This is a genomic window from Winogradskyella sp. ECml5-4 (assembly GCF_036903175.1).
Taxonomy (GTDB): domain Bacteria; phylum Bacteroidota; class Bacteroidia; order Flavobacteriales; family Flavobacteriaceae; genus Winogradskyella; species Winogradskyella damuponensis.
On record NZ_JAYJLF010000001.1, the window covers coordinates 173,015 to 230,685 of the forward strand.

A 57,671-nucleotide genomic window follows, 5' to 3' on the forward strand; every position below is an offset into this window, starting at 1 on the left:
ACATAAATATCACTAGAAATTGTTTTCTTTAAATAATTATTAACCGTACTACTATAATAAGGTGGAGATTTTAATATTTGCTGAAAACCATCTGCCAATTCCATAGATGTTAAATCACTTTTTATAAGAAAGCCATCTGGATTTATTTCTTTAATTATATTATGAATTCTAAACGTTTCATTAAACATGGTAAGAATGACAATCTTAGCTCTAGGCATTAATTTTTTTGCCAGTAAAGCCAAGTCTTCACCTGAGGCATATTGGCCATCTTCTGATCCAGGTAAACTGATATCAAAAAAACAAACATGATATGGGTATTTTTTTGATGCACGCTCTATCATAATAACTGCTTCGTCACAATTATGCGCTGTATCTATATGTAAAGTTTGATCATTTTGCTTTGTTGCCATTAACACATTTTGATAGCCCTCAATAATAATTGGGTGGTCATCTACCATTAAAATGTTGATATGATTCATGTGGTTATTTTTTTTTGGTCACATGTTATTCTCACACTAAACGTATTACAATAAATATTGAAATTCGTTTTGCGCTCGGGTCATGCTGATTGGTTTATATAGGGAATCTGAACATTAACTTGTGTTCCATTGTATGGCTGGGACGAAAATGAAATCTCACCTTCAATATCTTCAACACGAGATCTCATGTTTTTTAACCCAATACCTTTTCTACTTTTAGAAGTATCAAAGCCTTTGCCATCGTCAATAATATCTATGCAAATTAAGTGTTTTTCTAATGAAATACTAATTTTTATCGTTTTTGCATTAGCATGCTTATAGATATTTTGCATAGACTCTTGAATGATTCTGTAAATATTAATTTTGGTTTTATTGGACACCAAATCCCAACTAATATCATCCGTATAACTAAATTGATGTTCTAAGTTATAAGCTTCAGCTTGGTTTTCAATAAGTTCAGTAAGAATATCCATAAACCCAGATCCTGCTACAAAATCAGTATTTAATTCGTGAGATATTTTACGTATATCTTGTTCAACAGTTTGAAGCTGACTAATATATTTAGCCCTAGTCATCATAGCTTCTTTTCCTTCTTTAAAATTAATACTATCCAAACTTAAGCGCACACCAAAGAGTCCTCCCAATACACCATCGTGCAATTCTTTTGATATTCTTATTTTCTCCTTGGCTCTAGCTTCATCCACTTTATCTTGCTGCACTAACATTAAGTTATAAATATCTTCATTTGCTTTTTGCTGTACCTGTATAAGCTTTAACTTTCTATTTTTTGCACGTTGAGAAACGAATAGATAAGTTAAAATTGCTGTTACCAATAAACCAATAGATAAGATAAGTAAGTATAAATTTTCTTTAGAAATTTTTTCGTTTTCTGCAACTAACTGATCAGTTTCATATTCTATTCTTGCGAATTTATTCCTAACGTTACGTTCTATATTTATTAAACTATCGCTTAACTTAATATACTCATATAAATAACGTTTACCTTCTTCGCCTTTTTTAATTTTTGAAAGCAGCATTAATGCTTCTAATGTATAATTGTTAGCATATAACTTTTTGGATATGTTATAAGCTTCCTCAGCATATATATAAGCTGAATCATTTTCCTCGAATTCGAGATAAAATTTAGACAAATCAATATCTACAGCAATCCTGATTAAATCATCATCATACTGTACAGCTAAATCATGTGCTTCATGAAAAGCTTTTGAAAGCTCGGAGTAATTTCTATTGCCATTAAGCAGTTGGGTATGCCCAAGATTACTCATAATTAAAGCATAAAAAGTAGGATCCTCTTCATGATACTTTGATCGCAACGGCAACAAACTACTATACAACTCAATAGCCTTATCGTAATCTCCAATTTTCTTATAAACAAATGCCTTATTATGGATAGAGAAAACTCTATTAAGAAAACCGTCGTTCATTTTGTTAGCTATATCTATAGCCTTATCATGGTATTGGATAGATTTATCAAACTGATTAAGCTCCGAAAATATACCGGCAATTCTATTATGTAAGATCCATAAATCGTCTAAATTATCTTCATTTTCTGGTAAATCATTCAAAAGTTTTATAGCCCGAATGGCATTGGTTTCACTCGAGGTATAATCTTTCTCATTATACTGTAAATCTGCAATACTCATTAAAGAATACGCCTCTTCCTTATAATTTTTTAATGTCGAATAATATTTTAGAGATTTAGAAAAATAGAAAAAAGAACTATCATAGACTTTAACAAACTTATAGTAACTCGCCAGATTCCCTGCAGAGACAGCAAGAGCAGAAGTGTCTTTAAGTTTTTTAGCTAATTTATAATTGAATTGATTTACAGAGATGTATTTGTCATAATCTTCTGCATAAAAATATTTTAAAGATAGATTTCGATTTGCTTTTAATACTAAAGAATCAATTTTTGAAGTTTTAGCAATCTCAACGGATTGAAGACTGATAGCAATGCGTTCCTCTTGCGAATAATTAGACTTCTTAGATTCTTCTATAAGTGAATCTACCTGAATCGCTATCGTATTACGGCCAGAGTTCTGACCATAAATTTTTGTACATAAAAATAATATTAAAAATAAAGCCCTCAACAATTTAATTATAAGTATTTACTCAAAGGTATATTAAATATATGGAAGGCAAAAAGCCCTAATCGTAATTAGGGCTAATTATTAATATATTTTTTTGACGAAGGTTTAACCGTTAGTCTTTAACTTAACTTTATTTTTTGTGTGCGCAATTAAATCATAATTCTCATGCGTGTTATAAGTAGGTTCATCATTATTAGCTACAACAGCTTCAGACTGTACTCCAGATACAGTTAATAATAATACAGCGACTAGGGCAATAGTAATTTTTAGGGTTTTCATATGTATATATAAATTTAGGGTTTACAAAATAGTCAACATTAAACTGCGCAACGCATAACGTTACATTGAGGGAAGGGAATGGATTATTAACTATTTTAGGCGCTACCTAAAATTGTACTATAAATTAAAACGAGGGACGTTTTTCTAGACAAGCAAATGCCTAATAGTAAAATGGATTAAAATTTTCCTTTATAAGCGATTTGAGGGCTTATTGAGGACTACAAAGATACATATCTTTACGAAATTTCCAAACGATATGTCGACGAAAGGTATATATTGTCCGACCAAAAACACATTTCATGTTCATAACCTGTTGATAACTTGAGCTTTATACCTCTAAAAAATATTCGTATTCTCTATTTTTTTATTATAATAAATGAATGCTTAATTCAAAAACTTGACAATACCAGAAGCCAATGACTCATAAAGCAAAAAAAGATCTCAGCATAACACTTACAAAACAATATTAAAAACGTAGTAGAAAAAATATAGGTCCTTTTGGTGTTTTTAGATTTGTTTTTTTAGTTCGTCAGTCAAAATTAAAAAAGCTAAAAATCTCCTAAGCAAGTCTATTAAACAACAAGCAAAATACAGTCTAACAAAGAGAAAAGTCACCCAAAACTAAAGCGCAAGGTGAATCTTTATTGACATAATGAAAATGGCATATGAAAATTAATTTTAAGTAAAATTATTATATATATTTAAGGTTTGTCAAATAAAATCTTACAGAACATTAAACTCCATTTATAAGTGTATAATTAAAACTTTATTCACTATTTAAAATATCCTATCCACTAATGCTGCTCCACTATTTAAAAATTATCTTTTACTGCTTTCCTGCTCTAATCATTGCACAACATATTGATCCCATTACCTTAGAGGATGAAATCTCTAAACTCAACGACCAACAACAGTACGAGACCTCTTTATTAAAATTAGACAAGATTGTTCAAGATCCTAAATCCGATCCATTTGACAAAGCTCATGCTTACATTCAAATGGCCTATACATTTAAGCGTGTCTACAATTATGTAATGACCATTAATAAGCTTGAACAAGCTGAATTAGAAGCCAAAAAATCTACCCATAGAGAAGAGTTAGAATCAAAAATTTTAGCCGAAAAAATGTTTGTTTATTTCGACATGCAAGATCAATCAACAGTAGTAATGCTTCTCGAAAAGTTTGACGACAACACTGTTAAACACCTAACTAGAGAAACTCTTGCCCACTACTATACCGTATTAGGAGCTGTGGCATTCTGGGATGAGGATTACAAAAAAGTAGAAGAGAATTACAACTTAGCCATATCAATTTTAGAAAAAGACAACCCTAAACACTTACCTAATATATATAGAGCAAAGCTAACACTATACTCAACTCTTGGAGATTACAACAAAGCCATGCAAACTTTTGAAAAGGGTCTATATTATGCCGAAAAACATGATGTACCAATCTATAATATTATAATGCACGAAGGCTTAACCCAACATTATAAACGCATTCACGACTATGAAAACGCCTTAAAGACACAGCAATTAGTTTCAGAAAAAAGAGAACAGTACAATTTTACCAACCATAGCGAGAAGCTCTTAGCTTTACAAAACCGACTCAAAGAAGAAAGACTTAAAATTCAGCAAGAAGCTAAAAAAAAACAGCAGATTTACTTAGTTGTTATTTCTGCAATTATAATCACATTAATCATTGTACTCTTAATATTATTACGTGTTTATAAACAAAAGAATAAATTAATATTACGGGAAAATCAATATATACGTAACGAAGTTGAACGTTTATCTGCTAAAATTGATACTAAAACAAACACTAAAAATATTTTAGAATCACATAATTTAACCGAGAGACAGCTCGAAGTCATTAAATTAGTTAAAGAAGGAAAAACGAATAAAGAAATTGGAGTTGAACTTTATATTTCTGAAAATACTGTTAAATATCATCTAAAAGCTATCTACGAACTTTTAGGTGTAAAAAATCGCATCATACTCCGAGAAACCTACGAACTATAATCCAATTTACAGTGGCTTAAAATATTAGACACAAGAAAACCGTCAAAAGCGTTTTTTATTATGATAACAATGTCATAATAAAAAATTACCCTGGAAACCACCGTAGATTCCTCCCTATTTACATCATTATTTTTAAAATATTTAAGGGCAATAAAGAATAGCACCACCAAAATAACGTATCATTTTTGTAATCAATAACTATCAAAAATGATGATTTCAACCTATTTTTTACAGCTTTCATCGATATAATTACATCAAAAAAGCTGAGTTTTTCATAAAATAAAAACACAAAACACGACACACAAAAGAATCCCCAGCACAACCAAACCAAGCCTAAACACCTAAAAATCAACACACAATAACACACTACCCCATGGGTAGTTTTCAAAACTACACGCTTACTACCCGTCATTTTTTCCGTTTTATTGAAAAATCAAATCATATTTGCCTCAACCAAATTAAATCACAATGAACCTATATCTTTTAAAACATGAAAGCACTTCCAGACTTATAAAAAGCTATTTCAGCTTAAAAAGACCCATTAACAACTTAAAGATTTGAAATCTCGGGTCAATTAAAACAATTATTCAAAAACAAGAAATCTATACGCAAACTTTCAAGATCTGATAGCTCTTGACAAGGAATAAGTGGCGTCTTACAGATAAAGACGCCTAGTTTAGCCTAAAGAATAAAGCTAAATCATTAATGCAAAAATTTTAAAAAATACACCAATTCTAACATAATATAAATATGAAAAATACAATTACCTTTTTATGTCTTCTGTTTGCTGCTTTAGCTATTAAAGCTCAAAACAAAACCACTATTGCATTTCTTCCGATGTCTTATGACGAACAATCCATTAGTAGCAATGAAGCCAAAATAATTCAAGAAACAGTTATCAATGGCTTTGTCTCTTCTAAAAGATTCACGGTGGTGGATAGAGAAAAATTAGAAGAAATTGAAAAAGAAAAGAAACTTCAAAGAACAGAAGCTTTTATGGATAGCGAAAATACCGTTGCAGAAGGTCTTGGTAAAGGAGCTAGTTATTTAGTTGACGGAAGCATTATTGCTATTAGTAATTCTGAGATTAAGAAAAATAAATGGACATCCACCATTAATATTCAAATTAGAATGCTAGACGTTTCTACTGGCGAAATCTTGCACACAGAAACTGTGAATTCTGTATTTACACCTTTTAACAAGGACATTAAAAAAGTAATAAAGCCTTACTATTCTAAAGACGAATACAAAAGATTAGAAGAAAAAGAAAAGCTATTATTAGATTCTTCTAGCACAAGCTCAGAAGCTTTTAATCTTGCTTTAATACCATTAAGTGATAATATCATTAAAGCCACAAGAGCTCTTTTTCCGTTACCAGCTAACATCATTGGTTGGAAAAAGAAAGAAAAGCATGAATTTACATTTGGAGCAGGAACTGCCGCAGGAGTGCAAGCTGGTCAGATTATAGATGTGGTAAAAACCTCTACAATCACTATGGGCGATAAGGAAATAGAAAGAAATGAAGTCGTTGGTTCTGCTTGGGTCATTAGAGTAGATGACCAAAACTTTTCTGTAGCCACTTTAATAAACAACCAAAAAGACATTAAAAAGGCCGTTAAAAATGGACAACCCCTAGGAGTCTTAGTGAGATAAATAACAAATCAATAACCATTATAACAAACCAATAACCTTTAAATCTTAACATTATGAAAAACATTTACTTATTATCAATTCTTGTAACCATCCTAGTAACAAGCTGCCGTTCAGGCTTACAATCGTCGGAATTACCAGAATTGTCGGTTAACCCATATTCAACATCTCAACTTATTGAGCATGACACCCAAGGCATTGTAACCTTACTAGGATCTAGTGATGAATTTAGAGTAAAGCAAGACGCCATAGACAACGCACAAAAAAAAGCAATACGACATTTATTATACATAGGCTTTCCAGGAACAGATATGAAAAACCCAATGATTAAAAAAGGAAAACGCGTTGAAACGGAGAACAAAGCATTTTTTGATCAGTTTTACAAATCAGGCTACAAACAATACATCACAAGTAACCAAGTAGAATACTTTGATTGTGAAGATGCAACTAAACAATGTATAACTGCAGCATCTACGTTTAAACTTAACTACAATCTTTTAAGAAGAGACTTAGAACGCAACAAAATTTTAAATAAAATAGGATTTTAATTATGACTAAAACAACATATCTTTTAAGAACAATAGTAATAGTGATCTGCTGTTTTCAAACCTTTTCAACGTTTGCTCAAATTGAAGCAACTAAAAGTGATGAAGTCGCAAGAGCACAAGCCAAATTAATGGTTGTACCTTATACTAAAGAAGGTGAAGACATTAGAAAAATCTTAGACGACAATCCATACATTCGCTCTGCAATGTCCATGGTTAAACAATCCTTTGACCAACGTGGATGGACGACAGTAGATTTTGTTGCAAATCTAAGAGCTGCCGAGTCTAATCGTGCTTTTCAAATAGATAGGCAAGCAGACTTTAAAGCCGATTTAATCGCTGGGTCTGGTACTGATATTTATGTGCAGGTAGACACACAACTTACAACCGATGATTCTGGATCCGCAAGTGTAACCTTAGTACTTCAAGCATTTGAAACCCACACAGGAGCTAGTTTCTCTAATCAATCAGAAAATAGCGGTCGTTTTAACACTAAAGATTATGATAAATTAATCGAAAAAGCCTACGACCGCATTAGAGAAGAGTTTTTAAATATGCTTCTTGAAAAAACAGATGAAATTAGAGAAATAGGACGTGCTATTAAAATTGAGCTCAATTTGCATGAAGATGCTGAAATTGATTTTGATAGTGAAGTAGGCGACGGCGACTTCTTAAATGAAGCTATTGAAGACTGGATTTATACAAACGCCTATAAAGGAAGAGCTAACTTAGCTGGAATCTCAGAGAAATCCATGGCTTTTAATGAGGTAAGAATACCACTTTTTAATCAAGAAACAGGTAGACCGTATAACCCAAATAGATTTGCAAGTGAACTCATTAGATTCCTAAAAGCTAATAACGTTTCAGCCTCTAGAAATATAAAAGGACAGAACTTGTTTATTACAATTAAATAGTATTTATGCATCGCACAACATATACTTTGTTTTTGTTTTTGGCTTTTGCTTTCTCAAGCACTTTAGGATTTGGTCAAGATTACAGTGCCATTAACTTTAGTTATAAAATGCCAGATACAAAAACCAAAAGCAGTGTCACTAAAGCACATTACAGATTGCTGGAACAAAAAATCGAAGGGAGCTACAAGCAGGGAGGCATACTTAACGAAGGGAACCACTTCCTCTCTAGCCAGGCTCCCTTTGATATTGTTCCTTACATCGAAGTGGTAGACATAAGAAATGCTGGAGATATTGAAACAGTCAAAGTCGTTAAAATCGCAATGCATTTATCAATTATAAATGCAGAAAGTCAAACTCCATTTAATCAGTTTAAAACAACGATAATAGTTACCGATAAGGACACAGAAAAAGCAATAACAAAAGCAATCAAGCAAATAAAAACTTCAGGCCAAAAATTCCAAAACTTTTTTACAAAGGCTGAAGCGAATATTTTAGCTTATTACGAAAAAAATTGTGCTAAAATTCTTAAATCAGCTAACACTCATATTCAAAGGAAAGAATACAAAAAGGCTTATGGGTTGCTAAAGTACATTCCAGAAAATATGAGTTGTTTTGCTGATGCAGAACGCTTAATCACCAATATTTATACAGATAACAGAGATTCAAATTGTAAAAAAATACTTGAACATGCACGTATTCAAAAATCATATAAGGATTATTCTTCAACCTTATTTAGTTTAATATACATTGATTCGGAAAGCTCGTGTTATCCTGAAGCGATAAAAATGGCTCAAGAAGTAAAGGAGCTAATAAACAAAGAGGATGCTAAAGCATTTATACCTTCTCACGAGGAAGATAAAGAGAAGTTCTCTAAAATGTCATATATAGAAAAGACTAGAATGTTAGCCTCATTAGCCAACATTTTAAATCTCGATTTCATTCAAAAATAATTTAAGTAAGTCTATTAATTCAACGCAAAGCCGGCTCAATTCATATTTAGAGTCGGCTTTGCTTATTTACAAATTCACTAGTGCTTATCACTCAAATTTGTATTGATTTTAACCTCTCAAACAGCAGCAATCTTAAATACTATTATTGATATAAAACCACAACTGCAACCATAAACCATCTATACGTATAAGTTTAATATTTTTAAAAATTCCAAATTATGAAGTTCAAATTCTTAGCGCTATTAATATGTATTACCTCAATAGGTTTTACGCAGAGCAAACCCCTTGACACACAAAAAAACGCCCACATAAACACTATAATAAGCTTGTTTAAAACCAAAAACACAGACCAATTAGCCAAGCTCATAAATTATCCCTTAGAAAGAACATATCCCATACCAAGCATTAAAAGCGAAGCCGATTTTAAACTGCGCTTCTCTGAAGTTTTTGACGATACACTTGTAGCACTAATTGCAAACTCAACACTAGATCAGTGGGAAGAAATTGGTTGGAGAGGTTTAATGTTAGATGATGGTATAATTTGGATTGATAGCGCTAACGGAAAAATAAAAACTGTAAACCACCAAAGCGAGCTTGAAAAAAAGAAAAGAGCAGCACTAATAGCCGAAGAAAAAGAAAACCTACACAACTCCTTAAAAACATTTGAAAACCCAATCTTTAAACTAAAGACTAAAAACTACCTCATTAGAATAGACCAACTCGCTAATCACACCTACAGATATGCATCCTGGAAAGTTACTGAGAACCAAGCTTCAAAACCCGATTTAATATTGAATGACGGAGACTATGAATTCCAAGGCAATGGTGGTAATTACGCTATTACGTTTATAAACGGAATATACACCTACAACATTTACAGAAATAGTATATCTAAAGACGATGCTCCCGAAGTTACACTTGAGGTTCTAAAAAACGACCAGGTCGTCCTAACAGAGCACGGTAAATTGATAGATTAAAACTAAAGGTACAAGCTCGTCAAAATTTTAAGAAGAGACTTAAATGTTTTAGGTCTCTTCTTGCATCTGTATCAAAAGAGAATTGTATTAGAACGACTTTAAAACCTTCCTAAAACAAAAAAGCATCCCAATCTTCTTATTCAGAAAAAAGGAAAGCCTTTCATTGGAATACCAAATTGCTTTGGTAAACTACTTCCAAGATCTCTCTTGGAACAACACAACGTCTTTTAATCGCTAAAAAAAAGCCTCAATTTCTTGAAGCTTCTTTTTGCAATTTTAGCGGTCTGGACGGGACTCGAACCCGCGACCTTCGCCGTGACAGGGCGACATTCTAACCAGCTGAACTACCAGACCGTTGCTTAATTGCGAGGGCAAATATACATCGCATTTTTAATTTGACAAACAAAAAACTAAAAAAATAAAAAATATTTTAAATAAATTTTTGACGCTCTATCATATAAGTCGTCAATATGTTGTCAAATCCAGCATTAATATTAGCTTCTACATACTTAATTCTGTACTGACCACACCTTAGTTTCAAGTTCGTAAAGTATTCTTTTACAGCTTTTTCATAAGTATGTTTAATATTATCTGCATACAAATTAATATGATCTCCAGTCTCCACATCGATAAATCGTTTGGGCCTGTTATCAAAATCAAAAGACAATTCTTTTTCTTTATCAAAAACATGAAATAAGACTACTTCATGCTTATTATGCTTTAAATGTCGTAATGCTTCAAACAGTTTTTCGTCATCTTCTGACGTTTGAAACATATCTGTAAACACAAAAATTAAGGAACGACGATGAATTTTTTCGGCAATCTGATGCAAATATCTGTATGTTTCTGTTGTTTTAGTCTCAGGTTTAGAAACTACAGCGTCACTTAATTTATGTAATAACATTTGATGATGACGCTCACTCCCCTTTTCTGGAGCATAAAAATCGTAGTTGTCACTGTAAATACTCAAACCAACAGCATCACGCTGCTTTTTTAGAATATGCATTAAAGACGCACTTGCTAAAGCTGAGAATGCAATTTTATTAAGATGGTCTATATGCGTTCCTGCCGTTTCCGGATAATGCATAGAACTACTATTATCTAATATAATATGACAGCGTAAATTGGTTTCCTCATCATAACGTTTAGTATACAAACGGTCTGTTTTCGCATAGAGTTTCCAATCTATATGTTTAGTGCTCTCTCCTGGATTGTAAATTTTATGCTCAGCAAACTCAGCAGAGAATCCATGAAACGGACTTTTATGCATTCCAGCAATAAAGCCTTCAACGACTTGTTTTGCTAGCAATTCAAGATTTTTAAATCCTCCTGCCTTATTGAGTTCTTCTTGTAAATTCATTTAATTAATTTAAAATATCATGCTTCATTTTCTGAATTAATACTTCACAAATTTTATAGTACCAATTCCTTCTAGAACGACAAAATACACTCCTTGTTTTAAGTGGGCGACATTTACGGTAACATTTTTTGAATTACCCGCGTTACGCACTATCACTTTTTGCCCTAAACTATTAAATATTTGAAAAACTCCTATTTCAATTTTAGAAGATGTAATCGTCAATTCTTCTTTTCCTACTGGAACAGGAAACACCTGAATTTGATTACTCAAATCGTATTCTAATTCAGAAGTACTTAAACTATCATTACAAACAGTTTCTCCATAAATATTGACCTCTATAATACTTACCCAATCTGAAGTTGCAGAACTATTACCATTGCCGGTTATTTTTACGTAGCGTGCCACTGTATCTTCTAAGCTAAACAATTGTTCTGTAGTTATAGGCGCAATACTACTATTTTGATTGGTTAAAACAGGTGTAAATGTACTACTGCCATCAACAGCAATAGATAGATCAAAATTTGTTGTTCTCTCATCCGATTTTAAAAAGTAGACACCTATTTCGGTTAACGTATGATTACATGATAAATCAAACGTTATGGACGCTTCTCCAACTGCAGGATTTGCAGACCAGTAATAACCACTTGTAATGGGGTACACATTGTCATAAGCAAACTCGGTTGCGACATTATCTTTTCCTGTTTCTGTTCCCACTCCAAGAGCTGAACCCACAACTATTTCTTCTGGAATAAAGGATTCTGCAGATTGTGTTACTGTGATTACAACAGGGTTTGCTCCATTATTTCCAACTAATGTAATCGTTCCTACCCTATCCGTTCCGTTAACATTGTCTAAAGCTGTTATCGTAATACTTCCTTCTCCTGTACCAGCATTAGCACTTAAAGTAATCCAAGATAGATTCTCTATTAGTGTCCAGTTGGTATCAGATTCTGTAAAAATATCTACTGTAATATCACCTCCAACTCCCGCATAAACTAACAATGACTCAGAAGCCATTAAAAGCGAGCCTTCAGATGCACCAAAACCTACGCTTACACCAACATCACTTTGATTAAAAGGTCTGTGAGTTATTGAAGCCCCATATTCCTGAGCACCAACATCATAAACACCAGATCTTAGACCTCCAAAAACGTCATTTGAAAAAAGTGTTTCGCCATAAGTTCCTATAGAGCCATTAATGGCAGGACTTGCAGCTACTATTGAATATACTCCGTTAGCATTTAAATTGGTATCTAAAAAACCTGAACCTATTATAAAACCTTCAGTCGTATCTCCTGTTCCTGAATCATACATATTCCCTTCAAAAACAGAATTGGTTGCAGGTCTTTCGGTTTCAATATATACCTCACAATCTACAATAAGATTATTTGCTACGGTAATATCATTTGGTGCGACATTTTGACCAGAGCCTCCTGAATCTACTCCTATACGAAGTCCTAAATCACAATCTACAATTGTATTATTAACCACCATTAGATTATGAATAGGACCATAACCATTCAGCTGATCGTTATTGGCTTGTGTAGCCGAAATGTTTATAGCTCCAAGCGCTCCACTTTTACTCGATGAATTTTGTTTGGTAGCGTTTGTGCCTTGTATGTAATTGTTATAAATACGATGATCTTCGCCAATAACACGAATTCCTCCATTAAAATAAGACGCGGTTTTACCATCATTTAAAAAGAAGTTATTATAAACCGAACAGCCATTACCATGTCTTAGTGATAATGCGCCTAAATAATTTTCAAATGTATTTCTGTAATATTGGTTATTTCCGCTTTTATTAGCAATAATTTCAGGTTCACCACCTTTGACTTCATAAAAATAATTATCATAAACTTCAGACGACGAATCGGATAAGGACTGACTACTATCACCAATTCTAATTACATCCACATCGTTATATTCATCTGCTAGGCCCACTTGATTTCTATAGGCAAAATAGTTATGATGAATTTTCATTCGGTCTTCAATACCAGTTGTTCTTTGATTAAAAATCATAGAACCCAAACAATCTTTATTGATTAAAGTGTTATAACTAATTTCATTGTCTTGACCATAAACTCTAATCCATCTAAAATCACTGGTATTTGATGGTGGATTATAATCATCTATTTTAACCTGTGAGACTTTACAATGAGAACATTCGGAAACATTTTTAAACGAAATTACATACGAATTGGCACCAAATTGGCTAAACGTGTACGTTCCTGTAAAAATAATTCCTGTTAAAGTAATATAAGAACCCCCCATTTTAATACGGCAGTTATCAAATATAACTCCGCCTGGTGTTTCTGCTTGTATAATTATACGGTTGGAAAAAGATCCATTGGCTTCAATAGAAAAATCACCATTACTATAGGTTCCATTTTCAATGGTAATAACAGAGCCTTCTACGGCAGAATCTAGAGCGTTTTGAATAGCTTCAACTGAAGCAATTTGAGCATTCCCAAACCAACAAGCCAGAAAACATAAAATATTAAAAAGAGTGATTTTAGAAATCATGGTATAGGATTAAGAATAATTTTTATAAAAATAAATCAATTATAAAAAACCCTACTAAAAAGAAGAAAGAATTTAATGTTTAATCCTAAAAATGATATGGTCTATTTTTAGGATTAAACATCTTATTTGGTATCGATTACAAAAGGGCGTCGATAGCGTCTGAATAAGCTTTTTTAGGTGCAACTCCAACTTGGCGACCAACAACTTCACCTCCTTGAAAAACCAATACTGTAGGTATGTTTCTAACACCATACTTAGCAGCAAATTCTTGGTTTGCATCAACATCTACTTTACCAACTACAGCTTTACCTTCGTATTCTGTGCTAATTTCATCAATGATTGGTCCAACCATACGACAAGGTCCACACCAAGCAGCCCAAAAATCAACTACTACTGGTTTATCACTTTTTAATACTGTCTCTTCAAAATTTGCATCTGTTATTTCTAATGCCATAATATTTATTTTTAATTGTTTTGTAATTCGTTTTTGAAGCACCTTTCTATTGGTGCAACTGCAAAATTAGTCAAAATATTTGGCAAACCTTACAATGGCTGTATATGTTTTGGTTATAGCCACATAGACGACTTATATATGCACTTTTTTGGGCGCATAAACCAGGCTGTCCGCTATATCTTTTTTGCTTTTAATGGCAAAAAAGGATGCCGCTACCATCCTTTGCGCAAATTCTGCGTATTTATTAAGCTTTAAGTCAAATCTATATAAATTGTTATTCTATAACATTCTTAGACAAAAATGCTAAAATCAGCTTTGCGATATCTCTTGTTTTTTCTTCTGCAGCAAAATGCCCAGCATCCAATAGGTGTAACTCCGCATTGGGTAAATCTCTTAAATAAGCCTTCGCACCATACGCGTTAAATTTCAAATCCTTTTTCCCCCAAACAATTAGGGTTTTTGGTTGCTGTTCGCTTAACATGGTTTGCCATTTCGGATACCGAATTAAATTGGTATTGTAATCTTGAAAGAGCTGTACCTGAATTTCTCTATCACTTTCAGATTTTAGAAATGCCAAATCATGTGTCCACGCATCCGGACTTTGTATATTGCTATTTGAAGCTTCTAAATCAAACAAATACTGCTGGTTTATTATAGCATCTTTACCTGTTAAACGATATAAAAATTTGTATTTGGCTTCTGACGTATCTGTTTGTGCCGTTCTAAAAAAATCTTGTCGTTGAGGCGTTAAACCGTCTAAATACGCATTCGCATTCTGAACAATTAAAGCTTGAATGCGTTTTGGATTTTTCATCATCATGCGATAGCCCACAGGAGCTCCAAAATCTTGCATATACATCACATAGCTTTTAATTTGAAGCGTATCCATTAACTGCTGCGTATAATCTGCCAATAGATCAAAAGTGTATGTTGTCGTTGTGGGATCTAAATGGGTACTGTAACCCGACCCTAAATTGTCTGGTGCTACAACATGGTAATGTGTTGCCAACATAGGAATAAGGTTTCTATACGAATGTGAGGACGAGGGATAACCATGCAATAAAACTATGGTTGGGTTATTTTTGTCTCCTGCTTCTCTATAAAACAGTTTTACACTATCAATGGTTACATAATTATAAGTCGTCGCTGGTGGTAAAAAGAACTGTTTTTTAGTGTCGCCTGATTTAGTCTCACAGCCCAATAAGGCTAATGATAACAATAAAATTATTACAAATTGCTTCATGTTATATTTCGTCTAATTTAAGCATCAAAAGTATTTTGAGACTTGAGGAATAGAAAAGTCATAACCTAAATAGAAATAAGTTATGACTTAGTAATTATTGTATGCTTTTAATTTCTACCAGCCATAACACCACCATCGGTATCCCAAATCGCACCTGTTACCCAAGCCGCTTTGTCTGACAATAAGAATACAATACTATTGGCAACATCTTCCGATTCACCAAAACGACCTATAGGATGAAACCCATTAAAGCCAACCAATGCTTCTTTAGCTGCGTCTTCACCTCCAAAAACACCGTGATACACAGGAGTATTTACTAAAGCCGGAGACACGGCATTGACGCGAATATTATCTTCTGCTAATTCCATCGCTAAATGTTGTGTTAGCGAATGTAAACCTGCTTTTTGCATAGAATAGGCTGTAGATGGTGTTGCTTTAACAGCTTGTTTTGCCCACATAGAACCTACATTGACGATAGCACCACCTTGAGTTGCTTTCATCTTTTTAACAGCACTTTGTGTGATAAAAAAGAAACCTCTGTTTAAATCTAAATACGAATTATAATCTTCCATCGTATGATCTAAAAAAGGTTTAGGACCAAAAATTCCTGAGGCGTTTACCAAATAGTCTAAGTTATCTAAACCATCTATTTTTGCGATTAAAGCGTCTACTTCAGTCGTGTTAGAGATGTTTGCCGTGTGTTTAACCAAATTTGGTGCATCGGCAATTTTATCGGTATTTCTACCTACAACATGTACTGTTGCTCCTCCTTCTAATAAGGCATTTGCAGTTGCATTACCTATTCCACTTGTGCCGCCAACAACTAAGGCTACTTTGTTTTCAAATTCTTTCATTGCATTTTTATTTAATTACTGATTACAGACAGACAAGTCTGTCTTTTTATATTCAAATTTTTTTAAACGATTATTTTTTTACATAAATTTTTAGACTCAAGAATAGGCCAGTCTTCTTGATGTAGGTGGCTTTCTCCAACAGCACTTTCATAGAGTAAGTAAATTTGTCTTGCTAGTGAATTTACTTCTTCACTTTTAATATCTTCTAAATTGTTTGTGATTAGTGTTGCGATACGTGTAATGAAATCATTTTTTTGAGATTGAATTTCATTTCGAATGATCTCATTGTCTTTTGGAATTTCTGAAACCGTTTTTATACACCAACACCCATTAAAATCTTTGTCCTGATAAAACAGTTGAAGGAAATCGAATAGGGCTAAAATCTGTGCTATTCCTTTGGGTTTTGACCTTGTGAAATTTTTTAAATTCTCTAGAAAATGGCTATTCTTATATTGAAGATATGCCAGACAAATCGCTTCTTTAGATTTAAAATGATTGTAAAGGGTTGCCTTAGCAATGCCTGCTTCGGCAATAATTTGATTAATACCTGTAGAATTATACCCATTCTTATAAAATAAAAATGAGGCCGTTTCTATAATTCTATGTTTTACTTCGGCATGTTTCATGATGCAAATATATCAATTATTTTTAAAAACAGACAAGTCTGTCTATTTTATTTATTACAATCAAAAAAACACATGCATTAGAGAACTATCTTCGTTTTAAAACGCCATCAAATGGCTTTTAAATGTATTGGGATGTCATTCATTCTGTATCTTGAAACCTTTCTTTTATCTTATTCTCAACTCTAAAAATCAATAGAATAACCATTACAATCATTAAACCCAGACCTAAAATTGTAGAAATCCCTTCAGTGGGTTGATATACCAGACCTATGAGTCCAACCATTGAAAGTAGCAGTCCGTACTTTATCATTTGTTTGGAGGCATATAGTTGTGCAAAATCCCATCTCAGTTGATTTTTCATAGAGCTTGCTGTTCTATAGCCATAGATGCTATTGATCTTCTTTGGTGGAAATTTGTACATAAAACATCCTACGATACAAAAGATGAGTCCACTACTAAATGGAATTAAAAATAATGGGTTTTCGAATAACATATGATGCACTAATTTTTAGGCTTGGCCCTGACCATAAATGTATAAAATTTAATATCGTTTGAATAGCTGAACCGTTATTTTTGTATGCATTATTACCATCGTATTTATTTTAGATATTTATGCATATAAATATTTGAAACTATTAAAATCCCCATTAAAACAAAGAGCAATAATATTATAAAGATGGAATCCTTATGCTTAACATGTGCAACTAATGCCGTTACTAGGAATAATCCAACGCCAGCATAAGTCCATTCTTTTAACTGCGAGGATACAAATGGCAGTACTAATATAATGGCTGCTATACTTTTTAGTACTGCCAACTCTATCCTAAAATAGTCAGGAAAACCCAATGCTTTAATGCCATCTATAGTACTTTTACTAAATAGATAAGAATACGAACTTAACAATAGAAATGCAGAAATGATGCCTGTAGATATCCAGTATATTGTTTTCATACGAATTGCTTATAAAAAACTTGCCTTTAACTGATTAACAATCTTAGTGCCATCTGGATCGGCTTGCGTTTTTAGTTCACAAAAATCTTCAGCCCATTTTGAGGTTCTAATTCGCAGTGGTGGCTGTTCATGCTGTGCGACATTTAAAACCACTTCTGCAACCTCAGCTCCTGTTTGATACACTTGATTTTCACTTTCATTTGCTCGTTTTTGATTTCCTGCCATATATCGTTCAAAGATTGGTTGGTATTCTCCTGTTGCAAATTGACCTTCAACAGCGGTTTTTTCGATGGCAGACGTCATAAATTCTGTAGCAATTCCTCCTGGTTCTACACAAGTGATTTTAATATTGAAAGCATCACTGACATAAGTTGCTAAACCTTCCATAAAACCTTCTACGGCAAACTTTGCTCCACAATACAATTCGTTAAATGGCTGTCCTACTAAACCACCAACAGACGTAATACTTATGATTTGACCACTCTTTTGTTTTCTCATATAAGGCAGCACTGCTTGTGTACAGAATACCACTCCGTGATAATTCACTTCAGTCACCCATCTAATTTCATCTTCTGTAGATTGTTCAGTTGTTTTGGCAAATCCGGCTCCTGCATTATTAACCAGCACATCTATTTTACCATCTTTTTCTATAATGGTCTCAACCGCAGAAGTAATGGAGTCAATTTTAGTGACATCTAAAGGAAGTAACTCAATATCCAAATTTTCTTCTTCTATTTTCTTTTTGAGTTGGTCAGCTTTTTTTAGGTTTCGCATTGTAGCATAAACCTTATAATTATTCTTAGCAAATAGCATTGAAGCTTCAAACCCTACTCCTGTTGATGTTCCTGTAATTAATACATTTTTTTTCATAATTATTATTTTATGGAATGAATATTCATTCCAATTATTAGATAAATTTTTTTTATTCTTTAATGGCGTCCCAAACCATTTGTGTTTGATTTTTAAGGGATGTCGTTTTTGTTTCTGATTGGTGAAAATACCATCTTAAATAAGCCAAAACAGCACCACCAATAAACATTAATATTTCGTCTAATTCTATAGCTTTAATAATGCGCTCTTGTTGACCTTTAACTAATAGTTCATGAACTGGAGCAACAGATTTCCCTCCTTCTTCTCTACTTTCTTTAGTAATAATTGGAGACGCTTGTAATTGCTCCATAAATTTAAAATAAGTAGGATTTGCAATAAAAAAATCAATAATAGACCTTAGATAATTTTCAAATTGTGTTTTTATTGGTTGCTCTACATCAAAATCTAAAAACACTGATTTTTCTTTGGCCTTTATATTTACATAAATCTCATTGATTAAGGACTCTTTGTTAGGGAAATAGTTATAAATTGTTCCCATTCCTGTCCCGGCAGCTTTTGCAATAGCAGACATTGGTGTATTATGAACTCCTTTCTCTGTAAGCAGTATAAGTGCAGATGATAATATAGCCTCTTTTTTATTCACGTTGCAAATATAAATATATTGGAATGAATATTCCAAATAATACTGTAGATTTCTTAAATTTAATGTGTTAATCGAAAATGGAATCATGAAAAACGAAATTTAGATTTATAGATAAAACCTTTTCGTCAAATAATCTTTTATAGTTTATTGATTTAATAATAAAAAGATTCTTCCATTTTCGTGTTCATTTCAAATACTAATTCAACTTATACATTATATCATGCTCCTTCAAACTATTTAACAGCTGTTGTGAAATTTTGACTTTATTTTTTCGGCTTGGCATCTGCACTTTTATCTTTTCAGCATTATCATAGACTACAAAATTTAGAGTTTGATTGCCTTCATGGAATTTTATTAAGTCATATAACACAGAAACTGTTTCCTTTTCTAAATCTCTAATATTTAATTGAATGGATAATTTTTTAGCATAAGTATCCATCACATCATGCAGCAACTGAAAATTATTAAACTGAATTCGTGGTTCTCCTTTTTTACCAGTATCTCTATTGACCCAACCTTCACGTACAAAAGCTCTGACATAAACAAAAGAATTGATAACAAAGAAGTGTCTAAACTTTAAATAGTCTTCTCCAAAAATTCTGAATTCAAAACTGTCGGTATAATCTTCAATCGTAAAAATAGCCCAACCTTTACCTTGTTTACTTACACGATGCTGTACATCTGTAACAACACCTCCAAAAGTAACTTCCTTATTTACAATAGCTTCCAAATCATTAAAATGCGCCACCACTCCGTTACAAAAAGTCTTCATTTCAATAGCAAAATCATCTAAGGGATGGCCTGAAATATAAATACCAACCACTTCGCGTTCTCGCGATAATTTCTCCATCGTTCCCCAATCTTCACACGGTGGTACAACGGGTTCTGCAATTTGCACATCACTAGCTTCACCAAACAAACTGACCTGAGCTGAGTTTTCATTCTCCTGATGTTTGGCACCATATTTAACCGCTTTTTCTAAAAAGGTAATTCCATCACCATCGTCTGCAAAATATTGTGCTCTATGTGTATCTGACCAACAATCAAATCCGCCAGCATTAGCAAGGCCTTCAAATGCTTTTTTGTTGGCTGCTCGCAAATCGATACGCTTAGCTAAATCGAAAATAGATTTATAAGGTCCTCCTTCTTTTCTGTTTTCTACAATAGTCTGAACCGCTCCATGACCAACCCCTTTTATGGCTCCCATTCCAAAACGAACGGCATTATCTTTATTTACCGAGAACTTATAAAAACTCTCATTAACATCTGGACCTAAAACCGGTAATCGCATCCGTTTACACTCTTCCATAAAGAAGGTTACAGATTTAATATCGTTCATGTTATTGGATAATACCGCTGCCATATATTCTGCTGGATAATGCGCTTTTAAATAGGCGGTTTGGTACGCAATCCATGCATAACATGTAGAATGCGACTTGTTAAAGGCGTAACTCGCAAAGGCTTCCCAATCCTTCCAGATTTTCTCTAGTTTTGTTTTGTCTAAACCTTTAGCACCAGCTTGCTCAATGAATTTTGGTTTCATTTTATCCAAAACCGCAATCTGCTTTTTACCCATGGCTTTCCTCAAGACATCGGCTTCACCTTTAGTAAAATCGGCCAATTTTTGAGACAGTAGCATTACTTGCTCTTGGTAAACTGTAATTCCGTAAGTTTCTTTAAGGTACTCTTCCATTTCTGGTAAATCGTACACAATCTCTTCATCACCATGTTTACGTGCAATGAAACTTGGAATATATTCCATTGGACCAGGACGATACAAGGCGTTCATGGCAATTAAATCATCAAAAACCGTTGGCTTTAGATTCTTCATGTGTTTTTGCATGCCAGGCGATTCATACTGGAATACACCAACCGTTTCACCGCGTTGGAATAATTCGTATGTTTTGACGTCATCCAAAGGAAAATTCTCTGGATCGAGCAAGATACCATGCTTGGCTTTTACAATTTTTACCGTGTCCTTAATTAAGGTCAAGGTTTTTAATCCCAAGAAATCCATCTTCAACAATCCGGCATCCTCAACAACAGAGTTATCAAATTGGGTCACATACAAATCAGAATCCTTTGCTAAGGATACTGGCACATAATTGGTAATATCACTTGGTGTTATAATTACACCACAAGCGTGAATTCCGGTATTACGAACCGAGCCTTCTAAGATTCTAGCTTGGTTAATGGTTTCGGCTTGTAGGTCGTCACCATCAGAAATATTAAGCAGTTCATTAATTTTTTCTAAATCTTCAGCCCTAAATTTACTTGCTAATTCCTTTTCCGAAAGTCCAAAAATCTTTCCGAGTTTAGACATCAACGGAATTAGTTTGGCAATATGATCGGCTTCATTTAAGGGTAAATCTAAAACTCTGGCTGTATCTCTAATCGACGATTTTGCCGCCATGGTACCGTAAGTAATAATTTGCGCAACTTGATTGGCGCCATATTTATCAATTACATATTGCATAACACGACCTCGACCTTCATCATCAAAATCGATATCAATATCAGGCATACTTACACGATCTGGATTTAAGAAACGCTCAAAAAGTAAATCGTACTTAATCGGATCAATATTGGTAATCCACAAACAATAGGCAACCACCGAACCTGCTGCAGATCCACGACCAGGTCCTACGGAAACGTCCATTTTTCTAGCTTCGCGAATAAAGTCTTCTACAATTAAGAAATATCCTGGATACCCTGTTTTTTCAATAACGCTTAACTCAAAATCGAGACGTTCTTCAATTTTTGGTGTAATTTCACCATAACGAATTTTGGCTCCTTTATACGTTAAATGCCGTAAAAAGGCATTTTCACCGCGTTTGCCATTATCGACTAAATCTTCTTCAAATTTAAATTCATCAGGTATATCGAAAGCAGGTAATAATACATCTCGCGCTAATTCGTAAGGCTCAATCTTATCGACTACTTCCTGAATATTCACAATCGCCTCAGGCACATCTCTAAAGAGTGCTTTCATCTCTTCTGTAGACTTAAAGTAATATTCCTGATTTGGCAAACCGTAACGATAACCACGACCACGACCAATTGGCGTCGCCTGTTTTTCTCCATCTTTTACACACAATAAAATATCGTGGGCATTGGCATTTTCTTGATCGACATAATAGGTATTATTGGTTGCTACCAATTTAACATCATGCTTTTTTGCCAATTTAATCAATACCGGATTTACACGGTTTTCGTCTTCTTGATTGTGACGCATTATTTCAACATACAAATCATCTTGAAACGTTTCTTTCCACCATAACAAGGCTTCTTCTGCCTGATTTTCTCCAACATTTAAAACCTTACTTGGCACTTCACCATAGAGGTTTCCTGTTAAACAGATTAAATCTTCTTTGTACTGTTCTATCAGTTTTTTATCAATTCTTGGGACGTAATAAAACCCGTCTGTAAAGGCAGCCGAAGACAATTTTGCTAAATTGTGATAGCCTTTTTTATTTTTTGCCATCAATACAATTTGATAGCCATTATCTTTTCTGGTTTTGTCTGCATGATTTTCACATACAAAAAACTCACAACCAATAATTGGTTTTATAATTTTACCTTTCTTTTCTAATCCGGCTTCTTCTGCTTGTTTGTGTTGTGCTTTTACTCCTTTATTATGATTGGAAACAGCCGTTACAAAGTGAAAGGCGCCCATCATGTTTCCGTGATCGGTTAAAGCTACGGCTGGCATGCCTTCTCTAGCTGCTGCAGCCACGAGATCTTTCACACTAATTGTTGATTGAAGAATGGAATACTGCGAATGGTTATGCAAATGCGCAAAATCGACATCCTTAATTTGTGATGCCGCTTCTTTATCAATGGTTACAGGTGTGGCTTGTTCTTTTTGCAGACGTGCATTAATCTTTGCACTTTCCCGCTTAAGATTGATATGTTTTAAGCCAATAAGTTGAATCTCTGCAGGATTTTCTTGCGTAAACTTCTCAAAATATTCTGGCTCGACATCGAGCTCTTCCTTGGTATATTGTTTACGTCGTATTAATTCTAAAAAACAACGTGTAGTAGCTTCAACATCGGCTGTGGCGTTGTGTGCTTCAGAAAAAGGCTTATTAAACAAATACTCATGTAACTCCGTTAAGGTTGGTAATTTAAACTTTCCGTAACGTCCACCTGGCAATTGACATAAGCTTGCTGTGTGTTCTGTACAGGTATCTAAAACAGGTAATTCTTGAAGTGGATTTGTAACGTTTTCACGTACAAATTCTGCACCCATAATATTTAAATCGAACTTTACATTCTGACCAACAACAAATTTCGTTTTAGATAAAGCAGCATTAAACTTTTCTAAAACTTCAGCTAGTGGCACCCCTTGTTCTTGTGCTAATTCCGTTGAAATGCCGTGAATTTTTTCGGCATCATAAGGAATATTAAACCCGTCTGGTTGTACCAAATAATCTTGATGCTCGATACAATTCCCCATACCATCATGCAATTGCCAAGCAATTTGAATACATCTTGGCCAATTATCGGTATCAGTAATTGGTGCATCCCAGCGTTTTGGTAATCCTGTGGTTTCTGTATCGAATATTAAGTACATGCGTTGTTCTGTCGTTTATTATTAAATCGTGTGTTTTTACTGCAAGGACACTAAAGCATAAAACGCTTATAATCAGCAAAAATTACAATTATAGTCTTCAAAAAGTTAGCTTATAAAATTACATAGAATTTGCACTTTTCTGAAATGAAATTACAAAGAGTTTTGAACATAAAAAAAGCGTCACTCGTAACGAGTAACGCTTATCTATTTTTATATCAGAATTAATTTATGGTTGTAAATAATCTGGTATTCCATTGCCATCGGTATCAACCGCATCATCAGGATTACCATCACCATTTGGATCTGCATTTTCGTTTAAAGTTAATATAGAATCACCATCATCGTCATTATCCAGATAATCTGGTACACCATCTCCGTCTGTATCTCCAGTTTCGTAGTTTGAGAATAAGCCATCGCCATCATCATCATTATCTAAATAATTCACATCACCATCTCCGTCTGTATCAATAGGATTTCCATCTTCATCTTTAGCTTCATCGATAGTTAAAACACCATCACCATCATCGTCATCATCTAAATAGTTAGGAATACCATCTCCATCTGTATCATCGTTTGTTAAATCACCATCTCCGTTAAAATCTTCAAACACATTTGGTACTCCATCATTATCATCATCTGCACAATCTAAAGCATCAATTTCTTCCTGAATACTTCCATCGGCATCTCCACATATTTCAATTTGCTCTTGAAGGTAGAATAAATACTGTGCACACTTTTCATTAAAGTTACCAATAGTTGCAGTAATATATTGCGACTCTGCTTCAGTAACATTATGAATAGCATCTTCACAAGACATCACACAGTTTCCTAAATTATCTATCATTTCTTGTATAGAACCATCTGGATCACCACAATAATTACGTTGAACATTTAATGCTGCTATGTAATTATTACAAGCGGCTTCAAAATCTGCTTTAATTATAAATTCTAAATCACTTGAAGTTGCTGCTTCGTATGCTCCTTCAGCTTCATTTGCCAAATCTTCAACATCTGCACAAACGATAGGGTTTGTAGGAATAGAACCCGATAACAAAGGTACTTTATAGAATATTCCGCCATAGATAGGATCTCCCGTAGATTGTTCTACATCATGAGTAGATCCTGTAAAATTGACAACATCACCAGAAGCACTATAGGCATTAAAACGAAATGTACCCGTAAAGGTATTATTTAATATTTCTGTAAGCCTTATTTCACCATAATCCTCATAATCAGGAGATGTTCCATTAGAATTGTTAGTAGAATATACAGTTCCATCTGCTTTGGTAAATCTCGCTTCAATTGATTCTACATCACCTAAAATATATCCATCTACATTAATTGATGCAGAAGGCAAAAACAATTCTAAGGTTTCAGCATTATTTATTCCTTTAATCGTTAAGGCACCTGTTGCATCTATGCTAGCTCCGAAAGATTTTGCTCTCCAAAATTGATTATCATAAGAGCCCTGAATTGCAGGTGAATTAAACTGCACTTCGTCTCCACAGCCAAATAATGTTAAAAAAACAAGAGTTATAAGGGTAAATTTTTTCATCTTTTAAAGAGTAATTTTTTTAATCTTTGCTTCAAATATAACGAAACAGAATTATCAAAAGTATAATTTTTTTTCATACTATGCCCAACTTAGTTTTTCTTTTAGCTAAAGTGGAGTTCTTTTAGTTAAAATGAATTGTCCTGCATTTAATCTTTAAACTTATTAACTCCATAATTTTGATGATCTTATCTCTAAAGGACACCTCAATAAACACTTAAATTAAAGTATTGATTATTAAAAAAATATATTATCTTTGCGCCCTCATTAATAACAGAGGTCGAGAACCTCACTAATTAATTATTATGCCTGTAAAAATTAGATTACAAAGACACGGTAAGAAAGGAAAACCTTATTACTGGATCGTAGCAGCGGATTCTCGCGCTAAAAGAGATGGTAAATACCTTGAGAAATTAGGGGCTTACAATCCAAACACCAATCCTGCAACTATCGAATTAGATGTTGACGGAGCTGTAACATGGTTACAAAATGGTGCACAACCAACTGACACTGCAAAAGCAATTTTATCTTATAAAGGTGCTATGCTAAAAAATCATTTAGCTGGTGGTGTTAGAAAAGGAGCATTAACTGAAGAGCAAGCTGAAGCAAAATTCAACGCTTGGTTAGAAGAAAAAGCTTCTAAAGTACAAGCTAAATCTGATGGTTTATCTAAAGCAGATGCTGATGCTAAAGCTAAAGCACTTGAAGCTGAAAAAGCAGTAAATGAAGCACGTATCGCTGCAGCTGCACCAGTTGTTGAAGAAGTAGCAGAAGATGTTGCAACTGAAGAAACAACAGCTTCTAACGAAGAAGAGTAAAAAATTTATTTTATACTTTTAAACCCAGACTATAATAGTCTGGGTTTTTTTGTTCAATTATGTATTTTATACCGAATAAATACTCAATTGAATAAATCCTGTTAAAAAAACCAGATATTTACTAATATTAATTGAGATCCTGAAACTAATTCAGGATGACAAATAAAATTTGTCATGAAAAAAGAAGATTGTTTTTATTTAGGTAAAATTGTAAAAAAATACAGCTTTAAAGGTGAACTTTTAGCTAAACTTGATACAGACGAACCTGACTTATACGATAATTTAGATGCTGTTTTTATAGATTTAAGAGGTAATCTAGTACCTTTTTTTATTGAAGCTTCACAATTACACAAATCAGATTTATTACGTTTAAAATTTGAAGATGTAGATACAGAAGCAGATGCAGATGCATTAATAAAAACAGAATTATACCTACCACTAGATCTGCTCCCAAAACTCGATGGAGATAAGTTTTATTTTCATGAAGTAATTGGTTTTACGGTTAAGGATAAAAACTTTGGGGATGTTGGTATCTTAAAAGGTATTAATGATTCTACGGCACAGGCTTTATTTGAAATTGATAGAGAGGGTGTTGAAATCTTAATCCCTATGAACGATGAGTTTATTGGTAAAGTAGATCGAAAACACAAAACGATAGAAGTTAATACACCTGAAGGACTCATTGATTTATATCTTGAAGACTAATGAGTTCGCTGCCTTTTAAATTTAAAGAATTTACAGTCCATCAAGATCGTTGTGCCATGAAAATTGGCACAGATGGAGTATTGCTTGGCGCTTGGGCTTCTATTGATCATAATCCGTTTTCTGTATTAGATATTGGAGCAGGAACAGGTATTTTATCTCTAATGATAGCGCAAAGAAGTCATGCTGAAAACATTGAAGCTTTAGAAATTGATGCTGAAGCCTATGAGCAGTGTTCTGAAAATTTTGAAAATTCTGCTTGGGCAGACCGTCTATTTTGTTACCATGCTTCGCTTTTAGAATTTGTAGAAGAAATTGAGGACGAATTTGATTTAATTATTTGCAATCCTCCCTTCTATTCCGAAGACTACAAAACCGACAATAAAACAAGAGATTTAGCCCGCTTTAACGATGCTATGCCTTTTGAACATTTAATATTTGCTGCTGTAAACTTATTATCAGAAACAGGTGTTTTTTCTGTTATCATTCCGTATAAAGAAGAAGCAAATATTATTGATTTAGCCTCAAACGCAGGTTTATTCCTGAATCGATCTCTTCATGTAAAAGGCAATCCGGATACAGAAATTAAACGCAGTTTGTTAGAATTTTCTTTTCAAAATACAGCGAAACAAACTTCAAATTTAATTATAGAAACATCACGACACCAATACACAGAAGACTATATTAATCTCACTAAAGATTTTTATCTGAAAATGTAAATCTATTGTTGGGCAATGCTATCGTTTTCGTTACTTTTGTTAAACTTATAAAATAACACCTTCTATTTTGGTAAATTCTCAAAATTAGAAGTTATAAATATCAAAATTAGAATGAAACCAGATTTATTCGAAGCACCAGATTATTACAATCTTGATGAATTACTTACAGAAGAGCACAAGTTAGTACGCGATGCAGCCAGAGAATGGGTAAAACGCGATGTGTCTCCAATTATAGAAGACTACGCTCAAAAAGCAGAGTTTCCTACACAAATCGTTAAAGGACTAGCTGAAATAGGTGCCTTTGGCCCTTACATCCCTGAAGAGTATGGAGGAGCTGGTTTAGACCAAATTTCTTATGGCTTAATAATGCAAGAAATTGAACGTGGAGATTCAGGTGTACGTAGTACAGCATCTGTGCAATCGTCTTTAGTAATGTATCCTATTTGGAAATATGGTAACGAAGAACAACGTCAAAAATACTTACCAAAGTTAGCTTCTGGTGAATGGATTGGTTCTTTTGGACTTACAGAACCAGATCATGGCTCTAACCCAGGAGGTATGGTGACTAATTTTAAAGATATGGGAGACCATTACCTTTTAAATGGTGCTAAAATGTGGATTAGTAATTCGCCTTTTTGTAATGTAGCCGTAGTTTGGGCTAAAAATGAAGAAGGACGAATTCATGGACTTATTGTAGAACGTGGTATGGAAGGTTTTTCTACACCAGAAACACATAACAAATGGTCACTTAGAGCTTCTGCCACTGGAGAGCTTATTTTTGATAATGTAAAAGTGCCTAAAGAAAATTTATTACCTAACAAATCTGGATTGGGAGCACCATTAGGTTGTTTAGATTCGGCACGTTTTGGTATTGCTTGGGGAGCCATTGGAGCCGCTATGGATTGCTACGATACAGCCTTACGTTACAGTAAAGAACGTATGCAATTTGGAAAGCCTATAGGACAATTTCAATTACAACAAAAGAAATTAGCTGAGATGATTACCGAAATCACCAAAGCCCAATTATTAGCATGGCGTTTAGGTGTGATGCGTGAAAACGGAACAGCGACATCTGCTCAAATTTCTATGGCAAAACGTAACAATGTAGATATGGCGCTTACCATAGCTCGTGATGCTAGACAAATGTTAGGTGGTATGGGAATCTCTGGCGAATACAGTATTATGCGTCATATGATGAACCTTGAAAGTGTGGTTACTTATGAAGGTACTCACGATATACACCTATTAATTACAGGTTTAGATGTCACAGGTTTAAATGCTTTTAAATAGAATTTAAAACCTATAATTTCAGGTCTTTTTAAAGGCTTAATGGCTATAAACTAGAATTCATAAAAATGCTTCTCATTATTGGGAAGCATTTTTTGTTTAAATTAGTCGAACAAAGAATATACATGTCTTCAAAATCGAGATTAGATCGCGCTTTCAAAAATGCTAAAATTATCAACTTTGATGATTCTAGTAAGCTTATACTATTTAGCGATTGCCACAGAGGTGATAATAGTTTTGCGGATGATTTCGCCAACAATCGCAACATTTATTTTCATGCCCTAAAGCATTATTATAATGAAGGATTTCAGTATTGTGAAATTGGAGATGGAGATGAGTTATGGGAAAATCTGTCCTTTGAATCTATCTTTTATGCACACAAGAATGTGTATATGTTGATGAAGCAATTTCACGATGAAAATCGTCTACACATGATTTGGGGCAACCACGATATGGTGTATCGTGACCCTAAATATGTTGAAAAGCATTTATCTACTTTTTTTGATCCTAAAACAGGAAATGATGAAGATTTATTTTGTGGTATTCAATATCATGAAGCCATCATTTTAAACCATACAGAAACCAAACAAAACTTATTTTTAACCCATGGTCATCAAGCCGATTGGTGGAATTATACGTTTTGGAAATGGAGTCGTTTTTTAGTTCGTATCTTATGGAAGCCACTAAATGTTATGGGTATTGCCGATCCAACAACACCAGCTAAAAACTACAAAGAGCTTATTAAAGTAGAACGACGCACAAAAAAATGGATTATTGAAAACAACAATCAAATTACCATTGTTGGACACACGCACAGACCGCGTTTTCCTGAGCCAGGTGACATTGCTTTTTTTAATGATGGTAGTTGTGTCCACCCAAGAAGTATTACAGGTCTAGAAATTGAAAATGGAGCTATTTCACTTATAAAATGGCAAATTGTAACCACCGACAACGGCACATTAAAAATAGATCGCTTTTTATTAGAAGGACCGACAAACTTGGCCGATTATAAAACGACATAATTTTTTATGGAACTTTTATAAATGTACTTCTGAATGGTAATTATAATTTCTAGAGTTCTGAATATATGCGCCATAATTACTACCAAAGATTTAAAAGATGAAAAATACTATACTTTGTACACCGGCTTTATAACCGTAACATCAATTACCATTTCCTTTTCACTTCTTATTCTTATTAAGGCATAGACTTATTGATATAATTATGAGATTCCTGCCTTCATATGAAATTATTAAGACTCAGGAGCCAACTCCACTTCCAAGCCTTCCATTTCTGGCGTTATTTGTATTTGGCAACCTAAACGTGAATTATCTTTAACGTAAAACGCTTCGGAGAGCATAGCTTCTTCGTCGTCCTGCATTTCTGGCAATTCCGTATCACTTAACACATAACATTGACAAGATGCACACATAGCCATACCACCGCAAATCCCAATGGTGCCTTCTGGAGCTAGCTCATAAGAACGAACAACTTCCATTAAGTTCATAGCCATATCTGTTGGAGCTTCAATTTGATGCTTTACACCATCTCTATCAATGATTGTAATATTTATATCTAAATTGTCCATTATTGTATCGCTTTAACCACTGCTTTTGGTGCTTCTTTTCGTGTACCATCAAATCCATCAACACCTGCAACTGTCGTATATTTTAAAACATAGCGTTTCCCAGGGTTTATAATTTGATAAGCCGATTGACACATTAATGTCGCTTCATGAAACCCGCAAAGAATCAATTTTAATTTTCCAGGATACGTATTGACATCTCCAATAGCGTAAATACCTGGTATATTGGTTTGGTAATCTAAAGCATTATTAACTTTTATGGCATTTTTTTCTATCTCTAGTCCCCAATTTGCAATTGGACCTAATTTAGGAGATAATCCAAAAAGCGGAATAAAATGATCGGTGTCTACCAAAATAGGTGCTTCGCCTTTTTTAGTTACCTCTACATTTTCAACCTTACCGTTTCCATTAATTGCAGTGATTTCAGCTGGAGTGATTAGATTTATTTTACCACTATTTTTTAATTCTTGAACTTTCTCTACAGAGTCTAGATGTCCTCTAAATTCGTTTCGTCTATGAATTAATGTTACACTCGAAGCAATATCACTTAAAAAGATACTCCAATCTAAAGCCGAATCTCCACCACCTGCAATAACCACTTTTTTATCGCGATAAAGCTCTGGTTCTTTAATCATATACTCTACTCCACAATCTTCATAATCTGTAATATTATCTAATAGTGGTTTACGAGGTTCAAAACTTCCTAATCCACCTGCAATAGCGATTACAGGTGCCTTATGTTTTGTCCCTTTATTGGTAGTTACAATAAAACTTCCGTCCTCTTGTTTTTCTATGGTTTCTGCACGCTCACCTAAGGTAAATCCAGGTTCAAATTGCTTGCATTGTTCTAAGAGTTTCTCTGTTAAATCGCCTGCTAAAATTTCAGGATAAGCTGGAATATCATAAATTGGTTTTTTAGGATACAGCTCAGAACATTGGCCGCCTGGTTGTGGTAATGCGTCAATTAAATGGCAATTTAGTTTTAAAAGTCCGGCCTCAAAAACCGTAAAAAGTCCGGTTGGGCCAGCTCCAATAATAAGTATATCTGTTGTAATCATGAATGTAATATTGAATACAAAATTACTAATGTCATTTTATTCAGAATGTGATAAATGTCACATTACTATTCTACATTAATAACTTTTTCGATTTGTGGAGCATATTTTTTAATGGTCATCTCTACACCAGATTTTAAAGTCATCTGATTAACACTACACGATGTACAAGCACCTACAAGTTGTACTTTTACAAATTTATCATCGTCAATAGATAATAAATTAATATCGCCTCCATCACTTTGTAGAAACGGGCGGATTTCATCCAATGCTTTTTCTACGTTTAATCTAAGTTCTTCTGTGCTCATCTAATTTTTTTTAACAGCAGAACAACCTGCCATTGTTGTGATTTTTATAGCTTCGGTAGCTGGTAATGCCTCATTACGGTTAACCACTTGTTGAACAACATCTCTTGTAATTGCTTCAAAAGCGGCTTCAATAGGTGTTGCGGTTTGCATTGCTGCTGGTCTTCCTAAGTCACCTGCTTCTCTTATGCTTTGAATTAATGGTACCTCACCTAAAAATGGCACGTTTAAATCTTCTGCCAAGTGCTTAGCTCCTTCTTTTCCAAAGATATAGTATTTATTTTCTGGAAGTTCTGCAGGTGTAAAGTAGGCCATATTTTCTATAATACCTAAAACAGGTACATTGATACTATCTTGCTGAAACATTGCCACGCCTTTTTTAGCATCTGCTAAAGCTACATTTTGAGGTGTACTTACCACAACAGCTCCTGTAATAGGTAATGCCTGCATAATACTTAAGTGAATATCTCCTGTTCCTGGAGGTAAATCGAGTAGTAAAAAATCTAATTCTCCCCAAGCCGCATCAAATATCATTTGATTTAATGCCTTAGATGCCATTGGTCCTCTCCAAATTACAGCCTGATCTGGTTTTGTAAAAAAACCGATAGACAATACTTTAACACCGTAATTTTCTACAGGTTTCATTTTAGACTTTCCATCTACATTTACAGATAATGGACGTTCATTCGCTACATCAAACATAATAGGAATTGATGGTCCGTAAATATCAGCATCTAAAACACCAACTTTAAAGCCCATTTTTGCTAAAGTAACCGCTAAATTTGCTGTTACAGTAGATTTCCCTACACCTCCTTTTCCAGAAGCAACGGCTACAATATTCTGAATGCCTGGAATTGCTTTTCCTTTAATTTCGTTTTTTGGTGCTGCTGCAGGTGCATCAACTTTTACATTGACTTTTATTTTAGCTTTTTCGTAAACCTTTTTATGAATGGTTTGTAAAATTTCGACTTCTGTTTTTTTACGTGCCTGAAGGCTTGGGTTTCTTATTGTAATATCAACAATTACCTCATCAGCAAAAGTGACGACATTAGTTACAGCTCCGCTATCTACCATATTTTCACCTTCACCAGGTGCTGTTATAGTTTTTAAAGCGTTAAGTATATCTTGTTTTTTTAGTTTCATATCAATTATGAGTAGAGAGAAAAGTATCTAAATTACAGCGCCTAATCTCTTTTTATTAAGATTAATTCTATGCGCAAAGGTACTTAGAAAAGTTTAGAATTTGAAGCGCTAAAATTGAATTGTGCAATAGGTGGATTTGGTTTAGTAATCGCTCTAGAGATAGACAAAAAAAGCAAACCTAAAATGACATCTAAATAGGTTACCAATACTCTCATTAGAAAGTAAAGCTATTCTTCTATTATTTAATTAAAACTAAAGCTCTTTGGCAGGATCCCAAAAAATAGCGTCTAAATTTTGGATTTGATGATCTACAACTTCAATACCTTCACTCTCTAAAAGTTGCTGCATAAGATTGGTTCCTTCAAAATGGTGCTTCCCTGTTAACAATCCTTTTTGATTGACAACTCGGTGTGCCGGAACATCTTTACCATGAGAACCATTCATAGCATAACCAACAATTCTGGCACTTTTGCCTGCTCCTAAATATTTGGCTATTGCGCCGTAGCTTGTTACTCTACCGTAAGGAATTTGCCTTGCAACGCCATAAACACGTTCAAAAAAACCTAAAGTTTCTGGTTGCATATTACCACGCTTTTATAATATTAATAAAAGTAATTAAAGCAACTATTCCTGTAACACTACCTATAATATAGTTCATGTTTTTTTGTGAAGTAAAGGCCTTATCTTTAATCTTATCGAAAAAGAAAATATAAAAATATAACACTACAAATGTTCCTGTTGAGGCACCAGTAACATAAGTAATTATGCTTAATTTTTCAAAATTCATCCAGCCAAAAGACACCAAAGTAATGGTCATATAAGCTTGATATGGAATAGGAAATACATTTAATGCAGACAATAACATGCCATGTAATAATCTACCATGCCTACTTTTTATTTCGGTTTCTGGTTTTGACTCTTTTTGCTTTGATGCCAACACCAAAAAGTATATGGTAATAAGTACAAAAATAATAAAAGCTACACGTTTAAGAATTTCTACAATGTCTTGATGATTGGTTAAATACCTTGCAAAAATAGCGGCAATATATGTTTGAATAAATACAACAATACTAACACCTGTAGAAAACATAATGCCTCGTCCTGCTCCTTCTTTTAGGCTTATCCTTGCAGCTGTCATGTTAAGCAAACCTGGCGGAATAACACCAATAATTGCCACTATAAGCCCTAAAAAAAAAATAACAGTGATACTCAAGTTTTAGTTGATTTTGAATCTAATATACGTAATTGCTTTGTCTTTCTCTAAATACTGGCTTTCGTAAAAGGTTTGAATTTCAGTAACATCTTTAGGACTGCCTTCTAATTTATAAACATTGTGGTTGGCATACAACACTTCATAACCCGAACCATGTAACAAACCTAAGGTGTAACCATGCATAAATTCGCTGTCTGTTTTTAAGTGCATTACACCACCTGGCTTTAATATTTTTTTATAGCGTTCTAAAAACTGTAAATTAGTCATTCGGTGCTTTGTACGCTGGTATTTTATTTGTGGATCTGGGAATGTAATCCATATTTCATCAACTTCATTTTCTTCAAACACATGAGCAACTAATTCTATTTGTGTTCTAATAAATGCTGCATTTGGAATATTTTCTTCAATGGCTGTTTTTGCTCCTCTCCAGAAACGTGCTCCTTTAATATCTATACCAATAAAATTTTTATGAGGATAACGTTTTGCTAAGCCAACAGTATATTCTCCTTTTCCACAACCTAATTCTAAGACTAAAGGATTGTTATTTTTAAATACTTCGGCTTTCCATTTGCCTTTTAATTGATATGTTGCATCAACCAATTCTTCTCGTGTTGGCTGATATACATTATGAAAGGTTTCGTTTTCCCTAAAACGCTTGAGTTTATTTTTACTTCCCACAATTATTCAAATTTCTTATTTTTATAATAATTCGGTAAAATTAAGGAAACATTTTAGGTTTACCTTTGTTTCGTAGATACATATCTAAAATAAATAATTACTGAAACAGAATCAAAACAATAAAAAGGTTTTAGTCGCCCCATTAAATTGGGGTTTAGGTCATGCTACACGATGTATTCCTATTATAAATGAATTAATACGTCATAATTTTGAACCGATAATTGCCAGTGATGGGATTGCACTTCAATTATTAAAAAAAGAATTTCCTAAGCTTGAATCTTTGGAACTGCCTTCATACAACATAACGTATTCTAAAAATCCAAAGAACTTTAAGGTTAAACTTTTAAAAGACTCACCTCACCTTTTAAAAACGATTAAAAAAGAAAAAAAAGCCATTAAAGCGTTTATAAAAACGAATCCTATAGCTGGTATCATCTCTGATAATCGTTTTGGAGTAAGACATAAATCTATACCTTCTGTATTTATAACACATCAATTGCAAGTTTTAAGTGGGAATACTACTTGGCTGAGCTCAAAAATGCATCAACATATCATTTCAAAATTTGATGAATGTTGGATTCCTGACTATAAAGGCTCTAAAAATCTTAGTGGTGTTTTAGGACATCCTGAAAATTTTGAAGCAACTTTAAAATATTTAGGTCCTTTATCTCGGTTTGAAAAACAAAATTTAAAAATCAAATATCAACTTCTAGTGGTGCTTTCTGGGCCAGAACCTCAACGCACTTTTTTAGAAGAAAAATTACTTAGAGAATTAAAATCCTATAAAGGAAACATCTGCTTTATAAAGGGTGTTGTAGCCCCTAAACAAACCCAAACGCAACAAGAGCATATAAGCATATACAATTATATGACTAGTACAGAATTGGAAACGGCAATTAATACAAGTAATATGGTATTGGGCAGGTCTGGATACACTTCTATTATGGATTTAGCAAAACTTGAAAAGAAAGCCTTTTTTATTCCTACTCCTGGACAATTTGAACAAGAGTATTTAGCTAAAAAATTAAAGGCAGAACATATTGCACCTTACGCCAGCCAGGATGAATTTGATATTGAACAATTAACTGAGATTGAAAACTACAACGGTTTTAAATTTGAAGCATTTCAGGTAAACTACAACAAATTATTTGGACTTTTCTAGTGTAAAAGAAAACTCACTACCAACACCTAATTGGCTTTCTATATATATTTTTTCTTCGTGAGCTTCTATAATATGCTTTACAATAGACAAGCCTAAACCAGAACCACCTTCTTTACGAGAACCACTTTTATCTACACGATAAAAACGTTCGAACAGCCTTTGCAAATTAGCTTTAGCAATACCTTCTCCATTATCAGTAACTCTAATAATAGCTTTGTTTTTAATAAGGTTCTCTATACTAACTTCTGTAGTCCCTTTTTCACGTCCGTATTTAATAGAGTTAACAATAAGATTGGTTAAAACTTGTTGAATACGTTCCTTATCTGCATAGACCATAATAGGCTTAGGATAATCGATATCAAAAATTAAGGTAATATTTTTTTTAGCAGCTTTCATTTCAAAAAGATCAAACACACTCTGCACCAATTTAACGATATCAAAATTCTCTTTCTCCAAACTAAGATCACCAACCTCTAATTTGGTAATCATATCTAAGTCTTTAATTATATAAGTTAAGCGTTCAACTCCTTTACTTGCTCGTGTAAGGTATTTTTTTCTAATTTTTTCATCTTCAATACCTCCATCTAATAATGTGAGTAAATAGCTTTGAACGGTAAACAAAGGTGTTTTTAATTCATGAGAAACATTACCTATAAATTCTTTTCGATACTCTTCTCTTATTTTGAGCGTTTCGATTTCAAATTTTTTGTTTTTGGCATATTTATCAATCTCTTTGGTTAAGGTTCCCATATCTGTAGTTATGGGTTGTTGTCTTAAGCTCGTAGATTCTAGCAATGTTAAATCATCGTATATTTTCTTAACACGCTTGTATATAAAACGTTCAACCCTATATTGAATAATAAAAAAACATAAGGGAAAGCATAGCAGAGGGTAAAATACAAGATGCCAATTAATGGCGTGGTAAAAATGCAAAAAAGCACTAACAAGAACCGTTGTAAACAACGTTACATATAGTGCTGTTCGCAATGCGAATTTATAAGATTTCTTTAAATTTTTACTTTGCATTAGTCTACAAACTTGTAACCAACACCTTTAACCGTTTTAAAAGATTTGTCTCCAATTTTTTCACGAAGCTTTCTAATATGAACATCGATGGTTCTACCTCCAACAACGACTTCATTTCCCCAGACTTTATCTAAAATCTCATCACGTTTAAAAACTTTACCAGGTTTGGTTGCTAACAAAGATAATAATTCAAACTCTTTTCTTGGCAAAGTAATCTCTACTCCTTTATTAATGATTTTATATTCTTCTTTATAAATCACTAAATCACCAATCTTTAAGATAGTTTCAACATCACCTTCGGTTTGTTTAAGTCTTCTAAGCAAAGCTTTTACTTTACTTATTAAAACTTTAGGCCTTATAGGTTTTGCAATATAATCATCTGCACCAGCATCAAAACCAGCCACTTGAGAATAATCTTCGCCTCTAGCTGTTAAAAACGTAATGATTGTTTCACTTAAATCTTGTTGCGATCTTATTCTTTCACAAGCTTCAATACCATCCATTTTTGGCATCATCACATCTAAAATAATTAAATGAGGTTTATGCTTTTTTGCTAGTTCTAAAGCTTCTAAACCATTTTCGCCTTTAATAACTTGATAACCTTCAGCAGATAAATTGTAACCTACAATCTCTAAAATATCTGGCTCATCATCTACTAATAGTATCTTAATGTCTTTCTTTTTCAATGGTATATTCGTTTTAATAATTGTAAATATAAAATATATCCATCTTAACTCTCTAAAAATATTGAATTGATAACAATTCCCTAACATTGAAAATATAAATCACTGAAACTAAGAAGCCCCTGATATTTACCATATTAACTTATTGTAAAATGATAAGTATTAACGAATCTGATTCTTAAAATTCACTATTTGTTGCTATATTTGTAATCTAAACTTTTATAAATAATCAATTATGAAGAAAATTTACTTTTTATTTATTGCCTTAGCAATTACTTCTTTGACATTTGGACAAGAATTGTTATTGAATGGGAATTTTGAGACATGGACAGATTCCAGCACCCCTGAAAGCTGGACCAAAATTGAGAATGTAGCTCAAGAATCTACAGAGACTCATAGTGGTAGTTTTTCTGCTAAACAGACCGGAGATGGTACAAAAGATTTAGGACAAACCATAACAGGTATTACTCCTGGCAACTCATACACAATATCAATGTGGTATAAAGTAGAGTCTGGAGATGATACTGATGCTAGAATTTGGAGTTACTGGAAAGATGGTTCGGATGCTAATATTAATGATAACGCGGCTGAATTAAGAGGCCCAAACAACTCATATTTTGACAACAATGGTAACCAATGGACAGAATATAGCGTAACAGTAACTGCTCCAGCAACAGCTGCTGGATTCTATTTTGAAGTTAGAACTTATGGTTCTGCCGTTGTTTATTGGGATGATTTTTCGTTTTTCCAAGAGGCTGGAGCCGTGCCTACTTTAAGTGTGACTACTCCTTCAAATGGTGAATTAGTAGCAGGTCCTGATGTAGATGTAGAAATTAGTGTTCAAAACTTTGTAGTTGGTAATGCAGGTGCAGGCATTGATGGTCATATTCATTACTCTGTTGATGGTGGTTCTGTTGTTATGAAATATGACACTGACCCTATTAGCTTAACAGGACTAACTGATGGCACGCATACTTTAGATTTAGAATTAGTAGATAACAGTCACCAACCATTAGCAAGCCCAGTTACTGCTTCTGTATCATTTGATGTGACGTCTACGACACAAGTCGCAAATATTACAGCATTACGTGCAGGAACTGTAGGTGAGTTTTACGAGCTAACAGGTGAAGCTATTATATCTTATATTGCTACGAGTAGTTCTAGAAACCAAAAATTCATTCAAGATGAAGGTGCCGGAATCTTAATTGACGATACTAGCGGCACATTAAGTACTGCATTTAATAATGGTGATGGAATAACTGGCTTAAAAGGACAACTTACTGAATTTGCGAATACACTTCAGTTTGTTCCAAGTGAAAATGTAGCTAGTGCTTCTTCTACAGGAAATACATTAACACCAATAGTGGTTAGTGCTTCTGAACTTATAAACAATGGTGAGGCATACGAAAGTAGATTAATCACTTTAAACAATGTTACGTTTGAAGATTCAGGGATTTTTGAAAGTGGTACTAACTATAACGTAGCTGATGGTGCTGATGTGACTATTGCACGAGTTGCTTTTGGTGATGAAGATCTTGTAGGTTCTGCAATACCAACAGGTGCTGCTAGCATTACTGGTTTAGGCGGTCAGTATAATGATGATTATCAAATTTTCCCTAGATATGCTAGTGATATCGCACCACCATTAAGTGTAAATAATTTTAATGCTAATACATTTAGCTTATATCCTAACCCAACAAATTCTGGTTTTGTTTCTATTACATCTAGAAATAGTGAAGCAATCTCTGTTCAAGTATTTGATATTTTAGGTAAGCAAGTTAAAAACGAAACTTTAACTAACAACACATTAAATGTTGCTAACTTAAAGTCTGGTGTTTACATTGTAAAAATCACTCAAAACAATACTTCAACTACTAAGAAATTAGTGATTAAATAAGTATATTTTAAAATCATACTTAAAGCGTCTCGAAAATTATCGAGACGCTTTTTTATTTTCCATATTTTTGCGGCATGATTTCTAAAGACGACATTTTTAAGATTACATCTAGAGCTGAGTTTGATAGCCTAGCTTTAGACGTTTTTAAATTTCAGTTTGAACACAATAAAGTGTATCGCTCATTTTGTGACTTATTATATAAGCATCCTTCAGATGTAAAGTGCACTTCAGATATTCCGTTTTTACCTATTCAGTTCTTTAAATCGCACGATGTTTTAAGCACTGTACAACCTATAGAAAAAACCTTTTCTAGCTCTGGTACAACTGGAAGTATAACAAGTAAGCATTTAGTCACCGACGTAAAACTTTATGAAGACAGTTATACAAAAGCTTTTAAGCACTTTTATGGTGATATTGAAGACTATGTGGTATTAGCGTTACTTCCTTCTTATTTAGAACGTGATGGGTCTTCACTTATATATATGGTGAATGATTTAATTGATAAATCTAAACAAACTGAAAGTGGATTTTACCTTAACAATATTGAAGAGTTAGCACATACATTAAAAGCCTTAGAAACTAAAAAACAGAAAACACTGCTTATTGGAGTGTCTTTTGCTTTATTAGATTTGGTTGAGCAATTTCAGCTTAACTTAAATCATACTACAATCATGGAAACTGGTGGTATGAAAGGCAGACGAAAGGAAATTATCAGACAAGAGCTGCATCAAATTTTACAAACTGGTTTTGGTGTCGAGCAAATTCACAGTGAATATGGTATGACTGAGCTTTTAAGTCAAGCTTATTCTAAAGGTAATGGCATTTTTGAATGTCCGCCTTGGATGAAAATTTTAACGCGCGATACTGAAGACGCACTAACCATACAGCGGCCTAACAAAACAGGCGGCATTAACGTAATTGATTTGGCGAATATAAATTCGTGTTCATTTATTGCAACTCAAGACTTAGGAAAAGTCTATGATAATGGCCATTTTGAAATCATCGGAAGATTTGATAATTCAGATATTAGAGGCTGTAATTTAATGGCTTTATAATTTAAATTTGATATTCTAAAAGCAATAGGGTCTGAACGCTATTTGTCCAACTTAAATTTAATTAATTCAAATATTGTAAGGATAAAGATTTAGCTACGACTATTGTAAAGCTATGAAAAAGAAAGGTTTTCAATAGTTGATTGATTGGTTAGAAGTGCTCAGAAGTAATTTTGGGCACTTTTTTTATACTATAAAAACTATTATTTAATTTTTTAATAGGATTTTTTTAATCAATACTATTTGCCCCAAATGATAATAACTATGCTCAATCATACCATCAATATTTCGTAAAAATGTACCGTATTTTTTATCTACAAACTCATTGTTTAAGGTTTCTTCCGGTAGTTTTTCTATTAAATTAGCTAGTTGTGCGGTGTCGTTCCAAAATTGATTTAAAAACCTTTCCCACTCTTGTTGTGATTGTATTGGGGAAAAATCAAAGCTATACTTATCCCTTATTTCAAGTGTATTATTAACAAACACATTTGTTATTCCAGAGATATAATAATGAATATGCTGAGCTAAATCTGAAATGGTATTAAAGGATTCAAATTTTACATTTGCAAGCTTCCAATCTAAATCTTCTAATTGGTCTTTATAATTAGTGTTTGCAATCCAAGTACCATTAAGAATAACTTCTCTTAATCGATTTGCTAGTTGTTTTGTTTGCTTCATCTGAAGTGTAAGTTAATAAAAACCTAGTAATTTACTTTTATAAGCCTACCAAAGTTAGCCATAAAGCATAAAAAAGACCTATCTTGTTTTTTAACTAGACAGGTCTTAAATAAAATTATTTTATTAGATTATTAAACCACTTTCAAAATAAAATTGGTTTTCTTACCTCTACTAAGAATAATATATTTATCGTGAATTAGATCTTCTGCAGACAATATATAATCTTCTTTTACTTTTTCTTTATTTACAGCTATAGCATTTTCTTTTAAAGCACGTCTTGCATCTGCATTAGAGCTTAAAAAGTTGGTTTTTGCAGCTAAAGCTCCAATCATATCCACACCTTCATTAAATTCTGATTCAGAAATTTCGGCATGCTTTACTCCTTCAAAAACATCTAAGAACAAAGTTTCTGGTAATTGTTTAATTTCATTTTTAAAATCTTTACTAAACAATATTTTAGAAGCTTTAACAGCATTATCGTAATCCTCTTTGCTATGTACAAAAATAGTAACCTCTTCGGCTAAGCGTTTTTGCAACAATCTTAAATGCGGAGTTTCCTTATGGTCTTTAATTAAGCTTTCAATCGTTTCTTTATCTAAAAACGTAAAAATTTTAATGTACTTTTCGGCATCTTCGTCTGTAGAATTTAACCAAAATTGGTAGAATTTGTACACAGAAGTTTTATCGGCATCTAACCAAACATTACCACCTTCCGATTTTCCAAATTTAGAACCATCTGCTTTTGTAATTAAAGGACAGGTCATAGCATAAGCTTTTGCTTGATCTTCACCATCATGCATACGTCTTACCAATTCTGTTCCTGTAGTAATGTTTCCCCATTGGTCACTACCTCCCATTTGCAATTTACAGCCCATGGTTTTGTATAAGTGATGAAAATCGTAACCTTGAATTAATTGGTAAGTAAACTCTGTAAAAGACATACCAACGCTTCCTTCGTCACCAGAAAAACGTTTTTTCACAGAATCTTTAGCCATCATATAATTTACTGTGATACGTTTACCAACATCTCTAGCAAAGTCAATAAAACTAAAATCTTTCATCCAATCGTAGTTATTCACTAATACTGGAGCATTTTTTTTAGTAGAATTAAAATCTAAAAAGCGAGATAATACGCTTTTTATTCCTGCAACGTTATGCGCTAAAGCGACTTCATCTAATAAATTACGTTCGTCACTTTTACCAGAAGGATCACCAATCATACCAGTAGCACCACCTACTAAAGCCACAGGTTTATGACCTGCTTTTTCTAAATGAACTAACAATATTATTGGTACTAAGCTACCAATGTGTAACGAATCTGATGTAGGATCAAAACCAATATAGGCAGTTGTCATCTCACTATCTAATTGTTCTTCTGTACCAGGCATGATATCGTGTACCATTCCTCTCCAACGTAATTCTTCTACAAACTTATTTGCCATTGTTTTTTAGTTTCAAATTGATTTGCGCAAAGATATGTTTCCGCTTTTAAAGACAAAAGACAATTTTAAACCAATTTAGGAATCAATAATTATGATATCCCTAAGCTTATTAACAAAGCTCTAACACTAAAATAGCTGTAAGATTTTTAACTTCGCCTAATGACACCTATAATTCGTTTATTTTCTGCTTATTTTTCATTTGAAAAGACAACTGCAATTATTGGCTCACTACTATTTCCTACTTCAACTCATCTAAAAATAATTCAATTTATTTATGCCTAATTTTAAAGATCAATTGGTATTAGTTACAGGTGGAACAGGGTTAGTTGGATCGCATTTACTATTTCAACTTTTAAAAAGTAACATTCCTATTCGTTCAATATATAGGAATAAGAAAACATTAACACGCGTAAAACATGTCTTTTCTTACTTTTCTGATAATGCCGAAGTGCTTTTTAATAAAATTGAATGGGTTGAAGCAGATCTTAATAACGTTCCAAAATTAAGTGATGCATTTAAAGACGTTACTCACGTCTATCATTGTGCTGCTTATATCTCTTTTGAACCTAACAAATATAATACACTACGAAAAGTAAATATTGAAGGCACTGCTAACATTGTTAATTTATGCATAAGTCATCAGATTAAAAAACTATGTTATGTAAGCTCTGTTGCTACTGTAGGGCATCATAGTGATCCCGAAAAATTAATAAACGAACAAACCGATTGGAATCCTGAAGACGACAATAGTGTGTATGCCATAACCAAATATGGAGCAGAACTGGAGGTTTGGCGAGGAACTCAAGAGGGTTTAAAAGCTGTAATTGTAAATCCAGGAATTATTTTAGGTGCAGGATATTGGAATGAAGGAGGTAGCGGTAGTTTATTTAAGCGAATATTTAAGGGCATGAGATATTACACCAATGGTATTACGGGCTATATAGATGTTTGGGATGTCGTAAATGCTATGGAACAACTCATGAACAGCAACATTAAAAATGAAGGGTTTATTTTAGTTTCTGAAAACTTAAGTTTTAAAACTTTACAGATTAAAACCGCTAAAGCCTTAGATGTTAAACCTCCAACAAAAGAAGCTAAACCATGGTTATTAGAAATTGCTTGGCGACTAGATTGGTTAAATCATAAGATTCTAGGAAGGCCAAGAAATTTATCCAAACAAAACGCAAAATCTGCCGTTAGAATTTCGAAGTTTGATGCTTCAAAATTGATAAAAGCTTTAGATTTTAAATTCAAACCTATAAATGATTCTATTGAGGAAGTGAGTCAATTGTACCTAAAAGACCTTTAGCATTTTGCTTTTTAACCTTTACCCCGCCTCTTTTACTTTTATTCAAACTTTTAATAGAATCTTTACGTCTTTTTATTGAGTCGTTCTCTCTTTCTGCTAATTCTTGTAATTCTTGTTTTTCTTTTTCTAATCTTGCTTTTACACGCTCTACAATAGCTTTATAAGCTTCTGTATCATAAGTGTAATACGTATTACTATCTGCAAATTGAGCGCTATCAATATTGTGTTTTGTTAAAATATAAGACTCTGGAATAACGCCATTAGATTCCAATATTTTTTTGTTTACTCCTTTTGCTGAATTAACAATATATAAGTCGTACAAAAGCTCAGACATCTGAGTTTCTGAAATTAAATTATCCGGCTTTTTGGGTTTATCAAAACCATTACATGCTAAAACCAAAATTCCTAATATTAATAATAAGCTAATTCGTTTAAACATTTTATCTATTAAAAGTTAATCGTTGCCCTGCTTTAACGTCTAAAACCTTAAAATTGTTATAGGCTAATTGCCCATTAACAAAAGTATGTGTTATTCTACTTTTAAATGTATTCCCTTCAAAAGGAGACCATCCACATTTATAAAGAATATTACTTTTATTTACAGTCCAAGGACTTTGTGGATCTACAACAACTAAATCTGCAAAATATCCTTCTCTTATATAACCACGCTTTTCTACATTAAATAATATAGCAGGATTATGGCAGGCTTTCTCTACTATTTTTTCTACTGAAATTTTACCTTGATGGTGCGCTTCTAATAGCGCCACTAAAGCATGTTGCACTAAAGGTCCGCCTGAAGGCGCACTGGTGTATGGATTATTTTTCTCTTCAAGCGTATGTGGCGCATGGTCTGTTGCTATAACATCTATTCTATCATCTAATAACGCTTTCCAAAGTTGATCTCTATCTTTTGCTGTTTTTACCGCAGGATTCCATTTTATATAGCTTCCTTTTTTAGCATAGTCTTCATCCGAAAACCACAAATGATGTACACAAACCTCTGCTGTGATCTTTTTATCTTTTAACGGAATTTTATTAGAGAACAAACTCGTTTCTTTCCCTGTTGATAAATGAAACACATGCAGTCTAGCACCTGTTTTCTTGGCTAATTCAATGGCTTTAGAAGACGAAATATAACAAGCTTCTTCACTCCTAATAATTGGATGTTTTTCCATAGGAATGTCATCTCCATACTCCGCTTTGTATTTAGCCAAGTTTTCTTTTATAGTTGCTTCATCTTCACAATGCACAGAAATTACCATATCTGTACTTGAAAATATTTTTTCAATCACCTTAGGGTCATCAACTAACATATTACCTGTTGAAGATCCTAAAAACAATTTTAAACCTGCAACAGTCTTAGGATCGATTTTTAAAATCTCATCTAAGTTATCATTTGTTCCTCCAAACATAAACGAATAGTTAGCATGTGAAGATTCTGCAGCAATAGCAAATTTTTCTTCTAACCTTTCTACGGTTGTTGTTTGTGGATTGGTATTTGGCATTTCTATAAAAGACGTAATCCCTCCAGCCAAAGCCGCTTTAGATTCGGTTTCTATATTTGCTTTATGGGTTAATCCGGGTTCTCTAAAATGCACCTGATCATCAATCATGCCTGGCAATACGTAATTACCTTCAACATCAATAACGGTCATATCCGCAGACTTTACACTTATTGAGATATCTATTTCTTTAATAATATTGTCTTCGATAAGAATATCTCCTTCGACAATTTTTCCTTCGTTAACGATTTTAGCGTTTTTTATAAGGGTATTTCGCTTCATGTGCTCTTTCTTACTTTGCAAATAAACTTTTAAATTTTAAACTAATCACACCAAAAATAGCTTCAGATATAATACTTCCACTCATTTTTGACTTCCCTTTTGTTCTATCTTTAAAGATAACAGGAATTTCTACAATTTTAAATCCCTTTTTATGAGCTTTAAATTTCATTTCAATCTGAAATGCATAACCTACAAATTCTATTTTTTCGAGATTAATGGCTTCTAAAACGCTTCTTTTATAACACACAAAACCTGCCGTAGAATCTTTAACGCGCATTCGTGTTATTAATCTTACATAGCGCGATGCTCCATAAGACAATAAAATACGAGACATTGGCCAATTAACAACTGTAATTCCTTTTACATAACGCGAACCTACCGAAATATCTGCTCCATCGTTGGCGCATGCATTATATAATCTTATTAAATCGTTTGGATTATGTGAAAAATCGGCATCCATTTCAAAAAGGTATTGATACGATCGTTCTAAAGCCCATTTAAAACCTGCAATGTATGCAGTTCCTAATCCGCTTTTTTCTTTACGTTCTACTAAAAATAATCGGTTTTTAAACTCGTTCTGTAACCCTTTAACAATATTACCTGTTTGATCTGGTGAGTTATCGTCTACAACTAAAACATGAAAGTCTTTCTGTTGCGAAAACACAGCTCTTATGATTGATTCTATATTTTCAATCTCATTATAAGTAGGAATTATGACAATTGCGTCAGACATTAACTCACTTTTTAATACGCTTTTAAACGGTTTTTAAAATTTGAACAAAAATAAAGTTTTTAATGGACTATATACTTTAATTAACTTTTTTGATAGAACTTAACTTATTCTATTTTTCTTTATAATTTAGCACAATGCGAAATTTCATTACATACGAATGGTTTACCATCTTTACAATTGTAGGGTTGCTTTCTATTGTAGCTGCAAAATTTGTAAACACACTTAGGTTTAATGATTTTCTTTATGTTATTGGCAACTCTAAATACCTAAAGATCTACACCAAAGATCAAAAATTCATAGATCAGTTTGATAGTTTTCTGTTTATAAACCTCGCTTTATCTTTTAGTATTTTTATTTATTTTGCCTATTCTACATTTATTTCGCCAATACCTTTTGAATTAATTGCATTCTTAAAACTGCTGTTTGCGGTTTCTACAATTATTATCATAAAAACGCTTATAGAACGACTAATTGGTAGTCTTTTTGAAATAGATAGCCTAATAGACCATTATTTATTTCAAAAAACAACATTTAAAAATTATTCTGGTATTGTATTTTTAATTGCAAATTTGTTTCTACTATACACCAATATACCTCTAGAGATTACCTTGATATCCGCGTTTTCATTGGTATGCCTTATAAACGTCATAGGTTTTTTAACTTCTTTCAAAACTTATCAAAAGCTAATTAATCTCAATTTTTTCTATTTTTTATTGTATCTTTGCGCTCTCGAAATTGGACCTTATATTCTTTTATTTAAGGTAATTAGAGAATATAACACATAAAAACACAAGGTTTACGTATGAAAGTGAAAACAATTTTAGTATCACAACCAGAGCCTAAAATAGAGAACTCCCCATACTTTGATTTGCAGGAAAAGCAAAAAGTTAAGGTAGACTTTAGACCATTTATTCATGTTGAAGGTGTATCATCCAAAGACATAAGACAACAAAAAGTTGATCTCAGTAAATACACAGCTATTATACTTACAAGTAGAAATTCAGTAGATCACTTCTTTAGAGTAGCAGACGAAATGCGCTTTAAAGTTCCAGATTCTATGAAATATTTTTGCCAGTCTGAAGCTGTTGCATATTATTTACAAAAATATGTCGTTTATAGAAAGCGTAAAATTTATGTTGGCAAGCGCACCTTTGAAGATTTAATGCCGCTTATTAAAAAATATAAAGACGAAGCGTTTTTATTACCTACAACAGATAAGGTAAAACCTATTATACCTGAGACTTTAGATAGTCTTGGTGTTAATTGGAAACAAGCAACGTTTTATAAAACGGTTATTAGTGACTTATCTGATTTATCAAATGTTACTTATGATATCTTAGTATTTTTTAGCCCTTCTGGCATAGAATCACTTTTCCATAATTTTCCAGATTTTGAGCAAAACGACACACGTATTGCTGTATTTGGTAACACAACGGTAAAAGCAGTTAAAGAAAAAGGCTTACGTGTAGATATTTCTGCACCAACACCTGAAACTCCTTCTATGACTATGGCTTTACAGAAGTATATTGATGCTGTAAATAAAGGGAAGTAGTTATAAAACGATTATAACATAAAAAAAAAAGCGATTCTAAAATTTAGAATCGCTTTTTTGGTTTTTATAAGTTATGTCTAAAACGAATAACGTTGAGGCCCTCCACGTCTTACTTCTTCTGAAGCATAAGACTCAAACTTTTTAAAGTTCTCTCTAAAGGCATTAGATAATTTAAATGCCATAGTGTAATAAGCTTCATCATCATTCCATGTCGTTCTTGGACTTAACACTTCTGTTGGTACTCCTGGACAAGTTCTTGGCTGAGCAACACCAAATACAGAGTGTATATGATAATCTTCATAAGTATAATCATTTAAGTCACCATTTAAAGCGGCATTAATCATAGCACGTGTGTATTTTAATTTCATACGTGTACCTACTCCGTAAGGACCACCTGTCCAACCAGTATTTACCAGCCAAACATTAACACCAGCTTCTTTCATTTTTTTGCTTAACATCTGAGCATATTCTGTTGGATGCAATGGCATAAATGGTGCCCCAAAGCAAGCTGAAAAACTTGGCACAGGCTCTACAACACCTGCTTCTGTACCAGCAACTTTTGCGGTATAACCAGAAATAAAGTGATATGCTGCCTGACTTGGAGTTAATTTAGATATTGGAGGCAAAACTCCAAAGGCATCTGCCGTTAAGAAAAATATATTCTTAGGATTCTTTCCTATAGAAGGCTTTCTAATATTATCAATATGATAAATTGGATAACTTACTCTTGTATTTTGTGTAATAGATGTATCAGCAAAATCAACATTGCCTTTATCATCCATAATAACATTTTCTAAAATTGCACCTTTTTTAATAGCCGCAAAAATCTCAGGTTCTTGTTCTTGAGACAAGTTAATCACTTTAGCGTAGCAACCACCTTCAAAATTAAATACAGTATTTTCTTTAGTCCAGCCATGTTCATCATCACCTATTAAACTACGATTAGGATCTGTAGAAAGTGTTGTTTTTCCTGTTCCAGATAAGCCAAAGAAAATTGCAGTATCTCCATCCTTACCAACATTAGCACTACAGTGCATTGGTAATGTATTTTTATATACTGGAAGTATGAAGTTTAAAGCCGAAAAGATTCCTTTTTTAATTTCACCTGTATAACCCGTTCCTCCAATTAAAGCAATTTTACGCGTAAAATCTAAAATTGCAAAGTTGTGCTGACGTGTACCATCAACTTCTGGATCTGCCATAAAACCAGGTGCGTTTACAACAGTCCACTCTGGTGAAAAGTCATTTAATTCGTCTTCCGTTGGACGCAAAAACATGTTGTATGCAAACATATTGCTCCAAGGATATTCATTAATAACTCTAATATTTAATTTGTAATTCTCATCTGCACAAGCGTAACTATCACGTACATAAATTTCTTTTTCAGACAAATAATCAGCTACTTTGTCATAAAGTTTTTGAAATTTATCACTATCAAAAGCAATATTGATGTTTCCCCACCAAACTTTGTCTTTAGTGATATCATCTTTTACAATGAACCTATCTAATGGAGAACGACCAGTAAACTCACCTGTGTTAACTGCTAAAGCACCAGAAGAAGACTCTACACCTAATCCTTTAGAAATGGTTTCAGCGTGTAATTCATCTGAAGATAGTTGATAATTAACTTTTGCATTTTTAATTCCATATTGATCCAACGAAATCGTTTTCGTTGATTGGGAATGATTTGCCATAATATTTGTGTTGTTTAGTACTGCAAAACTATAATTTTATTTTGAATCAGCATATATGATTTACATTAATCGACCTTATTTCTAATTATACCGACTAACATCACCACCCAAGCTAAAATTAGTAGTAATCCGCCTACAGGCGTTATAACTGCAATCGTCTTAAAATCAAAGCTTGAAAGCGCATTTGTAGCCAACCCATAAATAGATCCTGAAAAGAAAACAACACCTAAAATCACTAAATATAAAATTGCTTTTTTTATTTTTAAATTCACAAAAGAAGTGCTTCCTATAATTAGAAGAAAGAAGGCATGGTAAAGTTGATAACGCACACCTGTTTCAAAGGTTTTAATAGCATCTGGCTCTACCAGTTTTTCTAAACCATGTGCTGCAAAAGCACCTAAAATAATACCTAAAATTCCTAAAACAGATCCAGTAACTAATAATGTCTTGTTCATAATAAAAAATGTGAATTCGGTTTATTATACCTCTTGTATTTATTACATTCGTACAATACAAAATTAGTTATATAAACTCATTATGCGAAACATATTAATCATTGGAGCAGGAAAATCTTGTTCTTATCTTATAAAATATTTACTAGACAATTCACAATCAGAAAAGCTTCATATTACCATTGGAGATCTCAATGTAGATAACGCTAAAAAACTCGTTGGATCGCATCCTAATACAGATGTTATTCATTTAGATGTCTTTAATGCCAAATCTAGAGTTGCTGCAGTTAAAAAAGCAGATATTGTCGTTTCAATGCTGCCTGCACGTTTTCATATTGAAGTTGCCAAAGACTGTATTACCTATAAGAAGAATATGGTTACAGCCTCTTATGTTAGCCCAGAAATGCAAGCCTTAGATGCCGATGCCAAAGCCAATAACCTCATTTTTATGAATGAAATTGGTGTAGATCCTGGTGTAGACCACATGAGTGCTATGCACGTAATAGACCGTATTAGAGATAAAGGTGGTAAATTAATTTTATTTGAATCTTTTACAGGTGGCCTAGTTGCCCCTGAAAGTGACAATAACCTTTGGAACTACAAATTTACTTGGAACCCAAGAAACGTTGTACTTGCAGGACAAGGTGGCGCTGCTAAATTTTTACAAGAAAACCAATTTAAGTACATTCCTTATAACCGTTTGTTTAGACGCACCGAATTTTTAGATGTTGAAGGTTACGGACGTTTTGAAGGTTATGCCAATAGAGATTCTTTAAAATACCAAGAAGTGTATGGCTTAGACCATGTTAAAACTTTATATCGTGGAACCATTAGACGCGTTGGATTTAGTAGAGCTTGGAATGCCTTTGTACAATTAGGCATGACAGATGATAGCTACACTATTGACGATAGCATTAATATGAGTTATCGCGATTTTGTTAATTCATTTTTACCATATAGCCCAACCGATTCTGTAGAGCTTAAATTTAGACACGCCCTTAAAATTGACCAAGACGATATGGTTTGGGATAAGTTTTTAGAACTCGATATTTTTAACCCTAAAAAGATGGTAGAGCTTGACAAAGGCACTCCTGCTCAAATTCTTCAGAAAATCTTAATGGATAGCTGGACGCTTAGTCAACAAGATAAAGATATGATTGTAATGTATCATAAATTTGGATACGAACTCGATGGTAAAAAACACCAAATTGATGCCACCATGGTTACTCTTGGTCAAGACCAAACCTATACTGCAATGGCTAAAACCGTAGGTTTACCTGTAGCGATTGCTACTTTAGCGATTCTTAACGGTAAAATTAAAACGCCAGGAGTTCAAATTCCAATTACAAAAGAAGTATACACTCCAATTTTAAAAGAATTAGAATCTTATGACGTTGTATTTAAAGAATATGAAGTGCCTTATTTAGGTTACAACCCATTAAGTATTTAAACAAAAATTTATATAGATTAAACAATGAAAGCGTTTCAAATTGAAACGCTTTTTTTATCTTTAGCTTTCAATTTATTAGAACCTAAATTCATGAAGATTAACGACAATGGTATTTATATCGATGGTATTGATAAAAAAATACTACGCGCACTAATGGAAGATGCTAGAACACCAATTTTAGAAATTGCTCGTAACGTCGGAATCTCGGGTGCAGCTATTCACCAACGTTTAAAAAAACTAGAAAAATCCGGCCTTTTAGCTGGTTCTAAGTTTATCATTAACCCAAAAGCATTAGGTTATACCACTATGGCATTTGTAGGTGTTTACCTCGATAAAGCCATAAGTAACCCAGAAGCCGTAAAACAATTACGAAAAATTCCTGAAGTGATCGAATGCCATTACACCACTGGGAATTGGTCTATTTTTATTAAAATTCTTTCAAAAGACAATGAGCATTTAATGCATGTTCTTAATTCTGAAATACAAAGTATAAAAGGAGTGTCTCGTACAGAAACGTTTATCTCTTTACAAGAACAGATTAATAGACAAATTAAAATCTAAATTTTATGGTGCAGGATTAGGAATCTCTGCATGCACAGCATTAATAGCTTTCAAGACCTCATCAGATAACGATATATTTATACTATCAATATTCTCTTCTAATTGCTTAAGGTTAGTTGCTCCTATGATATTACTAGTTATAAAAGGTCTATCATTGACGAACGCTAAAGCCATTTGTGCTAAAGACATATTATGATCTTCTGCAATTTTTAAATAACGTTTTGTAGCTTCTGTAGCATTTGCACTATTATATCTTGAAAAATGCGAATACACATTTAGTCTTGCATCTTTTGTCGCTGTTCCTTTTATGTACTTCCCTGACAATACACCAAATGCCATTGGCGAATAGGCTAATAAACCTATATGTTCTCTATGAGCAACTTCTGCCATATCACCTTCAAAAACTCTATTTATTAAAGAATAAGCATTTTGAACTGTAATCATTCTTGGTAAGTGATGCGTTTTAGATTCTTCTAAATAGCGCATTGTTCCCCAAGCCTTTTCATTAGAAATACCGACTTGCCTTATTTTTCCAGATTTTATAATCTCATCTAAATTGTGAAGAATTTCAATAAAATTATCTTCCCATTTATCATTTAAATTATACTTATAATCTCTAACTCCAAAAGTATTGGTTTGACGCTCTGGCCAATGTAACTGATACAAATCAATATAGTCGGTTTTTAAACGTTTCAAACTACTATTTACCGCATCGTTAAGCGCTTCTTTACTAAAACCGTTAGTTCTTATATGAGCTGTATAATCTCCAGTTCCAGCAATTTTTGAAGCTAAAACAACCTTATCTCTGTTTCCTGTTTTAGCAAACCAATTGCCTATAATACGTTCGGTTTCTGCATAAGTTTCCTTTCTTGCGGGAACAGGATATAACTCTGCTGTATCAAAAAAATTAACTCCTTTATTTAAAGCAAAATCCATTTGAGCAAAACCTTCGTCCTGAGTGTTTTGATTGCCCCAAGTCATGGTGCCAAGGCATATTTTGCTAACTTTTATATCCGTATGTGGTAGTGTTGTGTATTTCATAGCACCTCCTGCGAAAGCAGGAATCTCATTTTAATTATACTTCATTTTCTAATCTAGGTTTCAACTTACTGCCTAAGCTATCTTTAAGCAAAATATATTTTGCGTTCAATTAATGCTTACCTAGACATGACAAACAAAAATAAGAAGACCTCACAGGTAATAACAACTTGTGAGGTCTAAATGTTTGTTAAGGTTTCTAACCTAAGGACTTCTGCGTTTGCAAGAATTTGTTATATCTCATTCAATAACTTAGAAATCTCATCTAACTTCGGTGTTAGAATCACCTCAATTCTTCTATTTTTTGCTTTTCCTTCTACAGTATCATTTGTGGCAATTGGCGCAAATTCTCCACGACCTGCTGCTGTTAAGTTTTCAGGATTAATCGCGTCATTTTCTCTAAGAATATTTACAATGGCTGTAGCACGTTTTGCAGACAAATCCCAGTTACCACTCAATTGCGCGTTGCCTTTATATGGTACATTATCCGTATGACCTTCAATTAAAACTGAGATTTCAGGATTTTCAGCCAATACACTACCTAATTGTTTTACCGCTTGCTTTCCTTGTGCTCCAACATACCAACTTCCAGATTCAAACAACAATTTGTTTTCCATAGAAATATAGACTTTACCATTGCGTTGCTCCACGGTTAATCCTTTACCTTCAAAATTAGTTAAGGCTTTAGAGATAGCATCTTTTAGTTTATGCATTGCAGCATCTTTTGAGGCAATAACATTTTCTAATTCTGCAACACGTTGCGAACGACTTTCTAATTCTTGTTTCAAAGTATTTAAACGTTCATTCTCCGCTGCTAAAGCTTGTTCTTTAGCTTCTAACTGCGCTAAAAGTTCTCTATTCTTTTGAGCATTTTTTGCAATGGAAGCCGAACTATTTTCTTCTAAAGCTTTGTAGGATGCTTTTAAAGTTTCAAGATTTGTTTTGGCTGCAGCATAATCTGCTTGAAGCTTATCACGATCAGCAACAGCAGCATCATAAGCTGCTTGAAGTTTATTTAAATCGTTACTTAGTTTCGTTTTATCTTTAGATAAGGTTTCTAATTCATCAGACATACTGCGATTTTCCTTTTTAAGGTTCGCGTATTTATCTTCAAGATCTGTGTAAATCTTCTTTGACACACAAGATGAAAACAATGTAATTGTTAATGCTAAAATTGAAAGTTTTTTAATCATGATTTTGAGGCTATTTTTATTTTTATTAATCGTTTTGTAATTGCTTAAGACCTTATATATCTAATTCAAGCATAATCGGGCAATGATCACTATGAACCGCTTCCGTTAATATAACGCTGCGTTTTATTTTTTCTTGTAATGGTGAACTTACCATGGCGTAATCCAATCTCCAACCTTTGTTATTTGCTCTAGAATTTGCTCTATAGCTCCACCATGAATATTCCTGGCGCTCAGGGTGTAAATATCTAAAACTATCTATAAACCCACTATCTATAAATGCTCCTAACCACTCACGCTCTTCTGGTAAAAATCCTGAAACCCCTTTCATTTTTGGGTTATGAATATCGATTTCTTCATGACAAATATTATAATCTCCACAAACCACTAAATTTGGTTTTTCAGTTTGTAATGCGCTCAAATACTCCTGAATAAGGTTCATATATTCAAACTTATGCGACAATCTAGCGTCGTTAGTCCCAGATGGTAAATACATACTCATTATTGAAACCTCATCGTAATCGACTCTGATATTTCTCCCTTCAAAATCCATAGACTCTATTCCTGTTCCAAACTCAATATGATTAGGCTTTTTTTTGCATAAAATAGCAACTCCACTATACCCTTTTTTCTGAGCACTAAACCAATAATTATAATCGTAACCAGCTTCAGTGAACACATTGAGGTCTAATTGCTCTTCCATGGCTTTAATTTCTTGTAAACAAACCACATCAGGATCTGTTGCTTTTAACCATTCTATAAAACCTTTATTTAATGCTGCCCTGATACCATTTACATTATAAGAAACTATTTTCATGTATTTATATTTATTGTTTTCCAATGGTCACATACGATTTGCTATTTATCACTCTTTTAACAAAAAAGTTTAAGCATGCCTGTTCCCTTATCATCATTTTTTTGATGAACTGCTAAATTAAATAATACGCTACTTTTACACCATTATTTTAAGCTTCATTTAACGATAAAATATTTTAAGTTTAAAACAGTTATTATTCTACATGAAACATTCGTTACTTTTTCTATTATTTCTAACTGCTTTTTGGGGCTTTTCCCAAGAACAGGACAATAATTTTAGACAAAAAAAAGTAGCCGTTAAAGATATTATTCATATTGATTCTGTAAGTGTTAATCCATCGCGTTTTCTTGTAAAGACCAAAGACAATAAAATTATAGACTCTACACTATATACTGTAGATTTTGCTAAAGCCATCTTACGTTTTAAACAGCCTAGTGAACTTGACACCATTCAAATAGATTATTTACGTTATCCTAAATTTTTGACTAAGGTTTACAGGCAATTGGACGATGCTGTTATTGTAGAACGTTCGTCACAATTTCAACAACTTTATACCTTACAAAATACCACTTCAAAAGACACCTTTACTCCTTTTGACGGTTTAACAACTTCGGGAAGTATTTCTAGAGGTGTTACCATTGGCAACAATCAAAATTCCGTATTAAATAGTGAACTCGATTTACAAATTTCAGGAAAACTGAGTAATAAAGTCTCATTAAGAGCCTCTATTCAAGATGCTAATATTCCACTGCAAGAAAGCGGGTATTCACAACGACTAGATGAATTTGACCAAGTTTTTATTGAATTATTTAGCGACGATTGGAACATTCGCGCTGGAGACATCGATTTGGAAAACACAACTAGTTATTTTGCTAATTTTTCTAAACGTGTACAAGGACTTTTAGTAAGTGCTAATTTAAGTGATAAAACATCTGTTTTTGCATCTGGAGCTTTAGTACGAGGCCAATTTACGACCACGCAATTTACAGCACAAGAAGGCAACCAAGGTCCATACAAACTACGTGGTTCTAATAATGAACTGTATGTACTCATTGTATCTGGAAGCGAAACAGTTTACGTTAACGGACTACCTTTAGAACGTGGAGAAAACAACGATTATATTATTGATTATAATGCTGGCGAGATTATCTTTAATTCTACATTTCCCATCACTTCCGAAATGCGTATTACAGTAGATTATCAATTTAGTGAGCGGAACTATTCGCGTTTTACCATCTTTGGAGGTGGAAATTTTAAGACCGAAAAACTAAACCTAAATGTCTCTGTATATTCTGAAAGCGATGCTAAAAACCAACCTTTGCAACAAAATTTATCTACAGAACAAACTCAAATTTTAGCAGATGCTGGCGACAACCAAGAGTTAATGACAGCGTCTTCTGCTACACCAACTTCGTTTTCTGAAAATCGTATTTTATACCGAAAAGAATTGCTTGGGTCTGAAGAAATTTTTGTGTTTTCTAATAATCCTGAAGACGAATTATTTAGTGTGCGTTTTACCTTAGTTGGCACAAATCAAGGTAATTATATCTTGAGTAATTCTAATGCCATTAACAATATTTTTGAATACGTAGCTCCAATTGCTGGTGTTCCTCAAGGAAATTACGAACCTATTGTTAAGCTTATTGCACCTGAGCGTTTGCAAATTGCGGTTGTTAATGGGCAATACCAACCCAGTGAAAAAACAGATGTCTTTTTTGAATTAGCAGGAAGTAAAGCCGATCAAAATTTATTTTCAAAATTGGATGATAGCGATAATGATGGTTTTGCTGGAAAACTTACCTTAAAACAAAAGATCATTAAAACGGATAGCCTTTGGAATTTATCAGCTTTAATTGATGCCGATTTTATTCAAAAAGATTTTAGAACTATTCAACGTTTGTACAGGGCTGAATTTAATAGAGATTGGAACTTAGACACTTCAGAAACCGACCAAGGAAATTTTAACTTCGGTAACCAACTGTTATTTACAACAGGACTTAAATTATCCCATTTAAAAAAAGGCACAGCTACTTACAACTTTGAACACCTAAATTACTCAGAAAACTTCAATGGCAACCGACATCAAATCACAACTAATTTGAAG

Annotated in this window: 54 protein-coding genes and 1 tRNA gene (2 of these 55 running past the window's edge); 20 read left to right on the plus strand and 35 right to left on the minus strand. The window is 33.2% G+C overall.

Annotation, left to right across the window (positions count from 1 at the left end):
• The 3 genes from VDP25_RS00695 to VDP25_RS00705 all read right to left on the minus strand — a co-directional run.
• On the minus strand, positions 1-479 hold the 5' portion of the coding sequence (locus VDP25_RS00695; protein WP_215926965.1) for a response regulator. The gene continues 190 nt to the left of window position 1, outside the view; only the first 479 of its 669 coding nucleotides appear in the window; the start codon lies at positions 477-479; its stop codon lies off the left edge, out of view.
• An 80-nt stretch (positions 480-559) separates the two neighbouring features.
• On the minus strand, positions 560-2,590 hold the full coding sequence (locus VDP25_RS00700; RefSeq protein ID WP_334465529.1) for a tetratricopeptide repeat-containing sensor histidine kinase: 2,031 nt from the start codon (positions 2,588-2,590) through the stop codon (positions 560-562).
• Between the two features lie 105 nt (positions 2,591-2,695).
• Complete coding sequence (locus VDP25_RS00705) at positions 2,696-2,869, minus strand: hypothetical protein (RefSeq protein WP_334465532.1); 174 nt, start codon at positions 2,867-2,869, stop codon at positions 2,696-2,698.
• A gap of 797 nt (positions 2,870-3,666) precedes the next feature.
• Between VDP25_RS00705 and VDP25_RS00710 the strand changes: the two genes are divergently transcribed.
• The 6 genes from VDP25_RS00710 to VDP25_RS00735 all read left to right on the plus strand — a co-directional run bounded on the left by VDP25_RS00710 (position 3,667) and on the right by VDP25_RS00735 (position 9,926).
• Positions 3,667-4,890, plus strand: coding sequence for a response regulator transcription factor (locus VDP25_RS00710; protein WP_334465534.1), 1,224 nt, complete (start codon positions 3,667-3,669; stop codon positions 4,888-4,890).
• A gap of 750 nt (positions 4,891-5,640) precedes the next feature.
• Complete coding sequence (locus VDP25_RS00715) at positions 5,641-6,543, plus strand: CsgG/HfaB family protein (protein ID WP_334465537.1); 903 nt, start codon at positions 5,641-5,643, stop codon at positions 6,541-6,543.
• Between the two features lie 53 nt (positions 6,544-6,596).
• Positions 6,597-7,088, plus strand: a complete 492-nt coding sequence (locus VDP25_RS00720) for a hypothetical protein (RefSeq protein WP_334465540.1) — start codon at positions 6,597-6,599, stop codon at positions 7,086-7,088.
• Between the two features lie 2 nt (positions 7,089-7,090).
• Positions 7,091-7,999 (plus strand): DUF6175 family protein, encoded by a 909-nt coding sequence (locus VDP25_RS00725; RefSeq protein ID WP_334465543.1) that lies wholly within the window; start codon positions 7,091-7,093, stop codon positions 7,997-7,999.
• Between the two features lie 5 nt (positions 8,000-8,004).
• Positions 8,005-8,949: a hypothetical protein gene (locus VDP25_RS00730; RefSeq protein WP_334465545.1), complete on the plus strand. Its 945-nt coding sequence runs from the start codon at positions 8,005-8,007 to the stop codon at positions 8,947-8,949.
• A gap of 218 nt (positions 8,950-9,167) precedes the next feature.
• Positions 9,168-9,926: a hypothetical protein gene (locus VDP25_RS00735; RefSeq protein WP_334465548.1), complete on the plus strand. Its 759-nt coding sequence runs from the start codon at positions 9,168-9,170 to the stop codon at positions 9,924-9,926.
• A gap of 280 nt (positions 9,927-10,206) precedes the next feature.
• On the opposite strand, the gene VDP25_RS00740 is transcribed toward VDP25_RS00735, so the two are convergent.
• From VDP25_RS00740 to VDP25_RS00800, 13 genes are all read right to left on the minus strand, one after another.
• Positions 10,207-10,280: transfer RNA gene (locus VDP25_RS00740), tRNA-Asp, on the minus strand.
• A 76-nt stretch (positions 10,281-10,356) separates the two neighbouring features.
• Positions 10,357-11,286 (minus strand): DUF58 domain-containing protein, encoded by a 930-nt coding sequence (locus VDP25_RS00745; RefSeq protein WP_334465551.1) that lies wholly within the window; start codon positions 11,284-11,286, stop codon positions 10,357-10,359.
• A 36-nt stretch (positions 11,287-11,322) separates the two neighbouring features.
• A complete protein-coding gene (locus VDP25_RS00750; protein WP_334465554.1) occupies positions 11,323-13,812 on the minus strand; it encodes a chondroitinase-B domain-containing protein in 2,490 nt (829 codons plus the stop codon).
• Positions 13,813-13,948: 136 nt separating this feature from the next.
• Entirely contained in the window at positions 13,949-14,266 is a 318-nt protein-coding gene (trxA, locus tag VDP25_RS00755; RefSeq protein ID WP_020898224.1) for a thioredoxin, read from the minus strand.
• Between the two features lie 274 nt (positions 14,267-14,540).
• Complete coding sequence (locus tag VDP25_RS00760; protein ID WP_334465560.1) at positions 14,541-15,509, minus strand: alpha/beta fold hydrolase; 969 nt, start codon at positions 15,507-15,509, stop codon at positions 14,541-14,543.
• A gap of 107 nt (positions 15,510-15,616) precedes the next feature.
• A complete protein-coding gene (locus tag VDP25_RS00765) occupies positions 15,617-16,363 on the minus strand; it encodes an SDR family NAD(P)-dependent oxidoreductase (RefSeq protein ID WP_334465563.1) in 747 nt (248 codons plus the stop codon).
• 62 nt (positions 16,364-16,425) lie between these two features.
• Positions 16,426-16,989, minus strand: a complete 564-nt coding sequence (locus tag VDP25_RS00770; protein ID WP_334465566.1) for a TetR/AcrR family transcriptional regulator — start codon at positions 16,987-16,989, stop codon at positions 16,426-16,428.
• Positions 16,990-17,128: 139 nt separating this feature from the next.
• Positions 17,129-17,482: an SdpI family protein gene (locus VDP25_RS00775; RefSeq protein WP_334465568.1), complete on the minus strand. Its 354-nt coding sequence runs from the start codon at positions 17,480-17,482 to the stop codon at positions 17,129-17,131.
• A 104-nt stretch (positions 17,483-17,586) separates the two neighbouring features.
• Positions 17,587-17,940 carry a DoxX family protein gene (locus VDP25_RS00780; protein WP_334465570.1) on the minus strand — a complete coding sequence of 118 codons (354 nt, stop codon included), beginning with the start codon at positions 17,938-17,940 and terminating at the stop codon, positions 17,587-17,589.
• 9 nt (positions 17,941-17,949) lie between these two features.
• Positions 17,950-18,810: an SDR family oxidoreductase gene (locus VDP25_RS00785; protein ID WP_334465573.1), complete on the minus strand. Its 861-nt coding sequence runs from the start codon at positions 18,808-18,810 to the stop codon at positions 17,950-17,952.
• Between the two features lie 52 nt (positions 18,811-18,862).
• Positions 18,863-19,414, minus strand: coding sequence for a TetR/AcrR family transcriptional regulator (locus tag VDP25_RS00790; protein ID WP_334465576.1), 552 nt, complete (start codon positions 19,412-19,414; stop codon positions 18,863-18,865).
• A 196-nt stretch (positions 19,415-19,610) separates the two neighbouring features.
• Positions 19,611-23,990, minus strand: a complete 4,380-nt coding sequence (dnaE, locus tag VDP25_RS00795; RefSeq protein ID WP_334465579.1) for a DNA polymerase III subunit alpha — start codon at positions 23,988-23,990, stop codon at positions 19,611-19,613.
• 226 nt (positions 23,991-24,216) lie between these two features.
• Positions 24,217-25,545, minus strand: coding sequence for a DUF6252 family protein (locus VDP25_RS00800; protein WP_334465583.1), 1,329 nt, complete (start codon positions 25,543-25,545; stop codon positions 24,217-24,219).
• Between the two features lie 302 nt (positions 25,546-25,847).
• Here VDP25_RS00800 and VDP25_RS00805 point away from each other — a divergent pair, with 302 nt between their 5' ends.
• From VDP25_RS00805 to VDP25_RS00825, 5 genes are all read left to right on the plus strand, one after another.
• Positions 25,848-26,360 (plus strand): 30S ribosomal protein S16, encoded by a 513-nt coding sequence (locus tag VDP25_RS00805; protein ID WP_215926945.1) that lies wholly within the window; start codon positions 25,848-25,850, stop codon positions 26,358-26,360.
• Between the two features lie 174 nt (positions 26,361-26,534).
• Complete coding sequence (gene rimM / locus VDP25_RS00810) at positions 26,535-27,065, plus strand: ribosome maturation factor RimM (protein WP_334465589.1); 531 nt, start codon at positions 26,535-26,537, stop codon at positions 27,063-27,065.
• Positions 27,065-27,781 carry a tRNA1(Val) (adenine(37)-N6)-methyltransferase gene (locus tag VDP25_RS00815; protein WP_334465592.1) on the plus strand — a complete coding sequence of 239 codons (717 nt, stop codon included), beginning with the start codon at positions 27,065-27,067 and terminating at the stop codon, positions 27,779-27,781. The genes rimM and VDP25_RS00815 overlap by 1 nt, the downstream gene beginning before the upstream one ends.
• A 111-nt stretch (positions 27,782-27,892) precedes the next feature.
• Entirely contained in the window at positions 27,893-29,071 is a 1,179-nt protein-coding gene (locus VDP25_RS00820) for an acyl-CoA dehydrogenase family protein (RefSeq protein WP_215926939.1), read from the plus strand.
• A 122-nt stretch (positions 29,072-29,193) separates the two neighbouring features.
• The gene (locus tag VDP25_RS00825; RefSeq protein ID WP_334465597.1) at positions 29,194-30,090 is read left to right on the plus strand and encodes a metallophosphoesterase family protein; all 897 of its coding nucleotides are present in this window, start codon (positions 29,194-29,196) and stop codon (positions 30,088-30,090) included.
• A 230-nt stretch (positions 30,091-30,320) separates the two neighbouring features.
• Here the strand turns inward: VDP25_RS00825 and VDP25_RS00830 are convergent, their stop codons facing one another.
• From VDP25_RS00830 to trmB, 7 genes are all read right to left on the minus strand, one after another.
• Complete coding sequence (locus VDP25_RS00830; RefSeq protein WP_334465599.1) at positions 30,321-30,656, minus strand: ferredoxin; 336 nt, start codon at positions 30,654-30,656, stop codon at positions 30,321-30,323.
• Entirely contained in the window at positions 30,656-31,711 is a 1,056-nt protein-coding gene (locus tag VDP25_RS00835; RefSeq protein WP_334465601.1) for an NAD(P)/FAD-dependent oxidoreductase, read from the minus strand. Before VDP25_RS00835 ends, VDP25_RS00830 begins: the two co-directional genes overlap by 1 nt.
• Before the next feature lie 65 nt (positions 31,712-31,776).
• On the minus strand, positions 31,777-32,016 hold the full coding sequence (locus tag VDP25_RS00840; RefSeq protein ID WP_215926929.1) for a NifU family protein: 240 nt from the start codon (positions 32,014-32,016) through the stop codon (positions 31,777-31,779).
• The gene (locus tag VDP25_RS00845) at positions 32,017-33,156 is read right to left on the minus strand and encodes an Mrp/NBP35 family ATP-binding protein (protein WP_334465608.1); all 1,140 of its coding nucleotides are present in this window, start codon (positions 33,154-33,156) and stop codon (positions 32,017-32,019) included. It abuts the gene before it with no gap.
• Between the two features lie 252 nt (positions 33,157-33,408).
• A complete protein-coding gene (locus tag VDP25_RS00850) occupies positions 33,409-33,738 on the minus strand; it encodes an MGMT family protein (RefSeq protein ID WP_215926925.1) in 330 nt (109 codons plus the stop codon).
• A 1-nt stretch (position 33,739) separates the two neighbouring features.
• Positions 33,740-34,369 (minus strand): LysE family transporter, encoded by a 630-nt coding sequence (locus VDP25_RS00855; RefSeq protein ID WP_334465615.1) that lies wholly within the window; start codon positions 34,367-34,369, stop codon positions 33,740-33,742.
• Positions 34,370-34,372: 3 nt separating this feature from the next.
• On the minus strand, positions 34,373-35,047 hold the full coding sequence (gene trmB, locus VDP25_RS00860; RefSeq protein ID WP_334465618.1) for a tRNA (guanosine(46)-N7)-methyltransferase TrmB: 675 nt from the start codon (positions 35,045-35,047) through the stop codon (positions 34,373-34,375).
• A 280-nt stretch (positions 35,048-35,327) separates the two neighbouring features.
• Here trmB and VDP25_RS00865 point away from each other — a divergent pair, with 280 nt between their 5' ends.
• The gene (locus VDP25_RS00865; protein WP_334465621.1) at positions 35,328-36,209 is read left to right on the plus strand and encodes a glycosyltransferase; all 882 of its coding nucleotides are present in this window, start codon (positions 35,328-35,330) and stop codon (positions 36,207-36,209) included.
• On the opposite strand, the gene VDP25_RS00870 is transcribed toward VDP25_RS00865, so the two are convergent.
• Both VDP25_RS00870 and VDP25_RS00875 read right to left on the minus strand, forming a co-directional pair.
• Positions 36,192-37,235 (minus strand): sensor histidine kinase, encoded by a 1,044-nt coding sequence (locus VDP25_RS00870; protein WP_334465624.1) that lies wholly within the window; start codon positions 37,233-37,235, stop codon positions 36,192-36,194. The genes VDP25_RS00865 and VDP25_RS00870 overlap by 18 nt on opposite strands.
• The gene (locus tag VDP25_RS00875; RefSeq protein ID WP_215926917.1) at positions 37,235-37,921 is read right to left on the minus strand and encodes a response regulator transcription factor; all 687 of its coding nucleotides are present in this window, start codon (positions 37,919-37,921) and stop codon (positions 37,235-37,237) included. The genes VDP25_RS00870 and VDP25_RS00875 overlap by 1 nt, the downstream gene beginning before the upstream one ends.
• Positions 37,922-38,153: 232 nt before the next feature.
• On the opposite strand from VDP25_RS00875, the gene VDP25_RS00880 reads away from it, so the two are divergent.
• Together VDP25_RS00880 and VDP25_RS00885 are read left to right on the plus strand one after the other, a co-directional pair.
• The gene (locus VDP25_RS00880) at positions 38,154-39,815 is read left to right on the plus strand and encodes a T9SS type A sorting domain-containing protein (protein ID WP_334465628.1); all 1,662 of its coding nucleotides are present in this window, start codon (positions 38,154-38,156) and stop codon (positions 39,813-39,815) included.
• 74 nt (positions 39,816-39,889) lie between these two features.
• Positions 39,890-40,870, plus strand: coding sequence for a LuxE/PaaK family acyltransferase (locus VDP25_RS00885; protein WP_334465631.1), 981 nt, complete (start codon positions 39,890-39,892; stop codon positions 40,868-40,870).
• 204 nt (positions 40,871-41,074) lie between these two features.
• Here the strand turns inward: VDP25_RS00885 and VDP25_RS00890 are convergent, their stop codons facing one another.
• Complete coding sequence (locus tag VDP25_RS00890) at positions 41,075-41,545, minus strand: DUF1572 domain-containing protein (protein WP_334465634.1); 471 nt, start codon at positions 41,543-41,545, stop codon at positions 41,075-41,077.
• Between the two features lie 131 nt (positions 41,546-41,676).
• Positions 41,677-42,987: a tyrosine--tRNA ligase gene (tyrS, locus tag VDP25_RS00895; protein WP_334465637.1), complete on the minus strand. Its 1,311-nt coding sequence runs from the start codon at positions 42,985-42,987 to the stop codon at positions 41,677-41,679.
• A gap of 274 nt (positions 42,988-43,261) precedes the next feature.
• On the opposite strand from tyrS, the gene VDP25_RS00900 reads away from it, so the two are divergent.
• A complete protein-coding gene (locus VDP25_RS00900; protein WP_334465639.1) occupies positions 43,262-44,296 on the plus strand; it encodes an NAD-dependent epimerase/dehydratase family protein in 1,035 nt (344 codons plus the stop codon).
• On the opposite strand, the gene VDP25_RS00905 is transcribed toward VDP25_RS00900, so the two are convergent.
• Genes VDP25_RS00905 through VDP25_RS00915 form a run of 3 tightly spaced genes read right to left on the minus strand, consistent with a single transcriptional unit; the run spans position 44,256 to position 46,813 of the window.
• Entirely contained in the window at positions 44,256-44,735 is a 480-nt protein-coding gene (locus VDP25_RS00905; protein ID WP_334465641.1) for a DUF4296 domain-containing protein, read from the minus strand. The genes VDP25_RS00900 and VDP25_RS00905 overlap by 41 nt on opposite strands.
• A gap of 1 nt (position 44,736) precedes the next feature.
• A complete protein-coding gene (locus VDP25_RS00910) occupies positions 44,737-46,080 on the minus strand; it encodes a dihydroorotase (protein ID WP_334465643.1) in 1,344 nt (447 codons plus the stop codon).
• Between the two features lie 10 nt (positions 46,081-46,090).
• Complete coding sequence (locus VDP25_RS00915) at positions 46,091-46,813, minus strand: polyprenol monophosphomannose synthase (protein ID WP_334465645.1); 723 nt, start codon at positions 46,811-46,813, stop codon at positions 46,091-46,093.
• A 134-nt stretch (positions 46,814-46,947) separates the two neighbouring features.
• On the opposite strand from VDP25_RS00915, the gene VDP25_RS00920 reads away from it, so the two are divergent.
• Both VDP25_RS00920 and VDP25_RS00925 read left to right on the plus strand, forming a co-directional pair.
• Positions 46,948-47,598, plus strand: a complete 651-nt coding sequence (locus VDP25_RS00920) for a DUF4271 domain-containing protein (protein ID WP_334465648.1) — start codon at positions 46,948-46,950, stop codon at positions 47,596-47,598.
• Positions 47,599-47,615: 17 nt separating this feature from the next.
• Complete coding sequence (locus VDP25_RS00925; protein ID WP_215926908.1) at positions 47,616-48,365, plus strand: uroporphyrinogen-III synthase; 750 nt, start codon at positions 47,616-47,618, stop codon at positions 48,363-48,365.
• 77 nt (positions 48,366-48,442) lie between these two features.
• On the opposite strand, the gene pckA is transcribed toward VDP25_RS00925, so the two are convergent.
• Positions 48,443-50,059: a phosphoenolpyruvate carboxykinase (ATP) gene (gene pckA, locus VDP25_RS00930; protein ID WP_334465654.1), complete on the minus strand. Its 1,617-nt coding sequence runs from the start codon at positions 50,057-50,059 to the stop codon at positions 48,443-48,445.
• A 65-nt stretch (positions 50,060-50,124) separates the two neighbouring features.
• Positions 50,125-50,514, minus strand: a complete 390-nt coding sequence (locus VDP25_RS00935; RefSeq protein ID WP_334465657.1) for a DUF423 domain-containing protein — start codon at positions 50,512-50,514, stop codon at positions 50,125-50,127.
• Positions 50,515-50,596: 82 nt separating this feature from the next.
• Between VDP25_RS00935 and VDP25_RS00940 the strand changes: the two genes are divergently transcribed.
• Positions 50,597-51,961, plus strand: a complete 1,365-nt coding sequence (locus tag VDP25_RS00940) for a saccharopine dehydrogenase family protein (protein WP_334465660.1) — start codon at positions 50,597-50,599, stop codon at positions 51,959-51,961.
• Between the two features lie 90 nt (positions 51,962-52,051).
• A complete protein-coding gene (locus VDP25_RS00945; protein ID WP_215927423.1) occupies positions 52,052-52,522 on the plus strand; it encodes an Lrp/AsnC ligand binding domain-containing protein in 471 nt (156 codons plus the stop codon).
• A 3-nt stretch (positions 52,523-52,525) separates the two neighbouring features.
• On the opposite strand, the gene VDP25_RS00950 is transcribed toward VDP25_RS00945, so the two are convergent.
• The 3 genes from VDP25_RS00950 to VDP25_RS00960 form a co-directional block, all read right to left on the minus strand.
• A complete protein-coding gene (locus VDP25_RS00950; protein WP_334465663.1) occupies positions 52,526-53,563 on the minus strand; it encodes an aldo/keto reductase in 1,038 nt (345 codons plus the stop codon).
• Between the two features lie 230 nt (positions 53,564-53,793).
• On the minus strand, positions 53,794-54,753 hold the full coding sequence (locus tag VDP25_RS00955; protein ID WP_334465666.1) for an OmpA family protein: 960 nt from the start codon (positions 54,751-54,753) through the stop codon (positions 53,794-53,796).
• A 52-nt stretch (positions 54,754-54,805) separates the two neighbouring features.
• On the minus strand, positions 54,806-55,567 hold the full coding sequence (locus VDP25_RS00960; protein WP_215926897.1) for an exodeoxyribonuclease III: 762 nt from the start codon (positions 55,565-55,567) through the stop codon (positions 54,806-54,808).
• A gap of 202 nt (positions 55,568-55,769) precedes the next feature.
• On the opposite strand from VDP25_RS00960, the gene VDP25_RS00965 reads away from it, so the two are divergent.
• Positions 55,770-57,671: the 5' portion of a hypothetical protein gene (locus tag VDP25_RS00965; RefSeq protein WP_334465671.1), read on the plus strand. 1,539 nt of this gene lie beyond the right edge of the window; only the first 1,902 of its 3,441 coding nucleotides appear in the window; its start codon is at positions 55,770-55,772; the stop codon falls past the right edge of the window.

Excerpts from the sequence above, each read along its gene's own strand:
- rimM (WP_334465589.1), top strand. The coding sequence starts at position 26,535 with ATGAAAAAAGAAGATTGTTTTTATTTAGGTAAAATTGTAAAAAAATAC.
- VDP25_RS00850 (WP_215926925.1), bottom strand. The coding sequence starts at position 33,738 with ATGCAACCAGAAACTTTAGGTTTTTTTGAACGTGTTTATGGCGTTGCA.
- VDP25_RS00945 (WP_215927423.1), top strand. The coding sequence starts at position 52,052 with ATGAAGATTAACGACAATGGTATTTATATCGATGGTATTGATAAAAAA.
- VDP25_RS00715 (WP_334465537.1), top strand. The coding sequence starts at position 5,641 with ATGAAAAATACAATTACCTTTTTATGTCTTCTGTTTGCTGCTTTAGCT.
- trxA (WP_020898224.1), bottom strand. The coding sequence starts at position 14,266 with ATGGCATTAGAAATAACAGATGCAAATTTTGAAGAGACAGTATTAAAA.
- VDP25_RS00730 (WP_334465545.1), top strand. The coding sequence starts at position 8,005 with ATGCATCGCACAACATATACTTTGTTTTTGTTTTTGGCTTTTGCTTTC.
- VDP25_RS00935 (WP_334465657.1), bottom strand. The coding sequence starts at position 50,514 with ATGAACAAGACATTATTAGTTACTGGATCTGTTTTAGGAATTTTAGGT.
- VDP25_RS00820 (WP_215926939.1), top strand. The coding sequence starts at position 27,893 with ATGAAACCAGATTTATTCGAAGCACCAGATTATTACAATCTTGATGAA.
- VDP25_RS00800 (WP_334465583.1), bottom strand. The coding sequence starts at position 25,545 with ATGAAAAAATTTACCCTTATAACTCTTGTTTTTTTAACATTATTTGGC.
- VDP25_RS00915 (WP_334465645.1), bottom strand. The coding sequence starts at position 46,813 with ATGTCTGACGCAATTGTCATAATTCCTACTTATAATGAGATTGAAAAT.
- VDP25_RS00735 (WP_334465548.1), top strand. The coding sequence starts at position 9,168 with ATGAAGTTCAAATTCTTAGCGCTATTAATATGTATTACCTCAATAGGT.
- tyrS (WP_334465637.1), bottom strand. The coding sequence starts at position 42,987 with ATGGCAAATAAGTTTGTAGAAGAATTACGTTGGAGAGGAATGGTACAC.
- VDP25_RS00905 (WP_334465641.1), bottom strand. The coding sequence starts at position 44,735 with ATGTTTAAACGAATTAGCTTATTATTAATATTAGGAATTTTGGTTTTA.
- VDP25_RS00845 (WP_334465608.1), bottom strand. The coding sequence starts at position 33,156 with ATGAAACTAAAAAAACAAGATATACTTAACGCTTTAAAAACTATAACA.
- VDP25_RS00960 (WP_215926897.1), bottom strand. The coding sequence starts at position 55,567 with ATGAAAATAGTTTCTTATAATGTAAATGGTATCAGGGCAGCATTAAAT.
- VDP25_RS00760 (WP_334465560.1), bottom strand. The coding sequence starts at position 15,509 with ATGAAGCAATTTGTAATAATTTTATTGTTATCATTAGCCTTATTGGGC.
- VDP25_RS00885 (WP_334465631.1), top strand. The coding sequence starts at position 39,890 with ATGATTTCTAAAGACGACATTTTTAAGATTACATCTAGAGCTGAGTTT.
- VDP25_RS00920 (WP_334465648.1), top strand. The coding sequence starts at position 46,948 with ATGCGAAATTTCATTACATACGAATGGTTTACCATCTTTACAATTGTA.
- VDP25_RS00770 (WP_334465566.1), bottom strand. The coding sequence starts at position 16,989 with ATGAAACATGCCGAAGTAAAACATAGAATTATAGAAACGGCCTCATTT.
- VDP25_RS00955 (WP_334465666.1), bottom strand. The coding sequence starts at position 54,753 with ATGATTAAAAAACTTTCAATTTTAGCATTAACAATTACATTGTTTTCA.
- VDP25_RS00825 (WP_334465597.1), top strand. The coding sequence starts at position 29,194 with ATGTCTTCAAAATCGAGATTAGATCGCGCTTTCAAAAATGCTAAAATT.
- VDP25_RS00705 (WP_334465532.1), bottom strand. The coding sequence starts at position 2,869 with ATGAAAACCCTAAAAATTACTATTGCCCTAGTCGCTGTATTATTATTA.
- VDP25_RS00880 (WP_334465628.1), top strand. The coding sequence starts at position 38,154 with ATGAAGAAAATTTACTTTTTATTTATTGCCTTAGCAATTACTTCTTTG.
- VDP25_RS00830 (WP_334465599.1), bottom strand. The coding sequence starts at position 30,656 with ATGGACAATTTAGATATAAATATTACAATCATTGATAGAGATGGTGTA.
- VDP25_RS00785 (WP_334465573.1), bottom strand. The coding sequence starts at position 18,810 with ATGAAAAAAAATGTATTAATTACAGGAACATCAACAGGAGTAGGGTTT.
- VDP25_RS00840 (WP_215926929.1), bottom strand. The coding sequence starts at position 32,016 with ATGAGCACAGAAGAACTTAGATTAAACGTAGAAAAAGCATTGGATGAA.
- VDP25_RS00940 (WP_334465660.1), top strand. The coding sequence starts at position 50,597 with ATGCGAAACATATTAATCATTGGAGCAGGAAAATCTTGTTCTTATCTT.
- VDP25_RS00815 (WP_334465592.1), top strand. The coding sequence starts at position 27,065 with ATGAGTTCGCTGCCTTTTAAATTTAAAGAATTTACAGTCCATCAAGAT.
- pckA (WP_334465654.1), bottom strand. The coding sequence starts at position 50,059 with ATGGCAAATCATTCCCAATCAACGAAAACGATTTCGTTGGATCAATAT.
- VDP25_RS00725 (WP_334465543.1), top strand. The coding sequence starts at position 7,091 with ATGACTAAAACAACATATCTTTTAAGAACAATAGTAATAGTGATCTGC.
- VDP25_RS00950 (WP_334465663.1), bottom strand. The coding sequence starts at position 53,563 with ATGAAATACACAACACTACCACATACGGATATAAAAGTTAGCAAAATA.
- VDP25_RS00900 (WP_334465639.1), top strand. The coding sequence starts at position 43,262 with ATGCCTAATTTTAAAGATCAATTGGTATTAGTTACAGGTGGAACAGGG.
- VDP25_RS00870 (WP_334465624.1), bottom strand. The coding sequence starts at position 37,235 with ATGCAAAGTAAAAATTTAAAGAAATCTTATAAATTCGCATTGCGAACA.
- VDP25_RS00925 (WP_215926908.1), top strand. The coding sequence starts at position 47,616 with ATGAAAGTGAAAACAATTTTAGTATCACAACCAGAGCCTAAAATAGAG.
- dnaE (WP_334465579.1), bottom strand. The coding sequence starts at position 23,990 with ATGTACTTAATATTCGATACAGAAACCACAGGATTACCAAAACGCTGG.
- VDP25_RS00745 (WP_334465551.1), bottom strand. The coding sequence starts at position 11,286 with ATGAATTTACAAGAAGAACTCAATAAGGCAGGAGGATTTAAAAATCTT.
- VDP25_RS00750 (WP_334465554.1), bottom strand. The coding sequence starts at position 13,812 with ATGATTTCTAAAATCACTCTTTTTAATATTTTATGTTTTCTGGCTTGT.
- VDP25_RS00720 (WP_334465540.1), top strand. The coding sequence starts at position 6,597 with ATGAAAAACATTTACTTATTATCAATTCTTGTAACCATCCTAGTAACA.
- VDP25_RS00910 (WP_334465643.1), bottom strand. The coding sequence starts at position 46,080 with ATGAAGCGAAATACCCTTATAAAAAACGCTAAAATCGTTAACGAAGGA.
- VDP25_RS00775 (WP_334465568.1), bottom strand. The coding sequence starts at position 17,482 with ATGTTATTCGAAAACCCATTATTTTTAATTCCATTTAGTAGTGGACTC.
- VDP25_RS00780 (WP_334465570.1), bottom strand. The coding sequence starts at position 17,940 with ATGAAAACAATATACTGGATATCTACAGGCATCATTTCTGCATTTCTA.
- VDP25_RS00765 (WP_334465563.1), bottom strand. The coding sequence starts at position 16,363 with ATGAAAGAATTTGAAAACAAAGTAGCCTTAGTTGTTGGCGGCACAAGT.
- VDP25_RS00835 (WP_334465601.1), bottom strand. The coding sequence starts at position 31,711 with ATGATTACAACAGATATACTTATTATTGGAGCTGGCCCAACCGGACTT.
- VDP25_RS00710 (WP_334465534.1), top strand. The coding sequence starts at position 3,667 with ATGCTGCTCCACTATTTAAAAATTATCTTTTACTGCTTTCCTGCTCTA.
- VDP25_RS00890 (WP_334465634.1), bottom strand. The coding sequence starts at position 41,545 with ATGAAGCAAACAAAACAACTAGCAAATCGATTAAGAGAAGTTATTCTT.
- VDP25_RS00805 (WP_215926945.1), top strand. The coding sequence starts at position 25,848 with ATGCCTGTAAAAATTAGATTACAAAGACACGGTAAGAAAGGAAAACCT.